Annotated in this window: 45 protein-coding genes and 1 pseudogene (2 of these 46 only partly in view); 20 read left to right on the top strand and 26 right to left on the bottom strand. The window is 72.9% G+C overall.

Annotation, left to right across the window (positions count from 1 at the left end; translation table 11 throughout):
* Together IE245_RS13675 and IE245_RS13670 are read right to left on the bottom strand one after the other, a co-directional pair.
* Nucleotides 1-444 carry the start of an amino acid ABC transporter permease gene (locus IE245_RS13675; protein WP_189947091.1) on the bottom strand. The gene continues 507 nt to the left of window position 1, outside the view, so the window shows 444 of its 951 coding nt (coding positions 1-444); the start codon lies at nt 442-444; its stop codon lies off the left edge, out of view.
* 40 nt (nt 445-484) lie between these two features.
* A complete protein-coding gene (locus IE245_RS13670) occupies nt 485-1,444 on the bottom strand; it encodes an ABC transporter substrate-binding protein (protein ID WP_189947090.1) in 960 nt (319 codons plus the stop codon).
* Nucleotides 1,445-1,992: 548 nt separating this feature from the next.
* Here IE245_RS13670 and IE245_RS13665 point away from each other — a divergent pair.
* The 3 genes from IE245_RS13665 (at nt 1,993) to IE245_RS13655 (ending at nt 5,986) form a co-directional block, all read left to right on the top strand.
* Entirely contained in the window at nt 1,993-3,204 is a 1,212-nt protein-coding gene (locus tag IE245_RS13665) for an NAD(P)-dependent malic enzyme (protein WP_189947089.1), read from the top strand.
* Nucleotides 3,205-3,515: 311 nt separating this feature from the next.
* Nucleotides 3,516-4,481, top strand: a complete 966-nt coding sequence (locus IE245_RS13660) for a zinc-binding dehydrogenase (RefSeq protein WP_189947088.1) — start codon at nt 3,516-3,518, stop codon at nt 4,479-4,481.
* An 80-nt stretch (nt 4,482-4,561) separates the two neighbouring features.
* Complete coding sequence (locus tag IE245_RS13655; RefSeq protein ID WP_373305321.1) at nt 4,562-5,986, top strand: cellulase family glycosylhydrolase; 1,425 nt, start codon at nt 4,562-4,564, stop codon at nt 5,984-5,986.
* 66 nt (nt 5,987-6,052) lie between these two features.
* On the opposite strand, the gene IE245_RS13650 is transcribed toward IE245_RS13655, so the two are convergent.
* Both IE245_RS13650 and IE245_RS13645 read right to left on the bottom strand, forming a co-directional pair.
* Nucleotides 6,053-6,964: a PadR family transcriptional regulator gene (locus IE245_RS13650; protein WP_189947087.1), complete on the bottom strand. Its 912-nt coding sequence runs from the start codon at nt 6,962-6,964 to the stop codon at nt 6,053-6,055.
* 1 nt (nt 6,965) lies between these two features.
* A complete protein-coding gene (locus IE245_RS13645; protein WP_189947086.1) occupies nt 6,966-7,853 on the bottom strand; it encodes a DUF4097 family beta strand repeat-containing protein in 888 nt (295 codons plus the stop codon).
* A gap of 160 nt (nt 7,854-8,013) precedes the next feature.
* Between IE245_RS13645 and IE245_RS13640 the strand changes: the two genes are divergently transcribed.
* The gene (locus IE245_RS13640; RefSeq protein ID WP_189947085.1) at nt 8,014-8,829 is read left to right on the top strand and encodes a hypothetical protein; all 816 of its coding nucleotides are present in this window, start codon (nt 8,014-8,016) and stop codon (nt 8,827-8,829) included.
* 94 nt (nt 8,830-8,923) lie between these two features.
* Here IE245_RS13640 and IE245_RS13635 read toward each other — a convergent pair whose 3' ends face one another.
* The 7 genes from IE245_RS13635 to IE245_RS13605 all read right to left on the bottom strand — a co-directional run bounded on the left by IE245_RS13635 (nt 8,924) and on the right by IE245_RS13605 (nt 16,943).
* Complete coding sequence (locus IE245_RS13635; protein WP_005312030.1) at nt 8,924-9,106, bottom strand: DUF6104 family protein; 183 nt, start codon at nt 9,104-9,106, stop codon at nt 8,924-8,926.
* Between the two features lie 89 nt (nt 9,107-9,195).
* Nucleotides 9,196-13,002 carry a multifunctional oxoglutarate decarboxylase/oxoglutarate dehydrogenase thiamine pyrophosphate-binding subunit/dihydrolipoyllysine-residue succinyltransferase subunit gene (locus tag IE245_RS13630; RefSeq protein ID WP_189947084.1) on the bottom strand — a complete coding sequence of 1,269 codons (3,807 nt, stop codon included), beginning with the start codon at nt 13,000-13,002 and terminating at the stop codon, nt 9,196-9,198.
* A gap of 268 nt (nt 13,003-13,270) precedes the next feature.
* Nucleotides 13,271-14,365, bottom strand: coding sequence for a HAMP domain-containing sensor histidine kinase (locus IE245_RS13625; protein ID WP_189947083.1), 1,095 nt, complete (start codon nt 14,363-14,365; stop codon nt 13,271-13,273).
* Nucleotides 14,362-15,096: a response regulator transcription factor gene (locus IE245_RS13620; protein WP_189947082.1), complete on the bottom strand. Its 735-nt coding sequence runs from the start codon at nt 15,094-15,096 to the stop codon at nt 14,362-14,364. Before IE245_RS13620 ends, IE245_RS13625 begins: the two co-directional genes overlap by 4 nt.
* A gap of 60 nt (nt 15,097-15,156) precedes the next feature.
* Nucleotides 15,157-15,840: a spermidine synthase family protein gene (locus IE245_RS13615; RefSeq protein ID WP_189947081.1), complete on the bottom strand. Its 684-nt coding sequence runs from the start codon at nt 15,838-15,840 to the stop codon at nt 15,157-15,159.
* A 127-nt stretch (nt 15,841-15,967) separates the two neighbouring features.
* The gene (locus tag IE245_RS13610; RefSeq protein ID WP_189947080.1) at nt 15,968-16,480 is read right to left on the bottom strand and encodes a hypothetical protein; all 513 of its coding nucleotides are present in this window, start codon (nt 16,478-16,480) and stop codon (nt 15,968-15,970) included.
* A gap of 106 nt (nt 16,481-16,586) precedes the next feature.
* A complete protein-coding gene (locus IE245_RS13605) occupies nt 16,587-16,943 on the bottom strand; it encodes a pyridoxamine 5'-phosphate oxidase family protein (protein WP_308436607.1) in 357 nt (118 codons plus the stop codon).
* Nucleotides 16,944-17,073: 130 nt separating this feature from the next.
* Here IE245_RS13605 and lon point away from each other — a divergent pair, with 130 nt between their 5' ends.
* Nucleotides 17,074-19,485, top strand: a complete 2,412-nt coding sequence (lon, locus tag IE245_RS13600) for an endopeptidase La (RefSeq protein ID WP_189947079.1) — start codon at nt 17,074-17,076, stop codon at nt 19,483-19,485.
* A gap of 136 nt (nt 19,486-19,621) precedes the next feature.
* On the opposite strand, the gene IE245_RS13595 is transcribed toward lon, so the two are convergent.
* From IE245_RS13595 to IE245_RS13585, 3 genes are all read right to left on the bottom strand, one after another.
* Entirely contained in the window at nt 19,622-20,776 is a 1,155-nt protein-coding gene (locus tag IE245_RS13595) for a glutamate--cysteine ligase (protein WP_189947078.1), read from the bottom strand.
* Between the two features lie 243 nt (nt 20,777-21,019).
* Nucleotides 21,020-21,916 carry a lytic polysaccharide monooxygenase auxiliary activity family 9 protein gene (locus IE245_RS13590; RefSeq protein ID WP_189947077.1) on the bottom strand — a complete coding sequence of 299 codons (897 nt, stop codon included), beginning with the start codon at nt 21,914-21,916 and terminating at the stop codon, nt 21,020-21,022.
* 417 nt (nt 21,917-22,333) lie between these two features.
* Nucleotides 22,334-23,167 (bottom strand): lysozyme, encoded by an 834-nt coding sequence (locus tag IE245_RS13585; protein WP_189947076.1) that lies wholly within the window; start codon nt 23,165-23,167, stop codon nt 22,334-22,336.
* 492 nt (nt 23,168-23,659) lie between these two features.
* Here IE245_RS13585 and IE245_RS13580 point away from each other — a divergent pair, with 492 nt between their 5' ends.
* Entirely contained in the window at nt 23,660-24,070 is a 411-nt protein-coding gene (locus tag IE245_RS13580; RefSeq protein WP_189947110.1) for a MarR family winged helix-turn-helix transcriptional regulator, read from the top strand.
* On the opposite strand, the gene IE245_RS13575 is transcribed toward IE245_RS13580, so the two are convergent.
* Nucleotides 24,048-24,854: a protein phosphatase 2C domain-containing protein gene (locus IE245_RS13575; protein ID WP_189947075.1), complete on the bottom strand. Its 807-nt coding sequence runs from the start codon at nt 24,852-24,854 to the stop codon at nt 24,048-24,050. The genes IE245_RS13580 and IE245_RS13575 overlap by 23 nt on opposite strands.
* A gap of 396 nt (nt 24,855-25,250) precedes the next feature.
* Here IE245_RS13575 and IE245_RS13570 point away from each other — a divergent pair, with 396 nt between their 5' ends.
* The 5 genes from IE245_RS13570 (at nt 25,251) to IE245_RS13550 (ending at nt 31,372) form a co-directional block, all read left to right on the top strand.
* Nucleotides 25,251-28,253 (top strand): nitrate- and nitrite sensing domain-containing protein, encoded by a 3,003-nt coding sequence (locus IE245_RS13570; RefSeq protein ID WP_189947074.1) that lies wholly within the window; start codon nt 25,251-25,253, stop codon nt 28,251-28,253.
* Nucleotides 28,250-28,771, top strand: a complete 522-nt coding sequence (locus IE245_RS13565; RefSeq protein WP_189947073.1) for a roadblock/LC7 domain-containing protein — start codon at nt 28,250-28,252, stop codon at nt 28,769-28,771. The genes IE245_RS13570 and IE245_RS13565 overlap by 4 nt, the downstream gene beginning before the upstream one ends.
* Nucleotides 28,768-29,184 carry a DUF742 domain-containing protein gene (locus tag IE245_RS13560; RefSeq protein WP_169086847.1) on the top strand — a complete coding sequence of 139 codons (417 nt, stop codon included), beginning with the start codon at nt 28,768-28,770 and terminating at the stop codon, nt 29,182-29,184. Before IE245_RS13565 ends, IE245_RS13560 begins: the two co-directional genes overlap by 4 nt.
* Nucleotides 29,165-29,920, top strand: a complete 756-nt coding sequence (locus tag IE245_RS13555) for a GTP-binding protein (protein ID WP_189947072.1) — start codon at nt 29,165-29,167, stop codon at nt 29,918-29,920. The genes IE245_RS13560 and IE245_RS13555 overlap by 20 nt, the downstream gene beginning before the upstream one ends.
* A gap of 213 nt (nt 29,921-30,133) precedes the next feature.
* Nucleotides 30,134-31,372, top strand: a complete 1,239-nt coding sequence (locus IE245_RS13550; RefSeq protein ID WP_189947071.1) for a styrene monooxygenase/indole monooxygenase family protein — start codon at nt 30,134-30,136, stop codon at nt 31,370-31,372.
* Here the strand turns inward: IE245_RS13550 and IE245_RS13545 are convergent.
* The 4 genes from IE245_RS13545 to IE245_RS13530 form a co-directional block, all read right to left on the bottom strand.
* Nucleotides 31,342-32,802 (bottom strand): C40 family peptidase, encoded by a 1,461-nt coding sequence (locus IE245_RS13545; RefSeq protein WP_189947070.1) that lies wholly within the window; start codon nt 32,800-32,802, stop codon nt 31,342-31,344. The two genes, IE245_RS13550 and IE245_RS13545, sit on opposite strands and share 31 nt — an antisense overlap.
* Nucleotides 32,803-32,891: 89 nt before the next feature.
* Nucleotides 32,892-33,161 carry a DUF8847 domain-containing protein gene (locus tag IE245_RS13540; protein ID WP_189947069.1) on the bottom strand — a complete coding sequence of 90 codons (270 nt, stop codon included), beginning with the start codon at nt 33,159-33,161 and terminating at the stop codon, nt 32,892-32,894.
* A 37-nt stretch (nt 33,162-33,198) separates the two neighbouring features.
* Nucleotides 33,199-33,921, bottom strand: coding sequence for a TetR/AcrR family transcriptional regulator (locus IE245_RS13535; protein ID WP_189947068.1), 723 nt, complete (start codon nt 33,919-33,921; stop codon nt 33,199-33,201).
* A 72-nt stretch (nt 33,922-33,993) separates the two neighbouring features.
* Nucleotides 33,994-34,929 carry an AurF N-oxygenase family protein gene (locus tag IE245_RS13530; RefSeq protein ID WP_189947067.1) on the bottom strand — a complete coding sequence of 312 codons (936 nt, stop codon included), beginning with the start codon at nt 34,927-34,929 and terminating at the stop codon, nt 33,994-33,996.
* A 168-nt stretch (nt 34,930-35,097) separates the two neighbouring features.
* Between IE245_RS13530 and IE245_RS13525 the strand changes: the two genes are divergently transcribed.
* Nucleotides 35,098-36,213, top strand: a complete 1,116-nt coding sequence (locus IE245_RS13525) for a ferritin-like domain-containing protein (protein ID WP_189947066.1) — start codon at nt 35,098-35,100, stop codon at nt 36,211-36,213.
* Between the two features lie 91 nt (nt 36,214-36,304).
* Here the strand turns inward: IE245_RS13525 and IE245_RS13520 are convergent, their stop codons facing one another.
* The 6 genes from IE245_RS13520 to ligD form a co-directional block, all read right to left on the bottom strand.
* Nucleotides 36,305-37,963 carry a penicillin-binding transpeptidase domain-containing protein gene (locus IE245_RS13520; RefSeq protein WP_229851260.1) on the bottom strand — a complete coding sequence of 553 codons (1,659 nt, stop codon included), beginning with the start codon at nt 37,961-37,963 and terminating at the stop codon, nt 36,305-36,307.
* Nucleotides 37,960-39,351, bottom strand: a complete 1,392-nt coding sequence (locus tag IE245_RS13515) for an FtsW/RodA/SpoVE family cell cycle protein (RefSeq protein WP_189947065.1) — start codon at nt 39,349-39,351, stop codon at nt 37,960-37,962. The genes IE245_RS13520 and IE245_RS13515 overlap by 4 nt, the downstream gene beginning before the upstream one ends.
* Before the next feature lie 214 nt (nt 39,352-39,565).
* On the bottom strand, nt 39,566-40,858 hold the full coding sequence (locus IE245_RS13510) for an ATP-binding protein (protein ID WP_229851259.1): 1,293 nt from the start codon (nt 40,856-40,858) through the stop codon (nt 39,566-39,568).
* A complete protein-coding gene (locus tag IE245_RS13505; protein ID WP_189947064.1) occupies nt 40,855-41,655 on the bottom strand; it encodes a hypothetical protein in 801 nt (266 codons plus the stop codon). The genes IE245_RS13510 and IE245_RS13505 overlap by 4 nt, the downstream gene beginning before the upstream one ends.
* A 169-nt stretch (nt 41,656-41,824) precedes the next feature.
* On the bottom strand, nt 41,825-43,966 hold the full coding sequence (locus tag IE245_RS13500; RefSeq protein WP_189947063.1) for a HEAT repeat domain-containing protein: 2,142 nt from the start codon (nt 43,964-43,966) through the stop codon (nt 41,825-41,827).
* A 1,367-nt stretch (nt 43,967-45,333) separates the two neighbouring features.
* Entirely contained in the window at nt 45,334-45,681 is a 348-nt protein-coding gene (gene ligD, locus IE245_RS13495; protein WP_373305319.1) for a non-homologous end-joining DNA ligase LigD, read from the bottom strand.
* Between ligD and IE245_RS13490 the strand changes: the two are divergent.
* From IE245_RS13490 to IE245_RS13475, 4 genes and pseudogenes are all read left to right on the top strand, one after another.
* Nucleotides 45,665-46,467: pseudogene (locus tag IE245_RS13490) on the top strand (Ku protein); the annotation flags it as partial. The gene ligD and the pseudogene IE245_RS13490 overlap by 17 nt on opposite strands.
* A gap of 262 nt (nt 46,468-46,729) precedes the next feature.
* Nucleotides 46,730-48,349 carry a M4 family metallopeptidase gene (locus tag IE245_RS13485; RefSeq protein ID WP_189947060.1) on the top strand — a complete coding sequence of 540 codons (1,620 nt, stop codon included), beginning with the start codon at nt 46,730-46,732 and terminating at the stop codon, nt 48,347-48,349.
* A gap of 279 nt (nt 48,350-48,628) precedes the next feature.
* Nucleotides 48,629-49,033 (top strand): putative type II toxin-antitoxin system PemK/MazF family toxin, encoded by a 405-nt coding sequence (locus IE245_RS13480; protein ID WP_189947059.1) that lies wholly within the window; start codon nt 48,629-48,631, stop codon nt 49,031-49,033.
* A gap of 161 nt (nt 49,034-49,194) precedes the next feature.
* Nucleotides 49,195-49,347: a hypothetical protein gene (locus tag IE245_RS13475; protein WP_189947058.1), complete on the top strand. Its 153-nt coding sequence runs from the start codon at nt 49,195-49,197 to the stop codon at nt 49,345-49,347.
* Between the two features lie 642 nt (nt 49,348-49,989).
* Here IE245_RS13475 and IE245_RS13470 read toward each other — a convergent pair.
* Nucleotides 49,990-51,750 (bottom strand): DUF6119 family protein, encoded by a 1,761-nt coding sequence (locus IE245_RS13470; protein ID WP_189947057.1) that lies wholly within the window; start codon nt 51,748-51,750, stop codon nt 49,990-49,992.
* A 70-nt stretch (nt 51,751-51,820) separates the two neighbouring features.
* Between IE245_RS13470 and IE245_RS13465 the strand changes: the two genes are divergently transcribed.
* From IE245_RS13465 to IE245_RS13450, 4 genes are all read left to right on the top strand, one after another.
* A complete protein-coding gene (locus IE245_RS13465; RefSeq protein ID WP_189947056.1) occupies nt 51,821-53,977 on the top strand; it encodes an N-6 DNA methylase in 2,157 nt (718 codons plus the stop codon).
* An 88-nt stretch (nt 53,978-54,065) separates the two neighbouring features.
* A complete protein-coding gene (locus IE245_RS13460) occupies nt 54,066-56,057 on the top strand; it encodes a type I restriction-modification system subunit M (protein WP_189947055.1) in 1,992 nt (663 codons plus the stop codon).
* Nucleotides 56,054-57,319: a restriction endonuclease subunit S gene (locus IE245_RS13455; RefSeq protein WP_189947054.1), complete on the top strand. Its 1,266-nt coding sequence runs from the start codon at nt 56,054-56,056 to the stop codon at nt 57,317-57,319. Before IE245_RS13460 ends, IE245_RS13455 begins: the two co-directional genes overlap by 4 nt.
* Nucleotides 57,316-57,671 carry the 5' end (the start) of a type I restriction endonuclease subunit R gene (locus IE245_RS13450; RefSeq protein ID WP_189947053.1) on the top strand. It continues 2,839 nt past the right edge of the window, so the window shows 356 of its 3,195 coding nt (coding positions 1-356); its start codon is at nt 57,316-57,318; its stop codon lies beyond the right edge, outside the window. The genes IE245_RS13455 and IE245_RS13450 overlap by 4 nt, the downstream gene beginning before the upstream one ends.

Raw genomic sequence — 57,671 nt, 5'->3', positions numbered from 1 at the left:
GTAGATCGGCCCGAGGTTGATGTACTCGAAGATCAGGGCCAGGTTGAACCAGACGAGCAGCTGGACGTAGACCGGCGTGCCGCGGAAGAACCAGATGTAGAGCCAGGAGACGGCTCCGGTGACCGGGTTCTTCGACAGCCGCATCACGGCGAAGACGATGCCGAGGACGAGACCGAGCGCCATCGCGGAGACGCTGATGAGGACGGTCTTCCAGAGACCGGAGAGGACGGACGGGTCGAACAGCTTGTCTCCGACCGTCGCCCAGATGATGTTGCCCTGGGAGAAGGCGTAGACGAGCCAGCCGAGGAGGGCCACGACCACGACGCCGCTGACCCAGCGGCCGTAGTGCCGGACCGGGACGGCCTTGATCGCCTCGTACGGCGTGCCCGAGGGGCCGGACCCGGCCGGCGTGGCGGCCGGGTCCTTGCTGAGCTTGTCAGTCATCACGACTGCCCTTCAGTGGTGCGAGGGGGAAGCGGGCGGGTCACTTGCCGGCGTTGATGGTGGCCGACTTGACCGCGCTGCCCTCGACGTCCCACTTCTTCAGGGCCTCGGCGTAGCTGCCGTCCTTGATGCTGGCGTCGAGCGCCTCCTTGATGGCGTCGCGCAGCTGGGTCTTGTCCTTGGAGACGGCGATGCCCATGAGGCCGACGTCCGTCTGGTTGCCGACGACCTCGAAGTCGTTGCCGCCGCCGGAGGTCTTCGCGATGTACGCGGCGACCGGGTAGTCGTTCAGGTCGGCGACCGCACCGCCGGCCTTCACACGGGTCTGGGCCTCGGCGTCGGTGTCGAAGGCCTGGATCGTGAGCTTGTTCGCGCCGCACTTCTCGGCCTGGGCCTTGAAGGTGTCCTCGTAGATCGTGCCGCGCTGGACGGCGACGGTCTTGCCGCAGAGGTCGTCGAGCGAGTTCACGCCCTGCGGGTTGCCCTTCTTGACCAGCAGGGAGACGCCGGAGGAGAAGTAGTCGACGAAGTCGACGCCCTTGCCGATCTTCTTCCCGTTGTCGTCCAGGCCCTCCTGGCGCTTCTTGTTGTCCGTCATGGAGGACATGACGATGTCCTGGCGGCCGGTCTCCAGGGAGGTGATCAGGCCGTCGAAGGTGCCCGAGGTGAACTCGAACTTCACGCCGAGCTGCTTGGAGAGGGCGGCGGCGATGTCGGGGTCGACGCCGACGATCTTGCCGTTCTCGGTGAACTCCATCGGCGCGTACGAGGCGTCCGTGCCGACCTTGATGACGCCGGCCTTCTGGATGTCGGCGGGCAGCTTGGAGAAGAGCGGGGCGGAGTTGGCGGCGGTGCCGCCCTCCTTCGTGGAGCCGCCGTCGGTCTGGTCGCCGCAGGCGGTCAGCAGCATCGAGCCGGCGACCGCGATGGCGGCGACCGCGGCAAGACGGGAGGTGCGGGTCTTGGCGGCGGTCGTCCAGCGCGTGGAGCGTGCGGTCATGGTCGGGATCCTCCGGCGTGTGAGGGAGTTGCCATAGGCGTTGCCAATGGGCCGCGTACGCGTCTTCGAGTGTCGCGACCTCGTGTGATTACGGCATCTTGCCATTCGGACCGCCTCAAACCGACGGCCACGGATGTCAAAATCGGGTAACGGGTCGCGCCCGAATCCCGACAGGCCGGTACATCAAGGCCGGACCATCTTTCGTAGCCCTACCCGTTCGCCGAAGAATCTGCGGCCGATCTCGCCATTCGGACGGCACGAACAGAGCCAAACGGACGCCTGCGGCATCTTTCCTGATATCGAGTGACGAGTCGTTCTCCGTCCGCGTCCGCCAGCACTGGGTATGAGTCGCGTCACCGACCGGATACGGACTCGTCTGCGGTGCCGTCCGTCCGGTAAGAAGGATCCTTACACCCCTCATCCGGGGCTCAGGGCGCGTTGTGCGGCGCGCCCGCGCGGCTGCCCGACACGGCGGCCGCGGGACCCGCCCACCGCTCCACACCAGGAGCGGAAACCCTCGAACAACAGACATAAGGGGTCTCACCCACATGGCAGCGGAGATCGTCAACCCTCTCAGCGAGAGCGCAACGGAAGGAGCTCCCGAGGAGCCCTTCGACCCGGCTTTCGCTCTTCACCGCGGCGGCAAGATGGCCATTCAGGCCACCGTCCCCGTCCGTGACAAGGACGACCTGTCCCTCGCGTACACGCCCGGCGTCGCCAAGGTGTGCACCGCCATCGCCGAGCAGCCCGAGCTGGTCCACGACTACACGTGGAAGTCCCAGGTCGTCGCCGTCGTCACCGACGGCACCGCCGTGCTCGGCCTCGGCGACATCGGCCCGGAGGCCTCCCTCCCGGTCATGGAGGGCAAGGCGATCCTCTTCAAGCAGTTCGGCGGCGTGGACGCCGTCCCGATCGCCCTCGCGACCACCGACACCGACGAGATCGTCGACACCGTCGTCCGGCTCGCCCCGTCCTTCGGCGGAGTGAACCTGGAGGACATCTCGGCGCCGCGGTGCTTCGAGATCGAGCGCAAGCTCCAGGAGCGGCTCGACATCCCGGTCTTCCACGACGACCAGCACGGCACCGCCATCGTCACCCTCGCCGCCCTGCGGAACGCGGCGAAGCTGACCGGCCGGACCCTCGGCGACCTGCGCGCCGTGATCTCCGGCGCGGGCGCGGCCGGCGTGGCCATCGCGAAGTTCCTCCTGTCGGCCGGCATCGGCGACGTCTGCGTCGCCGACCGCAAGGGCGTCGTCAGCAGCGACCGCGAGGACCTCACCGACGTCAAGCGCGAGATCGCCGGGCTCACCAACAAGGCGGGCCTCACCGGCTCCCTGGAGACCGCCCTCGCCGGCGCCGACGTCTTCATCGGCGTCTCCGGCGGCACGGTCCCCGAGGCGGCCGTCGCCGCCATGGCCAAGGACGCCTTCGTCTTCGCCATGGCCAACCCGAACCCCGAGGTCCACCCCGACGTCGCGCACAAGTACGCGGCGGTCGTGGCCACCGGCCGTTCGGACTACCCCAACCAGATCAACAACGTCCTCGCGTTCCCCGGCATCTTCGCCGGCGCGCTCCAGGTCCGGGCCTCCCGGATCACCGAGGGCATGAAGATCGCCGCCGCCGACGCCATCGCCGGTGTCGTCGGTGACGAGCTCAGCGCCGACTGCGTCATCCCGTCGCCGTTCGACGACCGGGTCGCCCCGGCCGTCGCGGCCGCGGTCGCCGCCGCCGCGCGCGCCGAGGGCGTCGCCCGCCGCTGACCCCGTCCGCGGAAGGTCCCCGAGAGGGCCCCGTCCCCGGTCCGCCGCATCGGACCCGGGACGGGGCCCTTTCCCGTGCCGGGGCGGGGCCGGGGGAGGGGGGAGAGGGAAGAGGGCGAGGCCGGAGGCTGGGCCCTTTCGTGTGCCGGAGGCGGAGACGGGGGACGCCACGGGGGGGCGCCAGGGACGAGAACGGGGGACGCGGGGAGACGCGACGGGGAAGGCGGGGAGACGCGACGGGGGAGGCGGGGGACGCGCGTCACACCGGAGTGAGGTTCCGTGTGCTCTCCGTCGCCCCTAGGGTCGGGGCCATGTTCGCTGCCTACGCCGCCCGAATCGACCGCGACCAGCCCCTGAACGGCCTCGAACTGGGCGAACGCCCCGAGCCCGAGGTACGCCCCGGCTGGACCACCGTCACCGTCAAGGCCGCCTCCCTCAACCACCACGACCTCTGGTCGCTGCGCGGGGTCGGCCTGCCCGAGGAGAAGCTGCCGATGATCCTCGGCTGCGACGCCGCCGGGATCGACGAGGACGGCAACGAGGTCGTCCTGCACTCCGTGATCGGCCAGACCGGCCACGGCGTCGGTCCCGACGAGCCCCGCTCCATCCTCACCGAGCGCTACCAGGGCACCTTCGCCGAGCGCGTCACCGTCCCCCGCTGGAACGTGCTGCCCAAGCCGAAGGAGCTCTCCTTCGCCGAGGCCGCCTGCCTCCCCACCGCCTGGCTGACCGCCTACCGGATGCTCTTCACCAACGCCGGGGTCCGCCCCGGCGACTCGGTCCTCGTCCAGGGTGCGGGCGGCGGCGTGGCCACCGCCGCGATCGTCCTCGGCAAGGCCGCCGGCCTGCGGGTCTTCGCCACCAGCCGGGACGAGGCCAAGCGGAAGCGGGCCGTGGAGCTCGGCGCCGTCGAGGCGTACGAGCCCGGGGCCCGGCTGCCGTACCGGGTGGACGCCGTCATCGAGACCGTCGGCGCCGCGACCTGGTCGCACTCGGTGAAGTCGCTGCGCCCCGGCGGCACCCTGGTGATCTCCGGCGCCACCAGCGGCGACCGCCCCCCGCACGCCGAACTGACCCGGATCTTCTTCCTGGAGCTGAAGGTGGTCGGCTCCACCATGGGCTCCAAGGACGAGCTGGAGGACCTCCTCTCCTTCTGTGCCGCCACCGGGGTCCGTCCGGTGATCGACGAGGTGCTGCCGCTGGACCGGGCCCGCGAGGGCTTCGTGAAGATGGCCTCCGGCGAACTCTTCGGAAAGATCGTGCTGACGACCTCTTGATACGGGTCGGTCGACCTGATGGGATCTCCGGCACCGGAAAGGTGAACGACGCTCACTTCCTCGTGCCGGAGGTCTCCTTGCTGCGCACCACCCTTCTGACGGGCGCCCTCGCCGCCTCCCTGCTCGTCCCGGCCGCCGCGCACGCGGAGACCGGGACCGGCGGGGGCGCCGGGGACGACGGGATCCCCGCCCTCACCGACGCCCGCGGCCGCGTGCTCACCCTGCGCGGCTGGAACGTGGAGGACAAGGCCAACCGCGGTGACGCCGCCCTCTCCGCCGTGACCGAGCGGCACTTCCGCGACATGCGCGCCCAGGGCTTCAACTTCGCCCGCCTCCTCGTCTTCTGGGACGACCTGGAGCCGCGGCCGGGCCGCTACAGCCAGGCCTACCTGCGGAAGATCGAACGGATCCTGGACTGGGCCGAGAAGCACGACGTCAAGGTCCTGCTCGACGCCCACCAGGACGTCTTCGGCCCCGCCTTCGGCCATCGCGGCATCCCCGCCTGGGCCACCCGCACCGACGGGCTGCCCTTCACCCCCCGCCCCGACGACTGGTTCTCCGAGTACTTCGAGCCCGCCGTCCAGCGCGCCTTCACCCACCTCTACGAGGACGAGGACCTCCGCCGCGCCCAGGCCCGCATGTGGCAGGTGCTCGCCGAACGCTTCGACGACCACCCGGCCGTCCTCGGCTACGACCCCATCAACGAGCCGATGGGCGAGATCCGCGAGGGCGAGGACCTGCCCACCGCCGCCCGCCGCATCGAGCGCGAGCAGCTCACCCCCATGTACGACCGGATCGCCGACGCCATCCGCACGGCCGACCGGGACGCCTGGATCTTCGTCGAGCCCACCCCGATCGTCGGCGAAGGGGTCCCCACCGGGCTCGGCCGGATCGACGACCCGAAGATCGTCTACGCTCCGCACTTCTACAACACCGGCATGGAGGCCGGCGCCGACTACGACCCCGCCGCCGGCTGGATCGAGAGCTACGAGCAGGCCGTCACCCTCTACCCCAAGGAGCACAAGGTCCCCGTGGTGGTCGGGGAGTGGGGCCCGCTCAACAACGCGCTGCCGAACATGAACCGCTTCTACCGCGACGCCATGGCCTCCCTCGGTCGCTACACCTCCGGCTGGGCCGGCTACGTCTGGTGCTACGGCGGCGGCTACTGCGCCGTCGACTCCGCCGGCGCCTTCCGCACCAACAAGGAGCTGACCGCCGAGCCGTACGCGGAGGCCGTCGCGGGCCGCGTCCGCACCTCCGCCTACGAGCCGGCGTCCGGCGTCTACCGCCTGGAGTACGAGGCCGCCGGCCGCCGCGGCTCCCGGGTCACCGAACTGGCCCTGCCGCCCGGCGACTGGAAGGTGACGGCCCGCGGCGCCCTCGTGCTCCGCGACAAGGGCCGCGGAGAAGGGCACGGCCGGGCGTACGAACGGGTCCGCGTCCTCGCCGCCCCCGACGCCCGGGTCACCGTCACCGTCACCCGCACCGGCCCGGCGCCCCGCTGATCCCTGCGCGGGCCCTGCTCGGGAACGCGGTCAGGACCCCGGCCAAGGCCCCGGCCGGAGCCCCGGTCAGGGCTCCACGCGGGGGCGGAGCATCCCGGTGATCCGGGTCGCCGCCGCGGCCAGGTGGTGGCGGGCCTCGGCGAGCTGGGCGTCCGTCACCCCGTGGTCCCGGGCCGCGTCCCGCACCTCGTCCCGGAAGCGGTCGAGCAGCCGGTCCAGGTCCCGGGCCGGGTCACCGGAGCCCGCGCCCTCCCGCGCCCACTCCGGGACCACGGCCTCCCCGTCCGTGCCCGGCACCGACACGTCCACCGGGGAACCGCCCGCCGACGAAGCGCCCGGCGGAGCGCTCCCCGCGCCCGTGCGGCCCTTGGTCTGGCCCGAGACCAGATCGCTCAGCTGGGCGGTGATCCCCGACAGGCCCTCCCGGACGGCCTGCGGCCACTCACCCCTCGCGAAGCGGTTCTGGACCTCGTCCTGGACCTGCTGGGCGATCCGCTGGAACTCCTTCGCCTGCCGGGCCTGCTCCTTCCACTCCCGCTTGGCCTTGCGCAGCTCCTCCTTGACGTCGGCGAAGGAGCCCTCCTCCGCCGTCCGGGCCCGGCTCGCCGCCGCGCGCATCTCGCTGCGCACCCGGCCGGCCGCGCCGCGCACGTCCTCCCGGATCTCGGAGGCCAGCGCCGCGACGGAGTCCCGGATCTCCCGCTCCAGGGCGTCGAGCTCGCCCTCCCGGCCGGCCAGCTCGTCCCGGCCCGCGTCGGTCAGCGAGTACACCTTCCGGCCGCCCTCGCTGGTGTGGGTGACGAGCCCCTCGGCCTCCAGCTTGGCCAGCCGCGGGTAGACCGTGCCGGCCGAGGGGGCGTACAGCCCCTGGAAGCGCTCCTCCAGGAGCCTGATGACCTCGTAGCCGTGCCGGGGGGCCTCGTCGAGCAGCTTGAGGAGGTAGAGGCGGAGTCGGCCGTGGGCGAAGACGGGGGGCATGTCAGAGCACCTTTCCGGACGAGGGGGCGGAGGGGGTGGAGGGGGTGGAGGCCCCGGGGTCCGGGGCCTCGGCGGACTCCGGGCGGCGGAGCAGGGCGATCGAGCCGGAGACCGTGGTCGCCTTCAGGGTCCCGCTGCCCGCGCCGAGCGTCCCGGTGATGGACTTGGTGCCCCACTCGCCGCCCACCCGCAGGTCCTCGAAGGCGTTCGACACCGCGCCGCTCGTGGTGCTCGCCTCGACCCGGGCGTCCGCCGGGTGCGGCAGCCGGACGGCGACCTCGCCGGAGACGCTGGTGAGCCGGATGTCGGCCGGCGGGGCCCCGGCCGGAGCCGGGTCGAGGTCGAGGACCAGGTCACCGCTGACGGTCTCCGCCCGCACCGCCGAGCCGGAGCCCTCGATCACCGTGACGTCACCGGTCACCGAGGCGACCCGCAGCGCGCCGGTCACCGACTGGGCCTCCAGGGCGCCCGAGACGGTCTCGGCGCGGACCGGGCCCGAGAGACCCACCAGCGTCGTCCCCCCGGTCACCCCGCGGACCTCGGTGCGGCCCCGCAGGCCCGAGACCACCGTGTCCGCCGACACCGCGCCCACCTCGACCTCGGCGCCGGCCGGGACGGCGACCGAGACGACCGCGCGCCGCCGGTGGGCCTTGGTGTCCAGCCACTTGAGGATGCCCTTCCAGTGCAGGTCCTCGTAGGTGATGGTCAGCGTGGAGCCCTCCTGGGTGACGATCAGGGGCGGGCCCTCGATCTCCGAGATCTCCAGCCGTGCCGTGCTCTCCTCCGTGCCCACCACGTTCACCGCGCCGCCCACGACACGGACGCGCAGCCGTGTCACGGGGTCGGCGGGCGCGAGTTTCACCGGTTCGGTGACGGACCACTCGGTCATGGTGCTGTCCTCCCGCTTCCTCGACACATCGCGACTCGACATATCGCGACTTCCGAGATTCACGATATATCGCAGTGTGGTCGAGTCAACCCTGAATCATCCCTGACAGGGTCGAGGCAAACCTCTCCGTATACGGGCAAACTGGCCTAGGTTGGGGGCCATGAACGCGACTTCCGGACCGCGCCCCGCCGGGGCGCTGCTGCTGTGCCGAGCCGATCCCCCGACGGTCCGGCCGCCCGCCCAGCTCCTGCGGGAGCCGCTGCTCCTCGCCCCCGCCGGGGACGGCTGGAGCGTCCTCGTACCGGAGGGAAAGCCCTGGCAGGACGAGGGGGAACCGGTCGAGCGGGTCGTCACCGGCTGGGCCACCGCCCTCGCCGTCTCCGCCGCCGGCTGGCCCGTCCTCGCCCTCTGGTGGGACGCGGACCGCGCCGGGATCACCCTCGCCGCCGGCTTCCGCCGCACCGTCGGCTACACCTGGCTCGCCGACGGCACCCCGGCCGGCGAGGACGAGGCCGTGCGGACCCTCGCCGACCGCCTCGCCCTCGACCCCGTCCTCGACGTCCAGGCGCTGGAGCCGCTCACCCTCCCCGACCCCGAGGCCGATTCCCGGACCCGCCTCCTCGGCCTCGTCGCCGTCCTCGCCCGCACCGGCCTCGCCCTCCCCGCCGGCCTCGACCCCGGCGAAGCCCCCGACCGGCTCCGAGCCACCGCCCTCGGCGCCGGCGCCGAGCAGCTGGAGTGGCCCGGCTGGCGGGAGGCCGTCCGCGACGAGCTCGACGTCGTGGAGGAGGGTCCCCTCGGCCCGTACGTACGCGGCCCCAGGGCGCGTCTCCTCGGCGGCGTCCAGCTGGCCGCGGGCGTCCCGCTGCTCTTCTGGGGCCTCGGCCGGCGCAGCGGCGGCTGGGCCACGGCGGGCGCCCTCCTCGTCGCCCACGGCGCCCTCGGCCTCGCCTACGACCGGCTGCGCGAGCGCTGACCGGCCTCGCCCACGACCGCCCGAGCACGGACGGCCCCGGACGCGGCGGTGCCCCCTTCCGCGTCCGTACGGAAGGGGGCACCGCCAGGTCGTGCTACTCCTCGTCGTCCTCGTCGTCCAGACGGGCCAGCCAGGTGGCGAGGCGCTCGACCGGCACCTCGAAGTCGGGATTGAGATCGACGAAGGTCCGCAGCTGCTCGGCGAGCCACTCGAAGGTGACCTCCTCCTCGCCGCGCCGCTTCTCCAGTTCCTCGATGCCACGGTCGGTGAAGTACATGCGATCCAGGATAGGCCCGTCCGGACACGCCGGAGGCCCGGCACCCCTCGATCCCGAGGGGTGCCGGGCCTCCGCGCGAGGCGCCGGCGTCAGGCGTCGAAGACCTCGTTGACCAGCTGCTGCTGCTCCGCCTGGTGACGCTTGGCCGAGCCGACCGCCGGGGACGAGGAGTGCGGGCGGGAGATCCGGCGCAGGCGCTCGCCCGCCGGGATGTCCGCGCCGACCGCCAGGTCGAGGTGGTCGATCAGGTTGAGCGCGATGAACGGCCACGCACCCTGGTTCGCCGGCTCCTCCTGCGCCCAGATGTACTTCGCAGCGTTCGGGTACTTGGCGATCTCGGCCTGGAGCTCGGCACCCGGCAGCGGGTACAGGCGCTCCAGACGGATGATCGCGGTCTCCGTGTCGCCGCGCTTCTGACGCTCGGCCTCCAGGTCGTAGTAGACCTTGCCGGCGCAGAAGACGACCTTGCGGACGTCGGCCGGGTTGACCGTGTCGTCGCCGATGACCGGGCGGAAGCCGCCGGAGGTGAACTCCTCCACCTTGGACGCCGCGGCCTTCAGACGCAGCATCGACTTCGGGGTGAAGACGATGAGCGGCTTGTGGTGCGGGTTGTGCACCTGCCAGCGCAGGAGGTGGAAGTAGTTCGACGGCAGCGTCGGCATGGCGACCGTCATGTTGTCCTGGGCGCACATCTGGAGGAAGCGCTCCGGGCGGGCGGACGAGTGGTCCGGACCCTGGCCCTCGTAGCCGTGCGGCAGGAGCAGGGTGACGCCGGAGGTCTGGCCCCACTTCTGCTCGGCCGAGGAGATGAACTCGTCGACGACGGTCTGCGCGCCGTTGACGAAGTCGCCGAACTGCGCCTCCCAGACCACCAGGGAGCTGGGGCGGGCCAGCGAGTAGCCGTACTCGAAGCCCATCGCCGCGTACTCGCTGAGCAGCGAGTCGTAGACGTTGAAGTGGGCCTGGTCCTCGGCCAGGTAGAGCAGCGGGGTGTAGTCCTCGCCGGTCTCCTGGTCGACCAGGACCGCGTGGCGCTGGCCGAAGGTGCCGCGGCGCGAGTCCTGGCCCGACAGGCGGACCGGGGTGCCCTCCATCAGCAGGGAACCGATGGCGAGGGTCTCGCCGAAGCCCCAGTCGATGGTGCCGTCGTCGATCGAGGCCGCGCGGCGCTGCATCTGCGGCAGCAGACGCGAGTGGACCGTGATCCGCTCCGGGATGTTGACCTGCGACTCGGCGATCCGCTTCACGACCTCCTGGGAGACCGCGGTGGTGACGGCGACCGGGAACTCGGCCTGCGCGTCCGGCACGTGGGTCGGCGCCGGGGCGGCGGTGGCCTCGCGGACCTCCGCGAACACCTTCTCCAGCTGGCCCTGGAAGTCCTGGAGCGACTGCTCGGCCTCTTCCAGGGTGATGTCGCCGCGACCGATGAGCGACTCGGTGTACAGCTTGCGCACCGAGCGCTTCTTGTCGATCAGGTTGTACATCTGCGGGTTGGTGAACGAGGGGTTGTCGCCCTCGTTGTGACCGCGGCGGCGGTAGCAGATGAGGTCGATCACGACGTCCTTGTTGAACGTCTGGCGGAACTCGAAGGCGAGCCGCGCGACGCGGACCACGGCCTCCGGGTCGTCGCCGTTCACGTGGAAGATCGGCGCCTCGATCATGCGGGCCACGTCGGTGGCGTACATGGAGGAGCGGGACGACTCGGGAGCCGCCGTGAAGCCGACCTGGTTGTTGATGACGATGTGGACCGTGCCGCCGGTGCGGTAGCCGCGCAGCTGCGACATGTTCAGGGTCTCGGCCACCACGCCCTGGCCCGCGAAGGCCGCGTCGCCGTGGAGGGCGACGGGCAGGACGGTGAAGTCCGTGCCGCCCTTGTTGATGACGTCCTGCTTGGCGCGGACGACGCCCTCCAGGACCGGGTCGACCGCCTCCAGGTGGGAGGGGTTGGCGACCAGGGAGACCTTGATCTCCTCGCCGTCGAGACCGGTGAAGGTCCCCTCGGCGCCCAGGTGGTACTTGACGTCGCCGGAGCCGTGCATGGACTTCGGGTCGAGGTTGCCCTCGAACTCGCGGAAGATCTGCGCGTACGACTTGCCGACGATGTTCGCGAGGACGTTGAGGCGGCCGCGGTGGGCCATGCCGATGACGACCTCGTCCAGGCGGGACTCGGCGGCGGAGTCGATGACCGCGTCGAGCAGCGGGATGACGGACTCGCCGCCCTCCAGGGAGAAGCGCTTCTGGCCGACGTACTTCGTCTGCAGGAAGGTCTCGAAGGCCTCGGCCGCGTTCAGGCGGCGGAGGATGCGGAGCTGCTCCTCGCGCTCCACGCGCGCGTGGGGACGCTCGACGCGGTCCTGGATCCACTTGCGCTGCTTCGGGTCCTGGATGTGCATGAACTCGATGCCGGTGGTGCGGCAGTACGAGTCGCGCAGCACGCCGAGGATGTCGCGGAGCTTCATCATCGACTTGCCGGCGAAGCCGCCGACCGCGAACTCCCGCTCCAGGTCCCACAGGGTGAGGCCGTGCTCGGTGATGTCCAGGTCGGGGTGCTTGCGCTGCTTGTACTCCAGCGGGTCGGTGTCGGCCATGACGTGGCCGCGGACCCGGTAGGAGTGGATGAGCTCGAAGACGCGGGCGGCCTTGGTGACGTCGTCGTCGTGCGAGGCGTCGATGTCCTTGAGCCAGCGGACCGGCTCGTAGGGGATCCGCAGCGACTTGAAGATGTCGTCGTAGAAGCCCTGCTCGCCGAGGAGGAAGTTGGCGACGATGCGCAGGAACTCGCCGGAGGCGGCGCCCTGGATGACCCGGTGGTCGTAGGTCGACGTCAGGGTCATGACCTTGGAGATGCCGAGCTTGTTCAGGGTGTCCTGGGAGGTGCCCTGGAACTCCGCCGGGTAGTCCATCGAGCCGACGCCCATGATGACCGACTGTCCGGGCATCAGACGCGGGACGGAGTGGACGGTGCCGAGGCCGCCGGGGTTGGTCAGGGAGACCGTGACGCCGGTGAAGTCCTCCATCGTCAGCTTGCCCACGCGGGCGCGCTTGACGATGTCCTCGTACGCCTGCCAGAACTCGAAGAAGTTGAGCGTCTCGGCCTTCTTGATGCCGGCGACGACGAGCTGGCGGTCGCCGTTCGGCTTCACCAGGTCGATGGCGAGGCCGAAGTTCACGTGCTCCGGCTTGACCAGGGTCGGCTTGCCGTCCTTCTCCGCGAAGGAGTAGTTCATCGACGGCATGGCCTTGATGGCCTGCACCATGGCGTAGCCGATGAGGTGGGTGAAGGAGATCTTCCCGCCCCGGGCGCGCTTCAGGTGGTTGTTGATGACGATCCGGTTGTCGAAGAGCAGCTTCACCGGGACGGCGCGGACGGACGTGGCCGTCGGCATCTCCAGCGAGGCGTTCATGTTCTTCGCGACGGCGGCGGCCGGGCCGCGGAGCGTGATCAGCTCGGGACCGGCGGGCGCCTCGGCGGCCGGAGCGGCCTGGGCGGGCGCCGGGGTGGCGGCAGGGGCCGGCTTCGCGGCGGCCGGAGCGGCCGCGGCGGGCTTCGCCGGGGCCGGGGCCGGGGCGGCGGCCGGAGCCGGCGCGGCCGGGGCGGCAGGCGCGGGCACGGCGGGGGCCGGGGCGGCAGGTGCGGCCTGTGCGGGGCCCGCCTGCGGCGCCGAGGGCGCGGCCGTGGTGGTGGCGGCCGGGGCGGACGGGGTCTCCGCCGCACCCGGCTTGTAGTCGGCGAAGAAGTCCCACCAGGCACGATCGACCGAATTCGGGTCCTGGAGGTACTGCTGGTAGATCTCGTCGACGAGCCACTCATTGGCGCCGAAGGCGGCTGCGGGGCTCACGCCACGCCCGTCTTGGTCGGCCGGGGAGCTCGGGGTACTGGGGGACTGAGACGACACGGCGGCAACCGCCCTCTTCCGCTTCGCAAGGTGATGGACAGCGGAAATAAAGGCTACGCCTGTCCGGCCGGGACGTGCAGGCCGGGCACTCCAACGTCGTGCAAGTCACACTTGACGGCGTGTTTCGATGCCATGAATGGCGGGAAACAACCGTGGTTCCGCTTCTGTGAGGGTACGGAAAAGCCCGGGCCGCGGCCTCCTTCGGCCGCTCCCTGACCACGTCTGCCCATGAACACGCAGAACGTTCGCTTCCGGTTCGAACCCTACGTCAATCGAGAAGGGGAAGGCTGCCTGGAAGAGTGACCCGGATCCGGCATCCACGTGAGGATTCGGCCACGCCGATCCCGCCACCGTGGAGATCCACCGCCCAGCGCGCGATCGCCAGACCGAGCCCCGTGCCGCCGTCGCTCCCCGGCCCCTGCCGGTCCGGGGCCGTGCCGCGGTTGAACCGCTCGAAGACCTTGTGCCGCTCCGACTCCGGGATGCCGGGGCCCTCGTCCTCGACCACCAGCTCAAGCGACTCCGGGTACGGGCCGCGCCGGGCCCGCACCGTCACGCGCCCGTGCGGCGGCGAGTGCTTCACGGCGTTGTCGATCAGGTTCGCCATCACCTGGTGCAGCCGCTCCACGTCCGCGTACGCCGTCAGGTCGGACGGCGACACGTCCAGGTGCAGGTGCACGTCCGTGCGCCGGTGCAGACCGGACGTCGACGGCAGCCCGCGCTGCGCGGCGGCCAGGTTCGCCTCCCGCAGCACGCCGGACAGGTAGGGCCACACCTCGAAACGGCGCGCCCGCAGCTGTACGACACCGTTGTCGAGCCGCGACAGGTCGAGCAGCGTCTCCACGAGGCGGCCCAGCCGCTCCGTCTGCTTCAGCGCCGAGCGCATCGTCTCCGGGTCGGCCTCCGAGACCCCGTCGACCACGTTCTCCAGCACGGCCCGCAGCGCCGCGATCGGCGTGCGCAGCTCGTGCGAGACGTTGGCGACCAACTCCTTGCGGTGCCGGTCCACCGCCTCCAGGTCGTCCGCCATGCGGTTGATCGTGGAGGCCAGGTCGCCCAGCTCGTCCCGGCGGTCCGCGCCCCGCACCCGCCGCGAGAAGTCGCCCCGCGAGATCGACCCCGCCACCGTGTTCATCTCGTCCAGCGGCGCCGTCAGCGACTGCGCCACGAACTGGGTGATGAGCAGCGTCGCGATCATCGCGAAGATCGTGATGTACCGGAACTCGGTGGACGTACGGATCGCCACCAGGGCCAGTCCCGAGGTCAGCAGCACCGCGCCGACGACCAGCGCCCCCAATTTCGTCTTGATCGAGATCGCGATCCGGCGCCTGGACCCCCCCGGGCGCCGCGCCGGCCGGTTCACGACGCCGGGGTCTCCAGCGCGTACCCCACGCCGTGCACCGTACGGATCCGCTCGGCGCCGATCTTCCGGCGCAGCGCCTTGATGTGGCTGTCCACGGTCCGGGTGCCGGAGGCGTCCGCCCAGTCCCACACCTCGGCGAGCAGCTGCTCCCGGGAGAGCACCGCGCGCGGGGTGCCGGCCAGACAGACCAGCAGGTCGAACTCGGTCGGGGTCAGGTGCACGTCCTCGGTCCGCACCCGGACCCGGCGCTGCGCGTGGTCGATCTCCAGGTCGCCCAGGCGCAGGATCCCGCTGCGCGGGGTCACGGCGGCGAGCGCCGCCCGCTCCACCCGGCGCAGCAGCACGTGGACCCGGGCGGCCAGCTCGCGCATGGAGAAAGGCTTTGTCATGTAGTCGTCTGCGCCGACGCCGAGCCCGACCAGCATGTCGGTCTCGTCGTCCCGGGCGGTGAGCATCAGCACCGGCACCGGACGCCGGGCCTGCACGCGCCGGCAGACCTCCAGGCCGTCGAAGCCGGGCAGCATCACGTCGAGGACCATCAGGTCCGGCTGCCAGGCCTCGGCCGCCTCCACGGCCGCGGGGCCGTCGGTGGCCGTCTGCACCAGGAAGCCCTCGGCGCGGAGCCGGGCGGAGACCGCCTCCACGATCGTCGCGTCGTCCTCGACGACCAGGACGCGCCGCTGGGCCCCCGGAGTCGCCGCACCCTGATGACCGGTGTGTGTCTGCTCCATTGCCCCGCCTCGCGTCGCCGATGTCGGTGCAGCAGCCTAGAGGTACCCGCGGCGTCCCGGCTACGCAGGCCTGATGCCGAGGTGGACCGCGTCGGGGACGCCCCGGGCAACGGTGACCTCTTCGGTCCGTACCCCGCTGAATCCGGCATTCCGCAAGGACTCTTCGAAATCGGCGGACGGCCGGGCCGACCACACGGCGAGCACCCCGCCGGGGTTCAGGCGGGCCGCGCAGGACGCCAAACCCCTTGCTCCGTAAAGGGATTCGTTGTCCTCGGTGACGGTCCAGTCCGGTCCGTTGTCGATGTCCAGGCAGAGCGCGTCGTAGGTGTCGGAGGTCGTCTCCAGGTACGCCACGAGGTCCGTGTGCAGGATCACGGTCCGCGCGTCGGCGAGGGCGCGGCCGGACAAGGAGGCGAGCGGGCCGCTCCGGTGCCAGTCGATGATCGCCTCCTCCCGCTCGACCACCGCGATCCGGCCCCAGCGCGGGTCGGCGGCGGCGTGCGCCAGCGAGAAGCCGACGCCTAGCCCGCCGATCAGGACGGACGCGCCCACGCGCGCGTGCTCGGGCAGCGCCTCCATGGCCGCGTCGACGAGCATCCGCTCGGAGCGTCCGTCGGAGGTGTCCATCAGAAAGGTGCCGTTGGCGATGATCTCGAAGTCGGTACGGTCCCCGGCGTCGCGGCGCCGCAGGACGACTTCGCCGTACGGGCCCTCGCGGCGGTCGAGGGTGACGGGGCTGTTCATGGGCGGTCACTCCGTGTCTCGTCGTGTCGGTACGGGCGTCTCCGCCATCCTCGCGGAGCCCGGCCGGCCGGGACAAACACGTTGCGGAGTCGCGAAGTCACGGAGTGACGCCCGAGCGCCGCCCGGTTCAGGGGGAGGTCGGCGGGCCGCCCTCGGGGAGGGCGTCGAAGACGCGCTGGAGGGCGGCGGGGCGCTCGCCGTCGCCCGCGACGACCGTCCGGTCGTGGTGCGTCACCGTGTACTGGAAGCCGTCGGCGACCGGCCGCCCGCTCGGCCGCTCGGGCACGCGCGCGTAGGCGGGGTCTTCGAGCGCGGCCCGCAGTCCGGCGAGACCGTCGGCCTCCATCCGCCCCGTCCGCGGCTCCTTGTCCCGGGAGCGCAGGGTCCAGGACCCGTCCTCGCGCACGGTGAGCCGGTTGTCCACGCCGGCGAAGCCGCCGCTCACCGCGACCTCCACGAGCACGGCCCCGGACCGCGGTTCCGTCGCCTCCGCCGGGGCGCCCGTGCTCGCGCCGCTCTTCCCGCCGCCCGGGACCGGCGGCACGTCGGCGTCCGCGCACCCGCCCGCGCCCAGCACCAGCGCCGCCACGACCCCCGGCACCGCACCCCACACCCGTCGACGCCCCACCGCATGCTCCATGCGCCCGAGCATGCCCGCCCCCGTGCCCCGGCGCAGCCGGAACACGCCACGCGCCGTCACCACGAGAGGTCCCTCAGCCGTGGCGGCCGGTCGGGCTCGAAGCGGATCATCCCCGCCTCCGGGTCCTCCAGCGCGTCGGCGAACCGCGCGGGCCACGCTCCTCGGGCCCGAGGTAGCGGACGAGCTTCCGTGCCGCCCGCCCCCGGTCCAGCGGCACGGGCCGGGCCGTCCCACGGCACGTCACCGCGTGCACCCGCCCCGCCGCCGGGTCGCAGGTGTCGACGACCAGCGCCGCCCGGGGATCCGCCTCGACCAGCCGGCGCAGGCGTGCGTACCCGCCGGTCAGCCACCAGAAGGCCCCCTCCTCCCAGAGGAACCACACCGGCCGCACGGTCGGCCCGTCGGGCCCGGCCGTCGCCACCCGTGCCACCAGGGGGCGCGCCAGGAACTCGTCCACGTCCATGAGGTCACGCTCGCCGCTCCCGGGCGGGCCGATCCGGGTGATCGCTCACAGCGAACAGGCCCCGGGGAACATTCCCGAGCTCACATGCATTGAGTCGGCATAACTCAACTTGACTGCCGAAGGGGAGATCATGGCTTCTGAGTCCAAGCCGTCCGTGCCGCTGACGCTGCCTGTGCTGCCGCTCGACGACGAGGTCGTGCTGCCCGGGATGGTGGTTCCGCTCGACCTTTCCGACAACGACGTGCGGGCCGCGGTCGAGGCCGCCCAGGCCGCGGCCCGGGGCGGCGGCGGGAAGCCCCGGGTGCTCCTGGTGCCGCGGGTGGACGGGACGTACGCCGGGACCGGCGTGCTCGGGATCGTCGAGCAGGTCGGGCGGCTGTCCGACGGCGACCCGGGGGCGCTCATCCGCGGCATCGGACGGGTGCGGATCGGGGCCGGGACGACCGGGCCCGGCGGGGCGCTGTGGGTCGAGGGGACCGTCGTCGAGGAGACCGTGCCCGACCCGCTGCCCGGTGCCGTGACCGAGCTGGTCACCGAGTACAAGGCGCTCGCCACCACCTGGCTCAAGAAGCGCGGCGCCTGGCAGGTCGTGGACCGGGTGCAGCAGATCGACGGCGTCGGCGCCCTCGCCGACAACTCCGGGTACTCGCCCTTCCTCACCGTCGAGCAGAAGGTGGCGCTCCTGGAGACCACCGACCCCGTCGCCCGCCTCAAGCTCGCCACCGCCCAGCTCCGCGAGCACCTCGCCGAGCAGGAGGTCGCCGAGACCATCGCCAAGGACGTCCAGGAGGGCGTCGACAAGCAGCAGCGCGAGTTCCTCCTCCGCCGCCAGCTCGAAGCCGTCCGCAAGGAGCTGCGCGAGCTCAACGGCGAGAAGGACGGCGAGGAGTCCGACGACTACCGCGCCCGCGTCGAGGCCGCCGACCTGCCCGAGTCGGTCCGCGAGGCCGCCCTCAAGGAGGTCGACAAGCTGGAGCGGTCCAGCGACCAGTCGCCCGAGGGCTCCTGGATCCGGACCTGGCTCGACACCGTCCTCGAACTGCCGTGGAACGAACGGACCGAGGACCGGTACGACATCCAGGGCGCCAAGGCCGTCCTGGACGCCGAGCACGCCGGCCTGGAGGACGTGAAGGAGCGCATCACCGAGTACCTGGCCGTGCGCAAGCGGCGCGCCGAGCGCGGGCTCGGCGTCGTCGGCGGCCGCCGCGGGGGAGCCGTGCTCGCCCTCGTCGGGCCGCCCGGCGTCGGCAAGACCAGCCTCGGCGAGTCCGTGGCCCACGCCATGGGCCGGAAGTTCGTGCGCGTCGCCCTCGGCGGCGTCCGCGACGAGGCCGAGATCCGCGGCCACCGGCGGACCTACGTCGGCGCCCTGCCCGGCCGGATCGTCCGGGCGATCAAGGAGGCCGGGTCCATGAACCCCGTCGTCCTCCTCGACGAGATCGACAAGGTCGGCTCCGATTTCCGCGGCGACCCCGCCGCGGCCCTCCTCGAAGTCCTCGACCCGGCGCAGAACCACACCTTCCGCGACCACTACCTGGAGGTCGAACTCGACCTCAGCGACGTGGTCTTCCTCGCCACCGCCAACGTGCTCGAAGCCATCCCCGAGGCCCTGCTCGACCGCATGGAGCTGGTCCGCCTCGACGGCTACACCGAGGACGAGAAGGTCGTCATCGCCCGCGACCACCTGCTGCCCCGGCAGCTGGAGCGGGCCGGCCTGGAGACCGGCGAGGTGACGATCGACGAGGCCGCGCTGCGCAAGCTGGCCGGGGAGTACACCCGCGAGGCCGGCGTCCGCACCCTGGAGCGGGCGGTCGCCCGGCTGCTCCGCAAGGTGACGGCCCAGCACGAGCTCGGCGACCGCGAGCTGCCGTTCACGGTCACGCCCGAGGACCTGCGGGAGCTCATCGGGCGCCCGCACCACGTGCCCGAGTCCGCCCAGGACCCGGCCGAGCGGCGCACGGCCGTCCCCGGCGTGGCCACCGGACTCGCGGTGACCGGCGCGGGCGGCGACGTCCTCTTCGTGGAGGCGTCCCTCGCCGACCCGGAGACCGGCGGCGCCGGACTGACCCTCACCGGCCAGCTGGGCGACGTGATGAAGGAGTCCGCGCAGATCGCGCTCTCCTTCCTCCGCTCGCACGGCGCGGAGCTGGAGCTGCCCGTCACCGGCCTCAAGGACCGGGGCGTGCACATCCACTTCCCGGCGGGCGCGGTCCCGAAGGACGGCCCGAGCGCGGGCATCACGATGACGACGGCGCTGGCCTCGCTCCTCAGCGGCCGGCTCGTCCGCACCGACGTGGCCATGACCGGCGAGGTCTCCCTCACCGGCCGGGTGCTGCCGATCGGCGGCCTGAAGCAGAAGCTGCTCGCCGCGCACCGGGCCGGGATCACCACCGTGGTCATCCCCAAGCGGAACGAGGCCGACCTGGACGACGTCCCGGCGGAGGTCCTGGAGAAGCTGGAGGTCCACCCGGTGACCGACGTCCGCCAGGTCCTGGAGATCGCCCTGGCCCCGGCGGAGGTCCCGGTCCCGGTGGCCGCCTGATCCGCCCCGGCACCGACGGGGCCCCCGGCACGCGCGCGTGCCGGGGGCCCCGGGCGTTCGGGCCGGAGCCGTACGGGCCCCGCCGGCGTGCACGACGGAGCCGTACGACCGCCCGGGTCCGGAGCCGTACGACCGTTCACGCCGGGGTCGTACGGCGCACGGCCTCCACGATCACCGAGGCCAGCGTCGGGTCCCCGGCGCGGGCGGCCCGCTGGAGGTCCGCGCCGGTGCCCCGGACGAGGAGGCGCGCCACCCCCGCCTCGGCGCGTTCCCGGTCGCCCGCCGCCTCCAGGGCGGGGCGCACGTGGTCGAGCAGGGCGTGCAGGACCTCGTCGGCCGGGCGCGGCCGCCAGCTGCGCGGGTCGAGCAGCTCGCCGCCGAGGCCGTACCGGCTGGCCCGCCAGGCCGCGAGCCGCAGGACGACCGTCGAGACCGGGTCGGGGAGCCGGCCCTGCCGCCACTCCCGGGCCGCGGTCTCCACCAGGGCGCGGCTCAGCACCGCGAGCAGGACCGTGTCCTCCAGGTCGAGGCAGACGTCGCCGACGCGGATCTCCACGGTGGGGTAGCGGCGGGAGAGCCGGGCGTCGAAGTAGACCATGTGGTCGTCGATCAGCACGTCGCTGGCGAGCATCTCGCGCGTGGTCCGCTCGTACGTCTCCACGTCCCCGTACAGCTCGCTCGGGCCGGACATCGGCCAGCGCTGCCACAGCTGGTGGCGCCAGCTGGCGTAACCGGTGTCGACGCCCTGGAAGTAGGGGGAGTTGGCGCTGAGTGCGAGGAGCGGGGCGAGCCAGGGGCGGATCCGGTCCAGGACGCCCACGCCCTCCTCGGCGGAGGCGAGGTGGACGTGGACGTGACAGGCGCAGGCGAACTCCTCGTCGACGAGGTGGGCGTACCGGTCGTGGATCCGGCGGTACCGCTCGTCGGGGGTGAGCAGCGGACCGAAGTCCATCGGCGCCGTCGCGAGGGCCGCGACGGCCACCCCGGCCTCCTCGGCGGCGGCCGCCGCCGCCAGCCTGGCCCGGCGCAGCTGGTCGGCGAGCTGGGCCGTGGTGGTGCAGGGGAGGGTGCCGATCTCCAGCTGCTCGGCGTACAACTCGGGCTTCGCCGGTTCCGGTGCCTCGGCGTGGCGCGGCCCGGCGCCGGCGTGCCAGGCGGCGATCTCGGTGACGGTGCCGGAGAGGGGCTGGGGGAGTCCGGTGTCGGGATCGACCAGGAGGAGCTCCTCCTCCACCCCGAACGTGCGCAGCCCTTCCCCGCGGTGGTAGACCCACCGCTGCTGGTTCCGCATGGAGCGCTCTCCTTCACGGGCGGACGGTGGTGCGCTGACGGCCGTTCGAACAGAGCTTTCACCAAGGCTGTCCACGAACGTCCCGTCTTCCACCCGTCCCGGTGCAGATGGCGCGAAATCGCCCCCCGGAGCGGGCTCCGGGGGGCGAAGGGGCGGGAGGAGGGGGCGGGCTTCCCCCGGGGGCCGTCGGAGGGGCGGGACGGGCCCCCGTCCCGCGCTCCTGTCCCGCCGGGCCTCCCGCTCCTAGGAGCCGGAGGGGGCGGAGGGAGCGGAGGAGCCGCGGCGGCGGCCCAGGAGCAGGCTGCCCGCGCCGAAGACGGCGAGCGCGCCCGCGCCGGCCAGGGCCGCCGGCAGCGGGGAGGCGGGGGCGGCGGAGGCCTCGGCGGAGAGCGCCGGGGGCAGCTCGTCGCCGCCGTGGCCGGCGTGGCTCACCGTGGACAGCTCGGCGCCGGCGGCCAGTTCGGCCTCGGTGGGCGCCTCGGCCTTGGCGGCGGTGGCCGCGGCGGTGGTGCCGAAGGTGACGTCCGAGCAGCTGTAGAACGCCTCGGGGCTGTCGTTGCGCTGCCACACCATGTAGACGACGTGGCGGCCGGTGCGCGCGGGCAGGTTGCCGGAGAAGGAGTAGTAGCCGTCGGTGGCGGTGCGGGGGGTGTTGTACACGGCCGCCGGGGTGGCGTCGAGGTCCGACCACTTCAGCGGCTGCGTCGGGTCGAAGCCGGCCTTGGTGACGTACATCGTCATCGTGCCGGAGTGGGCGGCCGTGGCGCGGATCCTGAAGTCGAAGGGGCCGGACTTCACGGGGGTGGCGGCCCAGTCGGTGCGCGCCCAGTCCAGGGCCCGGTACTTCGCGCGGTTCGCCGAGCAGAGCTTGCCGTCCGGGATGACGGCCTTGTGGTTGCCGTCGGCGTTGGCGATGTTGACCTCGTTCCAGTCGTAGAGCGGCTGGGTGCCGGAGTCGGCGACGAGGTCCTTGCAGACCTGCGAGTCGGGACTCTCGGGGCCTTCGGCGAAACAGGCGGCGATCCTGCTCACGGGGTTGAAGACGGCTCCGTGGGCGGCGGCGGTCGTGGGGGTGAGGCCGACGAGGGCGGCGGCGGACAGGGCGGCGACGCCGGCGGCGGTACGGCGGGAGGACGGCATGCGGGGGCTCTCTCTCGTGCGTGGGGGAGTACGGAATGAGCAACGCGCGCGGGGCGCACGGAAGTTGACTCCCGTGCGGCCGGGTAGAGACTCGCATTGGTCCATACCAATCGGCAAGGGGGTGCGCCGAAAAAGCCCCCGACTGCGGCGAGTGGCGGCCCCGGGGCGGAGAAGGTGGCCCCCCGGGGGCGGCGGAGGCGGCCGGGGGCGGCGAAGGCGGCCGGGGGTGGGGAGGGCGGCCCGGGGGTGGGGAGGGCGGCCCGGGGGTGGGGAAGGCGGCCCCGTCTACGGCGAACGGCGGCGCCGGGGGCGGAGAAGGCGGCCCTGCCTGCGGCGAACGGCGGCCCCCGGGGACGGCGAACGGCGGCCCCGGGGGCGCCGCCGCGCCCCCGGAGCCGCCGTCCTCCGCGCCGGACGTCAGCCGTTGGCGAGCGCCTGGACGCGGGAGAGGTCGCCGTTGAAGTGGTTGTGGTCGCCGACCGTCGGGCCGGACGAGGTGTACTGCCACATCGTGTAGTACGGCCAGCCGGCCGGGAGTTCGCCGACCTCGGAGGCGTACCGCGCGATCCACAGCGGGTTGGTCGAGGCGAAGCCGGAGTAGTTGCCGGTGCACTGCTTCCACCAGCTGGTCGCCGTGTAGATGACGGCGTCGCGCCCGGTGCGGGCCTTGTACCGGTTCAGGAAGTCGCGGATCCAGGCGACCATCCCGGTCTGGGTCTTGCCGTAGCAGGTGGCGCCGTACGGGTTCCACTCGATGTCGAGCACGCCGGGCAGGGTCTTGCCGTCCTTGGACCAGCCGCCGCCGTTGTTGACGAAGTAGTCGGCCTGGGCGGCGCCGGTCGTCGTGTCCGGGGTGGCGAAGTGGTACGTGCCGCGGATCATGCCGACGTTGTACGAGCCGTTGTACTGCTGCGTGAAGTAGGTGTTCTTGTAGTAGGTGCCCTCCGTCGCCTTGACGTAGGCCCACTTGACGCCGCTGTTCCAGAGGGTCGACCAGGCGACGTTGCCCTGGTGGCTGGAGACGTCGACGCCCTCCGTCCAGGTGGCGAGGGCGGAGACGCCGCCGGAGGGGGCCGCGCCGCGGCCGTCGTGCTTGAGGACGCCCATGCCCATGTGGGCGGTGCCGCGCGCGGGGACGGAGGCGCGGGCGCCGGGGTCGGCGGCGCCCGCCGGGCCGGCGAGGGGCAGGACGAGGGCGGTGGCCGCGAGGCCGGCGAGCAGGGAGAGGGGGACGGATCTGCGCACACGCATGGCGTGACTCCCGGGGGTGGAAGTGGTGTGGACATGTCAGTCACGTGCTCGACGGCGACTCTACGCACGTAGACAGGGCGGTGGAAGAGGCCCCGGGTTCCGTCGTTGGTCTACTCCTGCGAAATACTGAAGGAGCTGCGGAGATGCCCGTGGCGGCGGGAAACTTTCAGCCGACGAAACACGCGCGGGAGGTGCGGGGTGCACGCAGGCGGCACGACCGGCGAAGACGACGCCCCGCCGGCCCCGGACCCCGGCGCGACCCGATCCGGGAGCGCTCCCGGCGCGGGGACGGCTTCCACGTCTGGGGACGCTCCCGGCGGAGGGGCGGCTTCCGTGTCCGGGGACGCTCCCGGCGCAGGGGCGGCTTCCGTGCCCGGGGCCGCTCCCGGCGCGGAGGAGGCTCCCGCATCCCGGGCCGCCCCCGGCGCAGGGGCGTTTCCCTCGTCCGGGCGGGCCCCCGCGGGCGGGCCGGCCGAGCGGGAGTTCCTCGCCCTGGAGCGGGAGCTCGCGGTGTTCCTGCGGCGGGCCCGGGCCCAGTCGGGGGAGATGGCGCGGGAGGTGCACCCGGAGCTGGAGTCGTCCGCGTACGGCCTGTTCGTACGGCTCGACGACGCCGGGCCGCAGCGGGCCACCGAGCTCTCCGCCTACTTCGGCGTCGGCAAGGCCACCATGAGCCGCCAGCTGCGCGCCCTCGAACAGCTCGGCCTGGTCGCCCGCGACCCCGACCCCGCCGACGGCCGCGCCTCCCTGGTGCGGCTCACCGACGAGGGCCGCGACCGCTTCCGGCACGTCCGGGACGCCCGCCGCGAGCGGTACGTCCGCAAGCTCGCCGACTGGGACCGGGCCGAGGTCGCCGAGCTGGCCCGGCTGCTCCACCACTTCAACCAGCGCTCCGAGGGCTGACCCCCGCCCCTCGGAACTCCACGTACACGGCCGTCGCGTCGTCGTGACGCTTTCCGCGCCGCCCGCCGGCGTCCGTCGCCTCCAGGGCCCGGACCCGCTGGAGCAGCCCCGCCGGGCCCTCCTTCGCGAGGACGCCCGCGCACTCCGCCCAGTCGCCCGCGCCGAACCGCTCGACCCAGCGGCTCGCCCCGTCCGTGAGCGCCGCGAGCGCCCGCACCTCCTCCAGCGGGGTCGTGCCGGTCACCGCCCGCTCCGCCACCGACGGGTCCGCGGCCGCCGTGAAGAAGCCGCCCTCGCGGTTGCGCAGCCGGTCCGCCGCCTCGTGCGTACGCAAAGCCTCCCGGGGGATCCGGTCCAGCCGGTCGTCCACCACCGCCCGGACCGCGCCGTCCGGCGCCCGGAGCAGCAGTACCGAGTCCGAGAGGACCAGGTGCTCGACCGCGGTCGCGTCCCACCGCGCGAGCACCACGGTCGCCTGAGGCGTACGTACGTGAGAAAGGTCACAGGTGTCCGAGTGGAGCTCCGCGGTGCGCCGGATTGCCAGCGCCAGGATCTCGGCCAGTGTCAGATCGGCCCGGGAAGCGGACAGTTCGGTCAAAGCGCCGCCGAGTCGCGCGGTGAACCACGGCACCGTGTGCACACAACCCACCCCGCCCGCGGGGGGTGTGACGCCGTCCAGCAGGACGAGCGTCCCACCGCCGCCCGAGGCGGGCAGAGCTGCGGCGGCCCAGTCCTCGTTGGGCCGTTCGGGACTGCCGGGAAGGGTGGCGACCTCGCTGCGCATGATGTCCAGTGTGCCCGGCTCGCGCGGTCCCTTCACAACACCTGCAAAGGGACGAAAATGGCCTGTACCAACCGGCCGTGGGCGTCGGAGGGGGCGGAATCGCGAGCTCCGGCGAGCTGCGGGCGGGCATCCTGCCAAAGGCCGCCCCGAAGATCCAGCCGGGGGCCGTCGGGGCCCGCCGAAGGGCCCCGGCCGAAGTTGTTCGCCAACTCCGGATTGTTGTTCACTCGTTCGGGTGGCGGAGCGGCCGATGCCCGTCCCCTGCCGAGAAGCGCTGGAATGGTCGGAAGCCGTACCAGGGGTGGGGGCGGAACCTCGTGACCGGCCGTCACCTCTGCTGTGTGGGCGGACGAGTCAAGAATGCGAGCACCGGTGCAGAAGAAGCGGCCTCGGAGCATGAACGGCGCGCGGAGCCAGACCCCCGGTGAGCCGCCGAACCCCGGCACCACGCCGAGCACCCCCGGTGTCACGCCGAGCACCCCCGGCACCGGCGCCGGCACCGCGCCGGACACGGGAAGCGCGCCGGGAAGCACACCCGCCGCAGGCACCCCCGTGGCCGCGCCCGCCGGCGCCCCCGCGAAGACCCCCGGCGGCCGTTCCAAGCGCGTCCGCACCCGCCTCGTCGCCGGGGTCGCCCTCGTCGGCGCCATCGTCCTCGGCGCCGGCGCCCCCGCCGTCCTCACCGCCTCCACCGAGCTCAACGAGTCCCGGCGCCTGGTCACCCTCGCCGAGCTCGACCGGCAGGCCGTCACCCTCGCCCACTCCCTCGCCGACGAGCGCGACGAGGTCGTCGCCTTCGTCGCCGCCGGCCGCGAGGAGCAGACCGGCCCCAAGAAGAACCGGCGGGTCCTCACCCCCGCCAAGTCGGCCCGCGTCGACCGGCAGATCGACGAGATCCGCCCGGCCGCCTCCGACGCGCTGCGCCGCGAGCTCGCCGGCGTCGCCTCCGTCCGCCGCGCCGCCGTCACCGGCAAGGGCACGGCCCTGGAGGCCCACAAGGCGTACAGCGACGTCATCGCCTCCCTCCAGGGGCTCGCCGACGAGCTCGCCGAGCGCACCCCGCCGCGCGCCACCGCCCCCGGCGCCACCGGCACCACCCGGGCTCCCGCCGACCTCGGCCGCGCCGTCGAACAGGCCTCCTCCGCCCGGGGCCTGCTGATCGCCGCGCTCGTCACCCCGCAGCCCGAGTCCACCGGCGAGCTCCGCTACGACGCCACCACCGGCACCTACGTCGCCGACGAGCCCGAGGGCAAGGAGGAGGCCGAGCGCGCCCGCGACCAGCTCAGCGCCGCCGCCCAGCAGGCCCGGGTCCGCGAACTCGCCGCCCTCGGCGACTTCGACCGCTCCGCAGGGCCCGCCGCCCGCGACTCCCTCGCCGCGACCGTCACGGGGCCCGAGGTCAAGACCGCCGAGCTGGCCCTCGGCCGGCTCACCGACCAGCCCGCCCTCACCGAGGCCGAGACCCGCACCTCCCCGCCCGCCCTGGAGGCCGCGCTCTCCGCCCGGATCGAGCAGATGCGCGGCGTCGAGTCCTCCCTCGCGGCCAAGCGGGTCGAGCGGCTCACCGCCCTGCGCGACGACGACGTCACCGCGCTCGAACTGCGCCTCGCCCTCCTCGGCGGCTGCCTGCTGCTCGCCGTCGGCGTCTCCACCTACGTCGCCCGCAGCCTCACCCGGCCGCTCTCCGTGCTCCGCCGCGGCGCCGACCGGCTCGCCGCCGCACCCGAGCCGGCCGCCGAGGAAGCCGTCCGCTTCACCGGCCGCAACGACGAGTTCGCACAGGTCGTCCGCTCCCTCAACAGCCTCCACGGCCGACTCGCCGCCCTCTCCGCGCACACCGGCCGGCTCACCGGCGAGCGGGCCGGCCTGGTCGCCGCCCAGGAGGCCGCCGAGGCCGAGCTCGCCGCCCAGCGCGCCGAGCTCCAGGGCCGGATCGCCGTCCTCACCGCCGACCTCGAACGGCTCCGGGACACCGTCCACCACACCTTCGTCAACCTCTCGCTGCGCAGCCTCGGCCTCGTCGACCGCCAGCTCGCCGTCATCGAGAAGCTGGAGGAGCGCGAGCAGGACCCGGACCGCCTCGCCACCCTCTTCAAGCTCGACCACATGGCGACCGTCATGCGCCGCCACAGCGAGAACCTGCTGGTCCTCGCCGGCCACGAGCACGTCCACGGCCACGCCGGCCCGGTCCCGCTCGTCGACGTGCTGCGCGCCGCCGTCAGCGAGATCGAGCGGTACGAGCGGGTCACCATCCAGTCGCTGCCGCCGCACGCCCAGCTCGCCGGCTTCGCCGCCGACGACCTGAGCCACCTCGTCGCCGAGCTCCTGGAGAACGCCACCTCGTTCTCCCCGCCGGACGCCGAGGTCCAGCTCTCTGGCTGGCTCCTGGAGACCGGCGAGGTCATGCTCTCCGTCCAGGACTCCGGCATAGGGATCCCCGAGCACCGGCGCGCCGACCTCAACGCCCGGCTCGCCGCCGCCGACCCGGAGGCCTTCGAGGGCGAGGGCCTCGGCATGCGGGTCGTCTCCCTGCTCGCCGCCCGCCACGGCGTCGGCGTCGAGCTGCGCGAGCAGAAGCCGGGCGGCACGGCCGCCGTCGTGGTGCTGCCGCTGCCGCTGCTGCCGACCGCGCCGCCGGCGGCCGTCGCCGAGCCGGTACGGATCGCCGGCACCGGCCCCGTACCGGTCCTCCACCTTCCCGGCTCCGAGGCCGAGGCCAACTCCAACACCCTCCCGTCCCGCACCCGCGACCCGCTCGTGGAGGCGGCGGAACGCGCCTTCCAGCAGACGCGGCCCGAACCGGCGGCGCCGGAGCACGGGTCCGAGCAGACCCACGAGCCCGAGCCCGCGCCCGAGCCGGTGTACCAGGCCGAGCCCGAGCCGGCGTACGAGTCCGAGCCCGCGCCGGCGTACGAGCCCGAGGCGCCCGCCCCGGAGCCGTACGAGCACGTCGAGACCACCGAGCGGCAGCCCGCCGAGCACGTCGAGCCCGCCGAGCACGTCGAGTCCGTCTCCGAGACGACCCTCCAGGTGCGGCTCCCCGACCCGCCGCCCGAGCCGGACAGCCACGAGCGGGCCGCCGAGGCGCCCGTCGCGGCCGTGCCGGAGCAGGCGGGACCGGCCGACGAGGCACAGGTGCCGGGGCCGCGCCCCGCGCAGTGGGAGCGGGTCACCGACAAGGGCCTGCCCAAGCGGACCCCCCAGGTGGTCCGGGCGCCGTCCGCGCCCTCCGCGCCCCGGCGGGGCTCGGTCGACGCCGAGGCGCTCCGCCGCCGGCTCGGAGGCTTCCACCAGGGCGCCGTGGCCGGACGCCGGGACGTCGAGGCGGAGATAGCCGCCGAGAGCACCACGCGCACAGAGGAGATGACGGGGGACACAGTCGAGGAGGCACGCAGTTGACCGCCACGGGAACGAGCACCACGAGCACGACCGCGCCGGCCGGCGCCTACGGATTGAGCACGGAGGCCCGCAACCTGCAATGGCTGCTGGGCAACCTCGTGGAGGAGGTGCCCGGCGTCCGCTCGGTCGCCGTCGTCTCCTCCGACGGGCTCCTGCTGCTCTCCTCCGACCCCGAGGAGCGGCCCGGCGCCGCCGATGACGGGCACGCCCGCCCCCGCGGCCCGCGCGGCTCCAGCGCCGACCTGGCCACCATCGTCTCCGGCATCGGCAGCCTCACCGTCGGCGCCGCGCGCCTGATGGAGGGCGGCGGGGTGAAGCAGACCATGGTCGCCATGGAGGAGGGCAGCGTCTTCGTCATGTCGATCAGCGACGGCTCGCTGCTCGGCGTGCACGCCGAGCCCGACTGCGACATGAGCGTCGTCGCCTACCACATGGCGCTCTTCGTCGGCCGGGCCGGACACGTCCTCACTCCCGAAGTCCGCAGCGAGCTGCGCAAGTCGATGGAGGGCCCCCGGTGACCTCGCTGACCGCCGCGGGCCACCGGCTGCCGGTGCGCGGCGAAGGACGGCGCCCCGCGCGCGTGCGCCCGTACTCGCTGACCGGCGGCCGCACCCGCTTCGGACACGTGCTGCTCGTGGAGACCTTCGTGGCCGCCCTGGAGGCGCCGCTCGCCCGCAAGGTCCTCACCGACGGCGGCCCCGGCGCGCGCGGGCTCATGCCCGAGATGCGCGCCATCGTCGAGATATGCCGCCGGATGCGGACGGTGGCGGAGATCTCGGCCCTCCTCAAGATGCCGTTGGGTGTCGTCCGGGTGCTGCTCAGCGACCTGGCCGACCAGGGAAAGATCCGCGTGTACGGGACCGGTCACGACACCGGCCAGCCCGACCGCGCGCTCCTCGAAAGGGTGCTGAGTGGACTCCGCCGTCTCTGACGCCACCGCCGTCGACACCGCCGTCGACACCCCCGCCGCCGCTCCGGCGGAGGCCGTGCCCGCCGCCGCGATCCCCGTCCAGCCCGGGCCCGTCGGGGGGACCGGCGACGCCGGCCCGGGGAAACCCGACCCCGCCGGGGAGCCCGATCCCGAGGACGGCGCGCAGGACTGGCAGCTCGACCACTCCCGCGCCCCGATCGCGACGAAGATCGTGGTCGCGGGCGGCTTCGGCGTCGGCAAGACCACCTTCGTCCGCGCGGTCTCGGAGATCACCCCGCTCCAGACCGAGGCGCTGATGACCCGGGCCAGCGAGGAGACCGACGACCTCACGGCGACCCCGGACAAGCTCACCACCACCGTGGCGATGGACTTCGGCCGGATCACCCTCGACAACGACCTGGTCCTGTACGTCTTCGGCACGCCGGGACAGCAGCGCTTCTGGTTCATGTGGGACGACCTGGTGCGCGGCGCGATCGGGGCGATCGTGCTCGCCGACACCCGCCGGCTCACCGACTGCTTCCCCGCGCTCGACTACTTCGAGAGCTGCGGCCTGCCCTACGTCGTCGCCGTCAACCACTTCGAGGGCACCGAGCGGTTCGAGCCGGAGGACGTCAGGGAGGCCCTGACGATCACCGCCGACGTCCCCGTGGTGATCATGGACGCGCGCAAGCGCTACAGCGTGGTCGAGACGCTCCTCGCCATGGTCGAGCACGCGCTCTCCACCACACCCGAATAGCCACATCCGAATAGCCACACCCGAAGAGTCACACCCGAAGAGCCGCGCCCGAGCAGCCGCGCCCGAGCCGGCACGTTCGAACATCCACACCCGAACAGTCACGCCCGCGTGGCAACTTCCGAGTCCCCCGAGTCCCCCGGGTCCCCCGAGTCGCCACGCCCGGGACGCCGCCCCCGCCGCCCCCTCCCCCCGTTCTCGCCAGGAGCACCACCCATGCGGAAGATCCTCATAGTCGGCGCCGGACAGTCCGGTCTCCAGCTCGCCCTCGGCCTCCAGTCCCAGGGGTACGAGGTCACCCTGATGTCGAACCGGACGGCGGACGAGATCCGCTCCGGCCGCGTCATGTCCACGCAGTGCATGTTCGACACCGCGCTCCAGCACGAGCGCGACCTCGGCCTGAACTTCTGGGAGTCGCAGGCCCCGCGGATCCAGGGCCTCGGCGTCTCCGTCGCCGGACCGGAGTCGGCCCGGGTCGTCGACTGGGTCGGGAAGCTCGACGGCTACGCCCAGTCCGTCGACCAGCGCGTGAAGATGGCCGGCTGGATGGAGACCTTCGCCCAGCGCGGCGGACAGCTCGTCATCCACGGCGTGGCCGTCGGCGACCTCGACTTCTTCGCCCGCCGCTACGACCTGGTGCTCGTCGCCGCGGGCAAGGGCGAACTGGTCTCCATGTTCGGCCGGGACGCCGAGCGCTCCCCGCACACCGAGCCGCAGCGCGCCCTCGCCGTCGCGTACGTCCACGGCCTCGGCCCGCGCCCCGAGCACCCGGACTTCGACGCGGTCCGCTGCAACCTCGTGCCCGGGGTCGGCGAGCTGTTCGTGATGCCGACGCTCACCACCGGCGGCCGCGCCGACATCCTCTTCTGGGAGGGGATCCCCGGCGGCCCCGTCGACGCCTTCCGGGGCGTCAAGGACCCCTCCGAGCACCTGGCGCTCACGCTGGAACTGATGGAGAAGTACACCCCCTGGGAGTACGCGCGCGCCACCAAGGTCGAACTCACCGACGCCTGCGGCACCCTGGCGGGCCGTTACGCCCCCACCGTCCGCAACCCCGTCGGCCACCTGCCGGGCGGCGGCCTGGTCCTCGGCGTCGCGGACGTCGTCGTCGCCAACGACCCGATCACCGGGCAGGGCTCCAACTCCGCCGCCAAGTGCGCCGCGGCCTACCTCGCCGCCATCGTCGAGCACGGCGACCGGCCCTTCGACGAGGCGTGGATGCGCTCCGCCTTCGACCGCTACTGGCGGACCGCCGAGCCCGTCACCAAGTGGACGAACGCGATGCTGGCGCCGCCGCCGGAGCACGTCCTGAACCTGATCGGCGCGGCCGGCGAGCTCCAGCCGATCGCCGACCGCTTCGCCAACGGCTTCAACGACCCGGCCGACTTCGAGAACTTCTTCTTCGACCCGGAGAAGGCCTCCGCCTACCTGGCCTCGCTGGCTCCCGGCGCCTGATCCGGAGCCGCCCCCGCACGGTCGTACCCCTCGTCCGACCCCTCCCGAGCACCGTCCGGGAGGTCGGGCGGGGTGTACGACTCCAGGGGCGTCCCGGCCGGGTCCGGGCGTACGGCCCCGAGCAGCGGGTTCGCGGCGACGGGGGAGACCTTCACCCGGGCGCCGGGGCGCGGGGCCTGCACGACCAGGCCCTCGCCCAGATAGAGGGCCACATGGGTGGCGTCGGGGAAGTACACCACCAGGTCCCCGGGCCGCAGCTCGTCGAGCCCCACCCGGGGCAGCTCCGCCCACTGCTCCTGGCTGGTCCGCGGGATCGCCCGGCCGGCCGCCGCCCAGGCCCGCTGGGTGAGTCCCGAGCAGTCGTACGCCTCCGGTCCCTCGGCCCCCCACTCGTACGGCTTCCCGAGCTGCCCGACCGCGAAGCGCAGCGCCTCCGCGCCCGCCCGGGACGGGGTGCGGGCGGGGCCGAGGACGCCGGAGTCGAGGAGCTCGCGCTGGGCGCCGGCCGTCTGCTCCCGCTCCAGCTCGGTGAGGCGCGCCAGCTGCTCGGGGGTGAGCGCGGCGAGCAGCGCCTCGACCTCCGCGAGCTTCTTCCGGACCTCGTCCCGGCGGGTCCGCTGCCGTGCGGCGAGGGTCCGCTGCCGGTCGAGCGCGGTCCGCGAGGCACCGGCCAGGTCCGCGGCCCGGCGTTCGGCGGCGCGCAGCCGGGGGAGGGCGGAGGCCCGGTCGCGGGCCGTCCGGTCGAGGAGGTGCCGCGCGTCGAGCGCCGACTGGGGGTCGGGGGCGAAGAGCAGCCGCAGCGGCGAGGCGTACGAGGTCCGCCCCTGGTACTGCTCCCGGGCGAGCCGCCCCGCCTCCGTCCGCCCGCGCGCGAGGGCGGTGCGGGCGGTCTCCAGGTCGGCGGTGAGCCGCCGGGTGTCGGCCTGCTGGACCTTCAACGCCTCCTCCGCGGCGTTGTACCGCTCCGTGGCCTCCTCCGCCTCCCGGTAGAGGGTGCGGAGCCGGGCGAGCAGAGCGGCGACGGAGCCCCCGCCGGCGGGCGGCAGGGCCGCGGCGTCGTCGACGGCGGACGCCCCTGCCTCGGCCTCCTCGGTCTCGGCCCGCCCGGCCTCGGTCTCCTCGGCGGCGGCTCCCTCGGGTTCGGCCTCTTCCGCTTCGGCCCCCTCTGCTTCGGCCCCCTCTGCTTCGGCCCCCTCTGCTTCGACCACCTCGGCTTCGACCTCCTCCGCTTCGGCCGACCCGGCTTCGGCGTCCGCCACGCTGTCCGGGTCCACCGGCCCGACGGGTTCCGCCGCGGGGTCCGCCAGGGCGAGCGGCGCGAGGGGCGCGGGCGGTTCGGGCGGCGGGGGCGCGGCCACCGCCGGGCCGGTCAGGACCGTCAGGGCGGCCAGGGCTCCCGTACAGACCGTGCGCAGCAGCCTTCGCGACACGTCACCACCACCTCCAGAGCGGGCTCCGGAGGCATCATGACGCGTCAATTCATCCGATTACCGTACGGATCGGGGTGCGGCGCCCGGTGTCACCCGTTCGGCTTCGACCACGGCCACTTCAGCTCGCGCCGCTCGCGGCCCTCGGGGGCGTACTCGTAGACCCAGCCGCGCTGGAGCCCGAGTCGCCGGGTGTGGCCGGCCGGTTCGCGGCGGTACGTGTGGAGCACGGGCGGCCGGCCGTCGTGGGCCGGGACCGGCACCTCGTACCACTTCGGCGGGTGGCCGGTCATGCCGAGCAGGATGGGCAGCACCCGCCCGTCGAGGGGGCCGCCGCGGAAGGGGGTGTTCTCGCTTCTCACCCCACCAGTCTCTCCCGGCCGCGCCCGTCGCGGGGGGTCACAGCAGGTGCGCGGCCTCGCCGGCGAGCGGCACGAGCCGTCCGGCCAGGTCGGCGACGGGCCCGTCGGCCCGCTCCTGGGCGAGCAGCCGCCGGACGACCCCGGCGGTCTCCGGATCGCGCGCGGAGCCGGCCGCCAGGACGGCGACCAGGTGGTCGACCAACCAGTCGCGCAGCTCGTCGGCTGGCGGCCGCTTGCCGTCGTCCAGCCAGATGAGCGAGGCCGCCTCGACCGCCGCGATCCAGGTGCGGACCAGCATCGCGAGCCGCGGGCCCGGCCGCTCCGCACCCAGGTGCAGGAAGATCTGCGCGGCGGCGGCCCGCCGCACCTCGTCCACGATCGACGTGGTGTTGGAGGTCTCGACGACGCTGCCGCCGCGCAGCAGCGCGCTGAAACCGGCGTCGTGGCCGTCCACGAAGGCGAGGTAGCGGTCGAGGACCCGGCCGAGCCGCTCGGTGGGCGGCCCGTCCTCGGGCTCGGCGAAGCACCGGTCCAGGGCGTCGGCGGAGGAGCGCAGCGCGGCCTCGTACAGCTGCTGCTTGCCGCCGGGGAAGTAGCGGTAGACCAGCGGCCGGGAGACCCCGGCCGCCTCGGCGACGTCGTCGAGCGACACGTCCTCGGGGGCCCGGTGCGCGAAGAGCCCCAGCGCGGCCTCCAGGAGCTGGCCGCGCCGCTCCTCGACGCTGAGCCGGCGGTACGCGGGAGAGGCGGCGCTCGTCATGGCGGCAGCGTAACCCCGGTGCCTCCCGCTCCGGACCCCCTTCCCGCACCCCGCGGGAGGGGCGGGGTCCCGTCAGGCCAGCAGGCCCGACGAGCGCCAGAGGCGGCGGCCGGGGCCGCGCAGGACGCCGATGTCGTCGAGGAAGTCGGTCAGGCGCTTGGCGCCGGCCTGCATGACCTCCCGGCGGTGGCCGCTCGCCCGGACCTCGGCGACCGCCTGCCGGCGGTCCAGGCCCACCGCGTCGTAGACGGCGGGGTTGACGAAGCAGGTGGAGAAGACGCGGGCGGCCTCGCCGCAGCTCAGCCGGGTGAACTCCCGCTCCCAGCGGGGCGCCGTCACCATCTGGCGGCGCAGCTCCTCGCGGGCGTACCGCACGTGCCGGGCCTCCTCGACCACGTGGATCCGGGTCACCCCGCGCACCAGCGGCTGGATCCGCTCGTCCGGGAAGGTCAGCCGCTGCATCCAGTCCAGGATCTCCTCGCCGAGGAGGGTCGCGGCGAAGGAGCCGGGGGTGGTGGAGACGGTCTTCAGGACGCGGGCGAGGTTGTGGTAGACCCGCGGCACGGGATACTCGCCGGTCCCGCTCTTCCGGATCAGCCGGGCGAACATCATCGAGTGCCGGCACTCGTCCGCGATCTCGGTGAGCGCGTAGCCCACGTGACGGCTGGTCAGCGGCTTGTCGTAGATGTGCCGGACGAGCAGCTGCATCAGGATGACCTCGAACCAGACGCCGAGCGAGGCGAGCGAGGCGGCCTCGTGGCGGGAGAGGTCGATCCGCTGCTCCTCGGACATCCGGCTCCACAGCGGGGTGCCGTAGAGGGAGACCAGCTCCGGCGGCCAGTACCACTTCCCGGGTTCGAAGGGCGCGTCCCAGTCGAGCTCGGTGTCGGGGTCGTACGAGTGCTTGCGGGAGGCCTCCAGGAGCCGTTCGGCGAGCCGCTCGCGGTCGCGGAGCGGCCCGAGCGCGTCCCGCAGCCGGGTGAAGTCGGGCTCGGTGAAGGGGCTCATGGCGGGACACCTCGCAGGCCTCGAACGCGGAGTTACCGTCGGTCACTTGCCATCAGACTGCCCGTCGGCAAGGCCGTCAATCCCCTGCGCGCGACTTGTTGACGCTTCGTACAGCAACGTGTGAGCCTGCTGACGGCGGCAGGACGCCGGTGGCCGAAGGAGTGGTCGATGTCGACGCACGAGCTCTACGTGAACCCCCCGTCCGGACCCGGCCGGCAGATCCCGGCGACCGGCGAGGCCCGCTTCTCCTGGGAGTACGACATGGCCGGCGCCGGCCGCGAGCGGCTCCTCGCCCTCTACCAGAAGGGCAAGGACAAGCAGTGGGACGGCGCCCGCCGCATCGACTGGGACCTGGAGGTCGACCCGTACGACCCGCTCGGCACGCCCGACGAGGCGCTCGCCCTGTACGGCACCCGGCACTGGGCGAAGCTCACCGAGAAGGACAAGGGCGACCTGCGCCGCCACTACGCCGCGTGGAACTTCAGCCAGTTCCTCCACGGCGAACAGGGCGCCATGGTCTGCGCCGCGCGGATCGTCGAGTCCGCGCCCGACCTCGACGCGAAGTTCTACTCCGCGACCCAGACGATGGACGAGGCCCGCCACGCCGAGATCTACGGCCGCTTCCTCCACGACAAGATCGGGATGCTGTACCCGATCAACGACGACCTCCAGACCCTCCTCGACGACACCCTCCGCGACTCCCGCTGGGACATGCCGTACCTCGGGATGCAGGTGCTCATCGAGGGCCTGGCCCTCGCCGCCTTCGGCATGATCCGCGACACCACCGACAAGCCGCTGCCCCGGCAGATCCTCGCGTACGTCATGCAGGACGAGGCCCGGCACGTCGCCTTCGGGCGGATGGCCCTGCGCGACCACTACCGGCAGCTCACCGACGCGGAGCTGCGCGAGCGCGAGGAGTTCGTCATCGAGGGCTGCTACCTGATGCGCGACCGGCTGCGCGGGGTCGAGGTCCTGGAGAACTTCGGGATCCCGCGCAAGGAGGCGGAGGAGTTCAGCGAGCGGAGCGACTTCCTCCACCTCTTCCGGAAGCTGCTCTTCAGCCGGATCGTCCCCTGCGTCAAGGACATCGGCCTCTGGGGCGAGCGCCTCCAGAAGGCCTACCTCGACATGGGCGTCTTCGACCTCGGCGACTCCCACCTCGACCTCCTCATGGCCCAGGACGAGGAGATCGCCGACCGCCTCGACGCCGAACGCTTCGCGGCGGAGGAGCGCGCCCGGGTCGCCGAGGTGGCGGAGGCGATCGCGGAGGGCGCGAAGGAGTGACGGGCTCCGCCCGCCCGGGCCACGGCGCGGGCGGGGCACGCGGGTGCGGGGCGCGCCCGGCCCCTTCCCCGGGACGGACCGTTCCTCCGGTTCAGCCCGTTCCGCGGGTCCGGGCGTCGGAGCCCGGCGCGCCGCGCGGGCGGGTGACCGGCAGCTCCCGGGAGGGCGGCGAGGGCGCCGACTCGGGGGTTCGGGCGCCCGGTGCGCCGCGCGGGCGGGCCGGGGGCGTCGTCCCGGAGGCGCGGGGTGCGCCGAATGCGCCCGGCGCGCCCGGCGCGGCCCGGGCCTCCGCCTCCAGGCGGAGGGCCTCGCGCATGACGTCACGGGCGATCGGGGCCGCGCTGCCGCCGCCGCTGATGTCGGTGCGGGCGGCCTCCGCGTCCTCGACGACGACGGCCACCGCGACCGCGGGCCGGGCCGAGTCCTCGGCCTGGGCCCAGGCGATGAACCAGGCGTACGGGGTCCCCGTGTTGCCGAAGCCGTGCTGCGCCGTGCCGGTCTTGCCGCCGACCCGCGCCCCGGGGATCGCCGCGTTCGACCCCGTGCCCTCCTCCACCGCCCGCACCATCAGCCGCTGGAGCTGGAGCGCGGTCGAGGGGTTCATCGCCTGCCGGTAGGGGCGGCGCGGGGTGCGGTCCACGGTGGTCCCGCCGGAGGTGGTCCTCCGGTCGACCAGGTACGGCCGCGCGATCTCCCCGGTGTTGGCGACGGCCGCCGCCACCATCGCCATCTGGAGCGGCGTCGCCGTCGTGTCGAACTGCCCGATCGACGACAGCGCCAGCTGGTCCGGGCTCATCTCCCGGTCGAAGTTGGACTTCGCCACCCACGACGGCACCCGCAGCGAGGGGTCGTCGAAGCCGAACCGCTCCGCCGCGCCGACCATGCCCTCCAGGCCGACGTCCACGCCGAGCCCGGCCATCACCGTGTTGCAGGACCACTGGAGGGCGTAGGCGAGCGAGGCGTCCTCGCAGCCCCGGGCCTCGTTCGGCAGCACCTGCCGGGTGCCGGGGAGCACGAAGGGGTCGGGGGTGTCCGTCGGCGCGTCCACGTCCCGTACGACCCCGGAGTCCAGCGCCGCCGCCGCCGTCACGATCTTGAAGGTGGAGCCGGGCGGATAGGTCTGCCGCAGCGCCCGGTTGAGCAGCGGCTGGTGGGGCGAGGCGGTCAGCCGGGCCCAGGCGTCCTTCACGTCCGCACCGGTGCCGGAGAGCACCCCGGGCTCGTACGAGGGGGAGGAGACGAGTGCCAGGATCCGGCCGCTCGACGGTTCGAGCGCGACGACCGCGCCGCGCTTCCCGTCGAGCCCCCGGTAGGCCGCCTCCTGCATCGACGCCCGGATGGTCGTCACCACGTCGCCGCCAGGGGAGCGGCCCCGGGTGAGGTCGTTCCACAGCGGCAGCGGGGCGAGCACCGGATCGGTGCCGGCGAGCAGCGCGTCCTCGGCGTGTTCGAGCATCGTGGTGCCGTACGTCTGGGAGGCGTAGCCGGTCACCGGCGCGTACAGCGGGCCCCGGCGGTAGGTCCGTTCCCAGCGCAGCTGCTGCCCGCTGTCCCGGGAGCCGGTCACCGGCCTCCCGTCGACGACGATCTCGCCGCGCGGCTCGGCCCAGTGGGCGATCGCGCTCCGCCGGTTGGCCGGATTCGCGTCCAGCTCCTCGGCCTCGACGAGCATCACCCGCACCGCGTTCACCAGCAGCGCGACGAGCAGCAGGAGGCAGAGCGCGGCGGCCCGCCGGATGTACCGGATCACCGGCCCGCCTCCACCCGCGCCGGCTCCCCGGTGTCCGCGGTCTCCGGCTGCGGCGCCCGCGCCGAGTCGCTGACGCGCACGAGGAGCGCGACGATCACCCAGTTGGTCACCACCGACGAACCGCCCTGGGCCAGGAACGGCATCGCCATGCCCGTCAGCGGGATCAGCCCCATCACCCCGCCCGCGATCACGAAGACCTGGAGCGCCACGATCGACGCGAGCCCGACCGCGAGCAGCCGTCCGAAGGGGTCCCGCAGCGAGAGCCCGGCGCGGTAGCCGCGCGCCACGAAGAGCGCGTACAGCAGGAAGAGCGCGGTGAGCCCGACGAAGCCGAGCTCCTCGCCGGCCGTCGCCAGGATGAAGTCCGACTTGGTGGCGAAGCCGATGAGCACCGAGTGCCCGAGCCCCAGCCCGGTGCCGAGCATCCCGCCCGCGGCGAAGGAGAAGAGCGACTGGGCGAGCTGTCCGGGCCCCTCGCCCGCCCGGATGGAGGCGTACGGATCCAGCCAGTCCTGCACCCGGCTGTGCACATGAGGCTCGACGGAGCCGATGAGGAAGGCCCCGGCGGCGGCGAGCAGCAGCCCGATGGCGATCCAGCCGGTGCGGCCGGTCGCCACGTACAGCATGATCACGAAGAGGCCGAAGAAGAGCAGCGAGGTGCCGAGGTCCCGCTCCAGGACGAGGACGCCGACGCTCAGCAGCCAGATCGCCACGACCGGCCCGAGCACCCGCCAGGTCGGGAACTGGAACCTCCAGATCCGTCGCCCGGCGTAGGCGAGCGCGCTGAGGTTGGCCGAGAGGTACGCGGCGAAGAAGACCGCCAGCAGGATCTTCGCGAACTCCCCGGGCTGGAAGGAGAGCCCGCCGATCCGGATCCAGATCCTGGCCCCGTTCACCGCCGGGAAGAAGATCGGCAGGATCATCAGCGCCAGCGCGGCGGCCACGCAGACGTACGCGTACCCCTGGAGCGCGCGGTGGTCGCGCAGCAGCAGCACGACCACGATGAAGAGCGCGACCCCGAGCGTCGACCACACCAGTTGGGTGGTCGCCGCCTGGTCGCGGGGCGTCTCCAGGTCGAGCCGGTAGATCAGCACCAGGCCGAGCCCGTTGAGCAGCACGGCGATCGGCAGCAGGAGGGGGTCCGCGTACGGCGCCCGGAACCGTACGGCGAGGTGCGCGAGCAGCGCGAGGAGGCCGAGCCCCGCCCCGTACCGCGCGGCGTCCGGCGGCACGGCCCCGTCGTGGGCGAGGCCCACCTCGGCGTAGCCGCAGACGGAGATCAGGGCGGCGCCCAGGAGCAGGACCAGCTCCACCCCGCGCCGTTTCGGGCCCCGGACACCGGGCGGCGACACGGCCGGGGACGCGTCCGGGATCCGAGGTGCGGTCATGGTCGGCAACGTAGCAAGCCGTATGCCGTATGTCCCTTTTGTGTGACGGTGTGCCGTGAGGCTCGTCCGCCGCGCCGGGCTGTCGACCGCTTCGGCCCGCGGCGCGGCGTTCACCCCTCCGGGCGGTCCGTTCCTCAGGGCCGTTCACGCATGCGGGCCGTTCACGTGGCTCCGGGTCGTTGACGCCTCCGGGTCGTTCACGCCGTCGGGTCGTTCACGGCTCCGGATCGTCGTCCGTCGTGAACCGTACGTACTCCGGCAGCCGGATCCGCGCCTCGGCGCCGCCGCCGTCCGGGACGTTGGCGAAGACCAGCTCCGCGCCGATCACCTCCGCCTGTCCGACCGCGATCGTCAGGCCCAGGCCGTGCCCCTTGCCACCGCTCTCGGTGCGGAAGCGCTGCGGGCCGGAGCTCAGGAGGTACTCCGGATAGCCGGGCCCGTGGTCCCGCACCGCCACCGTCGCCCCGTCCACGGTCACCACCACGGGCGGCCGGCCGTGCCGGTGGGCGTTGGCGACCAGATTGCCGAGCACCCGTTCGAGACGCCGCCGGTCCGTCTCCACCGTCGCGTCCCGCGCGATCCGCACCTCCGTCCCCGTGCCCGAGGCGCGCACCGCCCGCTCGACCAGCGGCCCGAGTTCGTGCACGGCCAGGTCGACCGTCTCGGTGCGGGCGTCGAGCCGGGAGATCTCCAGGAGGTCCTCGGTCAGCCCGCGCATCGCCCGCACCCGGTCCCGGACGAGCTCCGCCGGCCGGCCCTCCGGCAGCAGTTCGGCGGCGGCCGACAGGCCCGTCAGCGGGGTGCGCAGCTCATGGGCCACGTCCGCGGTGAACCGCTGCTCGCTCTGGAGCTTGCCCTGGAGCGAGGAGGCCATCGTGTCGAGGGCCCCGGAGACCGCCGCCACCTCGTCCTGCGGGTGCCGGGGGTCCTTCGTCCGCGGGTCGTCCACGCGCGCGTCCAGGTCGCCGGCGGTGATCCGGCGGGCCACCTGCGCGGTGGCGTGGAGCCGCCGGGTGACCCGGGTGACGGCGGCGACGCCGACGGCCAGGGTCGCCGCGATGGCCAGGACGGAGGAGCCGACGATCGACCGGTCGAGCGCGTCGATCGTCCCCGCGCCCACGCTGTGGTCGACGCGGACGGCGAGCGCGTGCCCGTCCGCCGGGCCCGCCGCCCACATCGTCGGCCGGCCCTCGTGGTCGGCGATCACCGTGCCGCGCTCGCCCCGCGCGGTCAGCCGCCGCAGCGGCTCCGGGAGGCCGGCCGGGTCGAGCCCGGCGAACGGCGGCAGCGGCTCGCCCGCCTCGTACGACCGGGTGACCTCGACCAGCCGCGACAGCGCCTTCTCCCGCGCGTCCCGCACGGTCTGCCCCGTCACGGAGACGTGCACCAGGGTGCCGAGCAGGGCGGCGAGCGCGCAGCACATCACGGCGATGAAGACCGCGGCCTTCCAGGTGAGCGTCGCGGTCCAGGCGGGCGCGCGGGGCCGGCGCGCACGGCGCGGCGTCACGACGCGGACTCCGAGCCGGGGGAGGCCGCGCGGGACGGGACGGGGGAGGCCGCGCGGGGTGAGCCCGGGGCGGTGCGGGGCGAGTCCGGAGTGGCACGGGGCGTACGGGGCGTACGGGGCGGGTCCGAAGCGCCGCCCCCGCGGACCGGCACGATCTCGTCCCGGGCCGGCAGCATGCTGTGCTGCCGCTCGTCCCACGACCAGGCGGTGCGGTACTCGTATCCGGGGATCCCCGCGGACGCGGCCCGCACGATCAGGTCGCGCCCGGCCAGCTCCACGCTGACCACCTGGTCGACGGTGGACATGACCCGGGTGAGCCCGCCGTCCTCGGCGAGGTACACCCGCACGGCGACCTGTTGCTCCGGCATCCGGATCCCGACGATCAGCTCGTCCCGGCCGTTCCCCGTGAGGTCCCGGTAGTACGGCGAGAGCACCGGGCACTCCGCCGGCGCGGTGTCGCAGGCGAGCACCGCCCGCGAGGTCTCCTCGTACAGCCCGTCCGCCCCGCTGTACGTGTCGGGGTGCGCCGCCACCTCGGCCCGCACCACCGCGACCGGATCCACGGCCCGCACGTCGGCGCCCCGCACGGTGATCCCCGGCACGCGCTCGGTGTCGGTCTCGCCGTAGTCGGCGGGCGGGTCCGAGGCGGGCGGAAGCCCGGGCCAGAGCCGTACGGGCCCCACCGCCGCCTCCGTCGGCCCGTCGCTCACGAGCCCGCCCTGCCCGGCGCACCCGGCGAGCACCGGAAGGGCGGCCAGCGCGAGGGAGGCGGCGAGCGGGACGGCACGGGGTCTCACGCTGCTCCTCGAAGGGCGACCGTTATTGCATGGAACGATAAGGCTTGCTCATTGATCGTTCGATTGTCGCTCTTGTCCGCCCTCGTTGCTCTTGTTCGCCTTCGTCGTCCTTGTCGTCCTTGCCGTTCGGGAGCGTCGACGAGTCCGCCGGTCCCGTCCGCCGGTCCCTCTAGTTCCCCCGGAGCCCCCGCGGCTCCATCCGGGCCAGGGCCGCCCGGCAGAGGGTCAGGAGCTTCTCGTCGTGGTGGACGTCGTGGCTGCCGGAGGCACCCTCGCGGGCGTTGTGCCGACGGCGGCGGGTCAGCTCGGTGAGGATCGGCAGCCGCGCCGCCGACGCGGCCCGGCCCATCTCGGCGAAGCACTCCACGATCTCCACGCGCGCGTGCCGGTTCTCCTCCCAGGCCGCGAGCAACACCGGAAGGGTCCGCTCCGTCTCCCCGGACACCCGCCACAGCGCCGCCGCGCACCGCACCCGCTCCCACAGGTCCCGGGACGTCAGACCCGGCCGCAGCGCCCGTGCCGCCCCGGCCGCCGCCGGGCCGATCGCGCCCAGCGCCTGGGCCGCCGCACACCGGTCCGTCCCCGAAGAGCCGGGCCGCAGCCACCGCACCAGGACCGGCACCACCGCCCCCGCGTCGCCCTCGACCGCCCACAGGGCGCGCGCCGCCGCAGCCGAGACCGCCGCCGACCCCGAGCCGAGCAGGTCCCGCAGCTCCGGTACGGCCTCCCGGGCCGCGGGCCCGAACGCGCCGAGGGTCCGCGCCGCCGCCTCCCGCACGCAGTCCCCCCGGTACTCCGGCGCCCCGCGCAGCACCCGCAGCACCTCCGGCAGCGCCTGGCCGCCGCGCACCGCGGCCAGCGCGTGCAGCAGCGGTGCGGTCCGGTCGTACAGGTCCTCGTCCAGTTCCACCGCCGCAAGGCGTCGCCGGAGCAGCGGCGCGAGACCCACCGCGGCCGGGCCGAGCCCGCCGACCGTGTACAACAGCTCGCGCCGCACCTCGCCCGGCCCTTCGAGCGCCCGCGCGAGCAGCGGAACCGCCCGGCTGTCACCGGACCGCGCGAGGGCGAGCAGCGCGCCGTCCCGCCCGGTCCGGCCCGTCAGCCGCCCGAGCCCGCCGGGGGCGCCCGGCGCCCCGGCGGCCCGTGCCGTGAGGACGGCCGCGAGCGCGTCGGCGGCCGGGGCGCCCAGCTCGAAGAGGCGCTCCAGGAAGGAGGTGGCGGCGTCCCGCAGCCGGGCGTCCGGATCGGCGAGCTGCGCGCCGACGAGCGCCACGACCTCCTCGTACCGCCCGCGCCAGAGCCGTATCAGCCCCCCGCACAGCCAGATCGCGTCCGACCGCTGCCCCGGGTCGGGGCTGCGCAACTGTGCCAGGATCAGTGCGATCCGGTCGTCCACCCGGTCGTCGAGCGCGCCGTGCAGGGTGCGCAGCAACTCCTCCGTCCACGGCGTCCGCCGTCCCGCCACCTGGTCCTCCAGCAGCTCGCGCACGTGGCCCACCAGCGTCACCGGCGTCCGCGCGGCCCCCGCCTCGCAGCCCTTGTCCTCGGGCTCAGGGCGCGGCGCCGTCCGGATCTCCTCCAGGAGCTCGGTCACCCACCGCACGATGTCCTGCGGGATCCGCCCCGGCGCGCAGCGCGCGAGCTGGGCGAGGGCCGCGAGCCGCAGCCCCGGGTCCTGCGCCGCCCGCGCCAGCCAGGCCAGCCAGTCCACGGTCTCCGCGCGCAGCGAGGCGTGCCGCAGCGCGATCCGCCCCACCGCCGCGACCAGGGCGAGCCGCACCTCCGTGTCCGGCTCCGCGGTGAGCCGCTCCCGCAGCAGGGTCAGGACGAGCGCCGGGTCCGGGTGCAGCGACGCCAGCGCCACGGGCGCGGCCAGCCGCGCCTCGGGATCGGGGCCGTCGAGCAGTCCGAGGAAGACGTCGGCGCCGGCGGCGACGGCGGCGGCCGCCATCGCGAAGTTCGCCGCCGGGACGAACTCGGCGTCGTCCGGCCCCGGTCCGGCCGGTCCGTCGAGGTCGTCGTCCTCGTCGTCCAGCTCGATCCCGCCGATGCTGGTGAGCAGTTCGACGATGGCGCCGCGGTCCTGCACGGCGGGGTCGGCGACGAGTTCCAGGAGGAAGGGGATGCAGGCGAGGGTGGAGTCGTACACGTCGCCCTGGTGGTGGACCGCGCCGTACATGCCGTCGAGGGCCGCCTCGCGCTCGGCGGGGTCGGGCGAGGCGAGACCGCGCAGCAGCTCCGGCACGTCGTCCGCCGGGCCGTAGGCGTGCCCCAACGACGCCCAGTCGACCTCCTCGATCCCCGTCAGCATGGCCAGGCCGCCTTCCCCGTGAGCGCTTACCAGGGAGCAAGTGTGCACCAAGGGAAGGACATCGACGCCGAACAGACGTCACGCACCGTGCCGAGGGCCGACGTTGCGCTCGGTTTGCGCCATGTACGCGCTGTGGCCCGGCCGTTGCGCACCGTACGCGCGCGGTCCGGGGGCGACGGACGGTACACGCGCGGGGAGGGTGACGACAGCCTGTACGCGCGCGTGGGGCGGTCGACGGCGGCCGGTACGCACAGGGGGGGGCGAGGCGCCGCCGACCGGTGCCTGTGCCGGGCGAGGCCACGCCGACCGGTACGCGCGCGTGCGGCGAGCTGGCGCAAAGCAGAGCCCTCGTGTCACATCCCCGAGTCGCACCCCCCGTGCCCTCCGGGCCACGCCCGCGCTCCCGTGTGTCACCCCCTGCCACCCCCTCCGTGTCGCACTCCCTCCCTCCGGAACCGTACGAACGCCGGCGCCCCGTGCCGCCCCGCGACCTGCCGCAGCCCCACCGTCGCCGGACGGGTGATCCGCAGCACCGGCCCGTGCTCGGGATCCGTGGCCGTGACCAGGCCGCCGCCCCTCGCGGCGATCGCGGCGGCGACGTCCCGGACCTGCGCCGGGGCGAACCGGGGCGAGCCGGGGCGTGGTCGTCAGGGTCCGCCCGCCCGCGGGCCGCACCAACAGCGCCCGGGGCCGGTCGGCCGGCCCGACGAGCCCGATCAGCTCCGCGTCCACCGTCTCCGCGCGCCGGACCTTCCGCCAGGGCCAGGCGGCGCCGGAGCGGTACGCCGAGTCCAGACGCTCGGCGACGTTCCCCTCCACGCACGCCCGCCGCAGAGCGCGGAACCGGCCCCGCGCGGTCTCCTCGTCCTCGGCGGCCGGCACCCGCTGGAGCGGCGGGCCCGTCTCGCCCGGCGGTCGCGCAGGGCAGCGCCCGGACGTCCCGGCCGGGCACGGCGAGCAGGTCGGTGAAGCCGATCCGCCCCTCGCGGTACGCACACAGCTCGCCGTCCAGCGCGATCCCGGGCGGCAGCCGTCCGGCCGGCACCGCGGCGCGTCCGGGAACTCGGGGGAGAGGTCGCGTCGGGACCGCGACCGGAGCACCACCCGCCCGCCCTCCGGGACGAAGGCGAGCGCCCGGAACCCGTCGGGCTCGAGGGAGTACCGGAGCTCCCGCGGTGCCGGCGCCTGCGCGGGAACGGCGCCTGAGCGGGAACGGCGTCGGCGGACCGCGGCCGCGTGACGTCCACGGGCGGCACGAGCACGCCCCCGCCACCGGCCGCCGTCCTGCCACCGCGATCGGCGATCCCGCGCCCGCCTCCTCTCCCTCTCCCTCTCCCTCTCCCTCCCCCTCTCCCCCTCTCCCGCCCTCACTTCCGCTGCGGCCCACGGCCCCCTCCCGCCCGTCCCGCGCCGAAGAGGGGTCCGAGCAGCTCCCCGTACCGCTCCAGACGTGGCGCGATGTCGCCCCTCACGAAGACGAGGCCGGCGGGGGCGGCGCAGGCCTCGACCTCCTCCCAGGTGACCGGCGCGGAGACGGTGGGCCGCGCGCGGGCGCGGCGGGCGCAGGGGGCGGCGGCGTTCTGGCTGGGGTCGACGAGGACCTTCCCGGCGCGCAGGCCCCTCGTCATCCGGTGCGTGACGGGCCGCGGCAGCTCCGCCTCCGCCTCGACGGCGAGCCGCTTCACGTAGGTGGGGACGGACTCGGACGGGACCATGATCCCGGTCACCGCCGAGGGCCCGGCCGCACTGCCGTTGCCCACGGCCAAGGCGATCGAGAGCGTCGCCTTCGTCCCGGCGGGCGACATCGACCCGCTCCAGATGGACGCCGCGTACCGCCTCCCGCCAATGGCGTGCCGGCCGCCAAGCCGTGCACCCCCCTGCGCGAGGCGCTGAAGTGCAGCGACAGGGTGGCGGCGGCGAAGTTCGCCCTGTGGGGCCGCGAACGCCTGGGCGTGCTCGGGGTGGTGGACGACGTGATCGCCATGCACGGGCTGCTCCGGCCCGACGAGATCCGCGCACCCGAAGGCGTCGCCCCCGCCTCGCCGGTGACGGGCCGCGACGCCGAACTCGACCTGCCGGACGGCTTGATGGCCGCCCTCGGCGAGGTCGGCATCGGCAGCCTCCACGACGACTGCCGCGAGGCGGTCGAGGAGCTGGTCACGGTGAGGGAGGCGGGCGGTGAGGGCGTGGCGCCTCCGGAGCCGGACGAGGGGGACGGCGGCGGGCAGGTCATCGACCTGATGGCGGCCCTGGAGAAGAGCGTTCGCAAGGCGAAGGAGGGCCGGGGCGAGCCGGCGGAGGTCACGGACATGAAGGGCCGCCCGGCGAAGGGGACGACGGCCGAGGAGGTGCCGGCGAAGAAGACGACGACGGCGAAGGAGACGGCGAAGGCGAAGGCGAAGGAGACGACGACGGCGAACAAGACGACGACGGCGAACAAGACGACGACGGCGAAGAAGGCCCCGACCAGGAGGACCACACCGGAGGAGAAGACCGCCTGACACCACGTCACCGAGCGTCCCGACAAGGCCTGCGAAGGCCCGCCAAGGTCTGCGAAGGGCCGCCGAAAGGCCTTCGGGTCACCCGTGAAGGGCCTCCGAGCGGCCCGACCGAACGGGCCCCCTCTCCTCCGAGGGGGCCGCTCCGCATGCCGCATAGCGGACACCCCTCGTCGCCCTTCGGACAACAGATGGTCAAATTCTTGTTGCATACCTGTCAAAAACCCGTTCCGGCTGGCACGCTCCCCTCCGCGTCACCCCCCACATGACCCCCACGCGTTTCAGCGAAGGAGCCCGCGTGATCCGCCAGCAGTCCTCGCACCGCCGGACCGCCGTCCGCACCGCCGCCCTCGTCGCCACGGCCGCCATGGTCGTCGTCGGCGTCCAGACCGGCACGGCCGGAGCCACGGTGGTCAACGAGACCGGCACCGAGGCCGCAGCCACCGCCGTCGTTCTCGGCGCCCCGCAGCGCGCGGCCGCGATCCGCCAGGCCCAGGCCTCGGCCACCGAGACGGCGAAGGCGATCGGCCTCTCCGCCCGGGAGGCACTGGTCGCCCGCGATGTAGTCAAGGACGCGGACGGCACCGTCCACACCCGCTACGAGCGGACCTACGAAGGCCTCCCGGTCCTCGGCGGCGACCTCGTCGTCCACCACAGGAAGAACGGCACCCGCACCACCACCAAGGCGACGAAGGCGCGCATCGCGGTCCCGACCACGACCACGGCCACGGCCCCGTCCGCGGACGAGGCCCGCGAGGGCGCCCGCAAGGTGATCTGGGCGGCCGACGGCAAGCCGGTCCTCGCCTGGGAGACCGTCGAGAAGGGCCTCCAGCACGACGGCACGCCGAGCGAGCGCCACGTCGTCACGGACGCCGCCACCGGCAAGGAGCTCCACTCCTACGAGGCGATCGAGACGGGCGTCGGCAACACCCAGTACAGCGGCCAGGTCACCCTCGGCACCGCCGCCGGCTTCACCCTCACGGACACCGCCCGCGGCGGCCACAAGACGTACGACCTCAAGGGCGCCACCAGCGGCACCGGCACCCTCTTCACCAACTCCACCGACACCTGGGGCAACGGCCTCGCGAGCAACCGCGAGACCGCCGCCGCCGACGCCCACTACGGCGCGGCCGTCACCTGGGACTTCTACAAGAACGAGCTCGGCCGCAACGGCATCCGCGGCGACGGCGTCGCCGCCTACTCCCGCGTCCACTACGGCAACGCGTACGCCAACGCCTTCTGGTCCGACTCCTGCTTCTGCATGACGTACGGCGACGGCGCCGGCAACGCCAAGCCGCTGACCTCGCTCGACGTCGCCGGCCACGAGATGACCCACGGCCTCACGGCCTCCACCGCGAACCTCCGCTACAGCAAGGAGTCCGGCGGCCTCAACGAGGCCACCTCCGACATCCTCGGCACCTCGGTCGAGTTCTACGCGAACAACGCGTCCGACGCGGGCGACTACCTCATCGGCGAGAAGATCGACATCCGCGGCAACGGCACCCCGCTCCGCCACATGGACAAGCCCAGCAAGGACGGCAACTCCGCCGACTACTGGTCCAGCAGCCTCGGCCGCCTCGACGTCCACTACTCCTCGGGCCCGGCCAACCACTTCTTCTACCTCCTGGCCGAAGGCAGCGGCACCAAGACGATCAACGGAGTGACCTACGACTCCCCGACCCACGACAACTCCACCCTCACCGGCATAGGCCGCGAGAAGGCCTACCGGATCTGGTACAAGGCCCTCACCGCCTACATGACCTCCACCACCACCTACGCCGGCGCCCGCACCGCCACCCTCTCCGCGGCAACGGACCTCTACGGCGCGACCTCCCCCGAGTACACCGCGGTCGACGCCGCCTGGAAGGCCGTCAACGTCAAGTAGCCGCCCCCGCCCGCCCGGCGCCCCGGCGCCGGGCGGCCCGACGGCCGGCGTGGACCAGCTGGACGGCGACCCGGGCGTTCTCGATCCTGCCCGCGGTGCCGGTGTCCTGCCGCCGGACTCCAACGGGGTCGATGCCTTTCTTCAGGGCCTACCCTGTGACCTGCGGCCATCGCATGATCGTTCGTCTCCACACGCCGATGACCAGCGGGGGCCGCACCCGTCTCCACACCGCGTCAGGTCGCGCAGCGTCCGCCTGCCGCCCTGTGTACCGGAGGACTTGTGCAGCGTGGCGAAGTCTGGTGGGTCCAGTTCGACGAGCGGAGGTTGGTCGTACTGCTGTCGGGAGACGACGCGTCCGGGTTCCAGGTGATGCAGGTCGTCCCTCCGGCGGGCTTCGACATCGGCGGTCTGGGCATCGAAGTGACGGTCGGCGCCGATGAAGGGCTGCCGCTCGAAGGCGTGCTGCGGCTCGCGTTCCCGCGCCCGGGCCTCACCCCGTGCACGTGGCTGACCACCGTGTCCCGGGACGACCTGATGGAGCGGGCGGCCATCCTGCCCTCCAGGAAGCTCAGCGAGATCGACGACGCCCTCCGACTCGCCGAACGAGCACAGGAGCCGGCCCCGGCGACGACCGCGAAGCTCAGCGAGATGAGGGACGCCCTCCGTCGCGGTGAACTCGGGTAGACGGAGAAGGAGCCGACGCCCGCGACGGCATGGGCGCTCCCGGACGAGACGACCCACGCCGGACACCTGCCGCCTCGATGCCCCTCACCATCGAGATCACGATCCACGGCCGAAGTACCGGAGGCAGGTGCAGGGCCCTGTTCCCGCGTACCGACTACTCGGTGTCCAGCCGAATCCCTGATCCGTCCCGCCCGGAGCTCCTGGTGATCGACGCGCCCTCGATCACCGAATCGAACGCGCCTGCCGGGCTCGCCGTCGACCGCTTCGCCGGCGCGGAAAGCTTCGATCGGCAGATCGATCCGGCTGCCCCCTGATCACCGGGGGACCACATGAGGCCCAGGCCGCGACCCCTGTCATACGGCCGCCCACCCCGGCACGCGCCCGCACATACGACAAGACCCCGCTCTCAGTGTTTCCGCTGATCACGGGGTCTGTGTGGCACTTCTGCGAAGTGTCCCCGGCAGGATTCGAACCTGCGCACACGGCTCCGGAGGCCGTCGGTGTTTCTGGCGTTTTTAGCAGGTCAGAGGCTTTGCTGATGTGTCGTCAGGCGCCTTGTCCCGCGCATGTCCCGCGAAAATGAAATGTCCTACTTTGTTGTCATTCTGTGTTGGGGTCAGTCGTGTTGGGGTCAGGCCGCGCGGCCTGGTGGGCGGCCGCGACACGCGGACGCCCATGACGGTCAGTGGCTCGCCCTCGCCGACCAGTCCGCCTCATCTGCTGGCCGCCCCGCTCGCCGGCCAGGCCGGGCAACGTGGTCTATGAACGGTGGACTGGTCCGCTCGGGCAGGGTGAAGCGGCCATTCAGGACGATGCTGTCACCCAGTTGCTCGGCAAGGGGCCAGCGTGGCACCGTCTCATGCCGGGACGGATGTAAGGGCGAACAGCGGTGCTGCCGACGCCCCCGGCCTGCGAAGGCGGCGCGCGATGCGACAGCGCGGGTGACACGGTGCGGCTCAGCAGTCGGCGTTCGGTGACGGAATGCCGACTACTGCCACGTCGATGCCCTGCGCGCGCAGCGCCCGGGCTGCCTGCAGCAGGGACACCTGGGCGAAGGTGAACAGGTTCTTCGTGGTCAAGGCTTTGTCGCCCTTGAGTGAGATGGCGTATACGACCTTCCTCGGAGTGAAGTCCTCGCCGACCGGGTGCCCGGGGCGGCGTTCCCGGGCGCGGCGGACGAATTCGGCGCGTGCCTCCGCGTCGTAGCGCAGGGCGTCGGCGGAGATCCTGCCCTGGGCGAAGAGGTGGCTGAGAGGCGCTGAGGAGGCTGCTCTCTTGACATGGATCAGGGTCCCGTCCTCGGCGAGCAGATCCGCGGCCTCGAAACCGTGCGGATGCTGGGGCGTCCGGATCAGCCGACGGTCCAGGCAGACGTAACCCTGCTTCGCTGCCTCCTGGTTGTACTCCTCCTCCGTCGCGAGGCCGGCGGTCCAGGCCGGCAGCGGGCAGTCGGCCGGGGTGGTGAGCAGGGTGTCGACCTCTCTCCGGATGCCCTCCAGATGCTGGTCTCCGATCTCGAACCAGCGTCCCTCGTGGTGGAAATAGCGGCTGGAGTCGAGCGGTATCTCGGCTGTGATCCACTTGTGGGCCTTCACCTGGGCGCTCACCGGATCGGTGCCCTCCTCGTCCCGGTGCATCTGTACGTAGCCGGCGGACAGGGCTTCCAGGCGCCTGCCGGGCGGGATGCCGTCGAGGAGGGCCAGCATGTCGTCGAGCGTCGGGGAAGCCATGAGTCGGCGGACGGGCCCGACCTTCACCTGGTAGGAAAGTGCGGCGTCCTCCTGGTCGAGGCAGGCCGCGGGGACGGCCAGAGCGAGCGATCCGGTGTCCGCCGAGGCGCCCAGCAGATCGTCGAGGCGGGCCTCCAGGACGCTGCGCCGCGGGTCTCCGCTCTTGAGCGGCCGAACGCGAGCGATCGCCTCGAATTCGGGTGCCGGAGACCGGCGGGCGAGGATCGCCCGGATCTGTGTGAGGTCGTGAAGCAGGTTCTCGGGCTCCGCACCGAGATGGATCTTCAGGGCGTCCGTACCGGCGACCTGGGCCGTTCGCCGACTGCGCTTGCCGATCGTGAGCTCCGTCGAGCTCAGGGTGCCGACCAGTCGGCTGACCACTTCGCCGTACTCCTCGATGGGGAACGCGCGGATGTGCTGCCCCTGGGCGGCCGAGCTCCGGTCCGTGCGTCCTCTGGCGTCCATCAGGCTGTGTGTGACCTGGCGGATGGCGTCGGGCTGCGCGGCGCGCAAGACGAAGTCGAACCCGAAGCCGGGGGAGATCCTGCTCTGATCCAGCAGGAGGTGCCCCATGCCGAAGGTGAGGGCGAAGACGTCGTCGGCTACGGGGAGGAGCAGCACGCATGCCGACGTGCGGTTCTCCACAGGCGGCTTGCGCCTGGTGAGGACGTGCACCGCCGATGCCCAGTCGGGCGGCCGGTGGCGGCCGATCACCCCGTGACACAAGAGCGCGGGAGTGTCTGCGGTGGTCACGTCCTCGATGGTGAAGGAGTGATCAAGCTCGTACTTGCCGTTGAGCGCGGCGCGCAGGTCGGCGGAAGACGCGCCTGTGTTCCGGAGCAGGTAGAGGGTGCTGCGCCGGGTCTTGAGGGGGGTGGCAGGGCTGTGGGTGCGGGTCGGGTCGAGTGGCACGGTGACTTCCGGGGTCGCGGGTGAAAGGCCAGTGATAGCTGCGCTCAGTAGATGATCCCGTGAAAGCGCTGTCAAACATTAATCTCCGTTTGACCTCTGGTGTACTGTGTGAGCTGTTCGCCCTGAGGAGAGGTGTCGGCAGGCCATGCCAGAGACAACAGCCCATGTGACAGCCGCGGAGATCTCGCGCATCGCCGGTGTCACCCGGGCCACCGTCAGCAACTGGCGCCGACGCCACGCCGACTTCCCTGCTCCGTCCGGTGGCACCGAGACGAGCCCGCTCTACGACCTCGGGGCGGTACGGGAATGGCTCGGCGCGCGCGGGCACTCGCAGGCCGCCGACCCCCGGGAGGAACTGCGCACGGCGGTCCGCTTCCACGCGCCCGACCCGGACAGGACGACCAGCCGCATCGGCTTCGTCCTCGCTCTCGCCCGCCGCTGCCCGGACGAGACGGTGGCGTCGGCTGACCTCACGGACGCCGAGCTCGCCGATCGCGCTGCGGAAGAGGCGGCCGGGCTCCTGGCCTCACTCCCCGGTCCGACGCCCCCGAGTCCCGTTTTCTCCGCCGCGGACGGCCCCGTCCTGCGCGCGCTCCTTCGCTGCGTACGCGAGGAAGGCGGTCAGGCCGCGCTGACGGTGCTGGCCGAAAGGGAACTGGAGGACAGCGCCGCGACCGGCGTCCACGGAACCCCCGAACCCCTGGCGCGCCTGGTCGCAGCCCTGCTCCCCGCCGGGGTCGAGCGCGTGCTTGATCCGGCCTGCGGCAGCGGCGCGCTGCTGGCGGCCGCCGCCGAGTGCGGTGCCGCCACCCTCCTCGGACAGGACTCCGTGCCCGTACAGGCCCAGCGCACCGCCGTCGGGCTGGCCCTCGCCGCCCCAGGTGCCGAGGTCACCGTACGCGTCGGAGACAGCCTGCGGGCTGACTGCTTCGACGGCCTGACGGCGGACGCGGTGGTGTGCAACCCGCCGTACGGAGACCGCGAGTGGGGCCACGACGAGCTCGCCTACGACCCGCGCTGGGCGTACGGCGTACCCGGCCGGTCCGAGTCCGAGCTCGCCTGGGTGCAGCACTGCCTCGCCCACCTCGCTCCGGGCAGCTGGGCTGTGCTGATCCTGCCTCCGGCCACCGCCTCCCGCCCCGCCGGGCGCCGCGTCAGGGCCGAGCTGGTACGCAGTGGTGCCGTGCGGGCCGTGCTCGCCCTCCCGGCCGGGGCGGCGGCGCCGCTCCACGTGGGCCTGCAGCTGTGGGTACTCCAGCGGCCCGAGCCGGGCGGCCCGGAGCGCAAGGCGGTGCTGTTCGTCGACACGGCCGGTACGCCCTCGTCGAGTACGGGGGGACAGGTGACGGGCGCACCGCGTACGGGCTCCTCCCGTGCCCCCGTCGACTGGGTCGGCCTGACCGCCCGGACCCTCGCCCACTGGCACGCCTTCACCGCCGACCCGGATCGGTTCACGGCCGAGCCCGGCACCGCACGTGCGGTGCCGGTCGTCGACCTCCTCGACGACCTCGTCGACCTCACCCCGGCCCGCCAGGTCCGCATCTCGCGCACGGATGTCGACCCCTCCGAGCTGTTCACCCGTACGGAGACAGGCCGCCGCGAGCTGACAGAGACTGCCCGCCGCCTCCTCGACGCGGCGGACCTCGCCGGCCGGTCCGAACCCAGCGGCTCGCCCCGGGAATGGCGCACGGCCACCACCTCCGACCTCACCAGGGGCGGGGCGCTGACCCTGCTCCGTACAGTGGCGGACACCAAGGGACCGGAGCCGGACGGCGCCTCCTCCGTGCCGGGGGCACCGGTGCTCACCGGGGCCGACATCGCGCGCGGTACGGGCCCGACCGGCGACCCGGCGGAGCTCCGCTCCCTGGCACCCGCCCCGGTGATCGCCGCGGGTGACGTCCTCGTACGGGCGATCGCGGGCGGCACCGGGCCGATGGCCCGCGTGGCCGACGAGATGGACGCGGGTGCGCTCCTCGGCCCCCAGGTCCACCTCCTGCGCCCCGACCCGGCCCGCCTGGACTCCTGGTTCCTCGCCGGCTTCATCGGCTCGGCGGAGAACATCGCGGGTGCCTCCACCGGCAGCACCGTCCTCCACGTCGCTCCGGGCCGGCTGCGGGTCCCGCTGCTGCCCCTGGACGAACAGCGTCGCTACGGGGAGGCGTTCCGGCACGTCCACGAACTACGCGCGCGGGCACGCCGGGCGGCGCGGCTCGCGGAGGAGACGGCGGCTCTGCTGACGGACGGCCTCACGGGCGGCGCGCTCCTGCCGTCCGGGACCCCGGCGGATGCCGACCCGGCCTGAACCCGACTCGTACGCACTCCCATCGACCACACTTGTCCGCACCCGCTCCGGTTGGGCGGGACGGTTCGGAAGGAAACCGGGGAACCCCTTGAACAGCAGTAAGCACACGGAACTGGCGAACCACGCCTGGTCCGTCGCCGACCTCCTGCGCGGTGACTACAAGCAGTCCGACTACGGCAAGGTCATCCTGCCGTTCACGGTGCTGCGCCGCCTGGAATGCGTCCTGGAGCCCACCCGAGACAAGGTCGTGGAGACCGTGGCCCGCTTCGAGGGCCAGGACCTCGACACCGACCACTTCCTGCGCCGCGCCTCGGGCCACTCCTTCTACAACAGGAGCGACCTGACCCTGAAGAAGATCGCGGGCGACCCCAGGAACGCCGCGGTCCTCCTGCAGAAGTACGTGGGCGCCTTCTCGGACAACGCCCGCGAGGTCCTCGACAAGTACGAGTTCGCCCAGCAGATCAAGCGGCTGGACGGCGCCGACCTGCTCTACAAGGTCATCGGGAAGTTCACCGATCTGGACCTGCACCCGAAGAACGTGCCCAACCACAACATGGGCTACATCTTCGAGGAGCTGATCCGCCGCTTCGCGGAGCAGTCCAACGAAACCGCCGGTGAGCACTTCACGCCCCGCGAGGTCATCAAGCTCATGGTGAACCTGCTCATCGAGCCGGACGGCGACGCGCTCACCGTCCCGGGCGTGGTTCGCACCGTCATGGACCCGGCCTGCGGCACGGGCGGCATGCTGTCGGCTGCCGAGGAGTTCATCAGGCAGCACAACCCCGACGCCACGGTGGAGGTGTACGGGCAGGAGCTCAACCCCGAGTCCTGGGCCATCTGCCGGTCCGACCTGATGATCAAGGGCCAGGACCCGGAGCACATCGCCTTCGGCAACTCCTTCAGCGACCCCGGCCACGGCCGTGAGAAGTTCGACTTCCTGCTGGCCAACCCGCCGTTCGGCGTGGAGTGGAAAAAGGTCAAGGAAGAGGTCGAGTACGAGCACAAGCACCTCGGCGAGGCCGGCCGCTTCGCCGCGGGCCTGCCGCGCATCAACGACGGCTCGCTCCTTTTCCTCCAGCACATGATCTCGATGATGAAGCCGGTCGACGTGAAGGGCGGCGGCGGCTCCCGCATCGCCATCGTCTTCAACGGCTCTCCGCTCTTCACCGGCGCGGCTGGCTCCGGCGAGTCCGAGATCCGCCGCTGGATCCTGGAGAACGACTGGCTCGAGGGCATCGTCGCGCTCCCGGACCAGCTCTTCTACAACACCGGCATCTCCACGTACTTCTGGATCCTGACCAACAAGAAGTCCCCGGACCACAAGGGCAAGGTCATCCTCCTGGATGCGCGAGACCAGTTCCAGAAGATGCGCAAGTCGCTCGGCGACAAGCGCAAGGAACTGGGCAAGCAGCACATCAAGGACGTGACGCGCCTCTACGCCGAGGCGAGTCAGATCGCGGCGGACCCCGAGCACCCTCAGCACTCCAAGGTCAAGGTCTTCGACAACTCGGCCTTCGGGTACCAGCGCATCACGGTCGAGCGCCCGCTGAAGCTCCGTTTCGAGGTCACGGAGGAGACGTTGACGGCCCTGGCCGCCGCCAAGCCGGTCCAGAAACTGCCGGACGCGGAGTCGTTCGTGGCGGCTGTCCGTACGCTGCTGGGCTCGACCTGGCCGACCAAGTCCGACGCGCTGGTGGCCCTGAAGGACGCGGTGGTGGCGGCTGGCCTGCTGTGGCCGACGGGGGCGCCCTTCGCGAAGGCGCTGCGGGACGCGGTGGGCGTCCGCGACCCCGAGGGTGAGGTGCAGCGCGTCAAGGGCGAGCCGGAGCCGGACGCGGAGCTGCGGGATTACGAGAACGTGCCGCTGGGCGAGGACGTCGAGGACTACCTGAAGCGCGAGGTGCACCCACATGTGCCGGACGCCTGGATCGACCATACGAAGACGAAGATCGGCTACGAGATTCCGGTGACGAAGCACTTCTACGTGTACGAGCCACCGAGGCCGCTGGCGGAGATCGACACGGAGTTGAAGGCGCTGGAAGCGGAGATCCAGACGTTGCTGGGGGAGGTGACCGAGTGACCGGTACCGCAGTTTCTCTCCATACTCTGATGTCGCTCAGAAGGTTTATCACTGAGATCACGGACGGTCCGTTTGGCAGCGCGTTGACAAGCAGTCACTATTCGGACGATGGGGCGCGGGTAATCCGTCTCGGAAACATTGGTTCAGCAACCTTTCGAGATGAGGACGCTGCGTTCATTCCTTTCGATTACTTCAGGGGATTGCGGCGTCACGAAGTTCGTCCAGGTGACCTGCTGATTGCCGGGCTGGGAGACGAAAATCATCCCGTAGGTCGAGCATGTGTCGCACCTAAAGGAATTGGGCCTGCCATTGTAAAGGCTGATTGCTTTCGTGTGCGCCTGGATGAATCTCGACTCACTCACCGCTACGCGACTTGGGCGCTGAGTTCAATGTTTGTGGCACAGCAGGTGCAGACCATGGCGCGCGGTTCGACGCGAGCGCGGATCAACCTTGAAGTGGCACGCGAGATCAGGATTCCAGTACCAGTCATTGAAGAGCAACGCCGCATCACAAAATTCCTCGAAGCCGAGACGAGGAAGATCGATAATCTTGTTTCTAAGAAGCGCCGCCTGGTCGATCTTCTGGAGGAGCGCAGCGACAGCAGGATTCTAAATCACGTGGGTGCGAGTGCCCTCGTGGCTGGGGCAACTGGTCTGCCTGTCCAGCCTGTCAGGCACCTTCTTGCGAAGGTGGTGAGGCCAGCAGTCGCTGGGGAGGGCACCGTCACGGCCTACAGGGATGGTCATGTGACAGAACGCTCGCTGCGTCGGGCAGACGGCTACACGCTCTCAGGCTCAACAGAAGCGCAGGGGCAGCAAGTTGTGCCGGGTGATGTAGTCATTCATGGTCTCGACGGATTTGCTGGTGCCATTGGAGTGTCCGAGGCTTTCGGGAACTGTAGCCCGGTGTACCACGTGTGCGAGCCCCGGAATGGTGGCGATGCACACTTCTTCGGGCGCTTGCTTCGCCTGCTGGCTCTACAGGGCTATCTCGGTAACTTTGCGACAAGTACTCGTGAACGGGCCGTCGACTTTCGAAACTGGGAACTCTTCGGGCGGATCCCTCTTCCGGTTGTGCCAGTCGAGGAGCAGCGTGAGATCGGATCCGCCATCAGGAGGGTCCGTCCTCTCAAGGAACTGGTCGAGCGCTCCGCAGCGCTGGCGGCCGAGCGCCGCCAAGCTCTCATCACCGCCGCCGTAACCGGCCAGTTCGACGTCTCCACCGCCAGCGGACGCAACGTCACGGAGGGAATCACCGCATGAGCAACGGCCCCGTCCACCGCGAGTCCGCCTTCGGTGACGCGATAGTCGCCGCCATGACCGCGCGCGGCTGGCGCGAAGCGAGCTCCGCCGGCTATCAGCCCGACCTCGGCCTGGACACCCAGGAGCTCTTCGAGTTCCTCGGCAGGACCCAAGCCGAGGAGTGGCACGAGCTCCGCACGGTCTACGGCGACGCCAACGAAGCCCAGCGCGGCTTCGCCCGGCGCCTGGACCAGGCGATCGCCACCGACGGGCTGCTCCACGTCCTCCGGAACGGCGTGAAGGACCGCGGCGTACGGCTCCGCGTCGCCTACTTCAAGCCAAACCTGGTCCCGGACGACTCCGTCCTCGACGG

It is taken from the genome of Streptomyces roseolus, assembly GCF_014649855.1.
GTDB classification, from domain to species: Bacteria; Actinomycetota; Actinomycetes; order Streptomycetales; family Streptomycetaceae; genus Streptomyces; species Streptomyces roseolus.
Note: the sequence above shows the minus strand (reverse complement) of the source record. Positions and strands in the feature narration are given on the sequence as shown.

What these genes read in the sequence shown, in the direction of transcription:
- IE245_RS13595 (WP_189947078.1), bottom strand. Translation starts at nt 20,776, where the DNA reads ATGCGGAACCAGCAGCGGTGGGTCTACCACCGCGGGGAAGGGCTGCGC.
- IE245_RS13665 (WP_189947089.1), top strand. Translation starts at nt 1,993, where the DNA reads ATGGCAGCGGAGATCGTCAACCCTCTCAGCGAGAGCGCAACGGAAGGA.
- IE245_RS13610 (WP_189947080.1), bottom strand. Translation starts at nt 16,480, where the DNA reads ATGGAGCATGCGGTGGGGCGTCGACGGGTGTGGGGTGCGGTGCCGGGG.
- IE245_RS13570 (WP_189947074.1), top strand. Translation starts at nt 25,251, where the DNA reads ATGAACGGCGCGCGGAGCCAGACCCCCGGTGAGCCGCCGAACCCCGGC.
- IE245_RS13620 (WP_189947082.1), bottom strand. Translation starts at nt 15,096, where the DNA reads ATGGAGCAGACACACACCGGTCATCAGGGTGCGGCGACTCCGGGGGCC.
- IE245_RS13615 (WP_189947081.1), bottom strand. Translation starts at nt 15,840, where the DNA reads ATGAACAGCCCCGTCACCCTCGACCGCCGCGAGGGCCCGTACGGCGAA.
- lon (WP_189947079.1), top strand. Translation starts at nt 17,074, where the DNA reads ATGGCTTCTGAGTCCAAGCCGTCCGTGCCGCTGACGCTGCCTGTGCTG.
- IE245_RS13485 (WP_189947060.1), top strand. Translation starts at nt 46,730, where the DNA reads ATGACCCCCACGCGTTTCAGCGAAGGAGCCCGCGTGATCCGCCAGCAG.
- IE245_RS13550 (WP_189947071.1), top strand. Translation starts at nt 30,134, where the DNA reads ATGCGGAAGATCCTCATAGTCGGCGCCGGACAGTCCGGTCTCCAGCTC.
- IE245_RS13640 (WP_189947085.1), top strand. Translation starts at nt 8,014, where the DNA reads ATGAACGCGACTTCCGGACCGCGCCCCGCCGGGGCGCTGCTGCTGTGC.
- ligD (WP_373305319.1), bottom strand. Translation starts at nt 45,681, where the DNA reads ATGGTCCCGTCCGAGTCCGTCCCCACCTACGTGAAGCGGCTCGCCGTC.
- IE245_RS13575 (WP_189947075.1), bottom strand. Translation starts at nt 24,854, where the DNA reads ATGCGCAGCGAGGTCGCCACCCTTCCCGGCAGTCCCGAACGGCCCAAC.
- IE245_RS13635 (WP_005312030.1), bottom strand. Translation starts at nt 9,106, where the DNA reads ATGTACTTCACCGACCGTGGCATCGAGGAACTGGAGAAGCGGCGCGGC.
- IE245_RS13650 (WP_189947087.1), bottom strand. Translation starts at nt 6,964, where the DNA reads ATGCCCCCCGTCTTCGCCCACGGCCGACTCCGCCTCTACCTCCTCAAG.
- IE245_RS13605 (WP_308436607.1), bottom strand. Translation starts at nt 16,943, where the DNA reads ATGGACGTGGACGAGTTCCTGGCGCGCCCCCTGGTGGCACGGGTGGCG.
- IE245_RS13525 (WP_189947066.1), top strand. Translation starts at nt 35,098, where the DNA reads ATGTCGACGCACGAGCTCTACGTGAACCCCCCGTCCGGACCCGGCCGG.
- IE245_RS13515 (WP_189947065.1), bottom strand. Translation starts at nt 39,351, where the DNA reads ATGACCGCACCTCGGATCCCGGACGCGTCCCCGGCCGTGTCGCCGCCC.
- IE245_RS13670 (WP_189947090.1), bottom strand. Translation starts at nt 1,444, where the DNA reads ATGACCGCACGCTCCACGCGCTGGACGACCGCCGCCAAGACCCGCACC.
- IE245_RS13530 (WP_189947067.1), bottom strand. Translation starts at nt 34,929, where the DNA reads ATGAGCCCCTTCACCGAGCCCGACTTCACCCGGCTGCGGGACGCGCTC.
- IE245_RS13500 (WP_189947063.1), bottom strand. Translation starts at nt 43,966, where the DNA reads ATGCTGACGGGGATCGAGGAGGTCGACTGGGCGTCGTTGGGGCACGCC.
- IE245_RS13465 (WP_189947056.1), top strand. Translation starts at nt 51,821, where the DNA reads ATGCCAGAGACAACAGCCCATGTGACAGCCGCGGAGATCTCGCGCATC.
- IE245_RS13535 (WP_189947068.1), bottom strand. Translation starts at nt 33,921, where the DNA reads ATGACGAGCGCCGCCTCTCCCGCGTACCGCCGGCTCAGCGTCGAGGAG.
- IE245_RS13660 (WP_189947088.1), top strand. Translation starts at nt 3,516, where the DNA reads ATGTTCGCTGCCTACGCCGCCCGAATCGACCGCGACCAGCCCCTGAAC.
- IE245_RS13585 (WP_189947076.1), bottom strand. Translation starts at nt 23,167, where the DNA reads ATGCGTGTGCGCAGATCCGTCCCCCTCTCCCTGCTCGCCGGCCTCGCG.
- IE245_RS13645 (WP_189947086.1), bottom strand. Translation starts at nt 7,853, where the DNA reads ATGACCGAGTGGTCCGTCACCGAACCGGTGAAACTCGCGCCCGCCGAC.
- IE245_RS13590 (WP_189947077.1), bottom strand. Translation starts at nt 21,916, where the DNA reads ATGCCGTCCTCCCGCCGTACCGCCGCCGGCGTCGCCGCCCTGTCCGCC.